Here is a 55961-nt window from a genome sequence, read left to right as displayed (position 1 = left end):
AGAGCGAGTCGTTGGACCATTCAAAGTTGAAGGCCATCCCGATCGCTTCGCGAACGCGTGGATCGGAGAATTTATCGCGGCGCAGGTTGAACCAGAACCCCTGCGTACCCGCGGGTCTGCCATCAGGCAGCGTTTCCACGACAACGTGGCCTGCATCGATGGCTGGAAAATCGTATCCGGTGCCCCAAACCTTCGAGCTGAACTCCTCTCGGTAAAGATAGGCACCGGCCTTGAAGGCCTCAAACGCGGTTGTGTAATCCGCGAAATATTCAAACTTGATGGTGTCGAAATTATTCGATCCCACGTTTGTCGGCAGGTCTTTTGCCCAATAATCGTCGCGGCGTTTGTAGGTGACGGATTTGCCCGGATCGACATCCGCCAAATCATAAGGCCCCGATCCCATTGGCGCGTCGAGGCTGCTTTCCGAAAAATCGCGCTCTGCATAATAGGCTTCGGAAAAGACCGGGATGCCACCAGCAGTCATCAACAGCTCGCGCAGCGGGCCGTCTGGATTAAAGGTGAACTTTACCGTGTGGTCGTCGAGCGCTTCGACACCGGTGATGTCCTTGTAAGCAGTCTTGAAACTTGGCAGGCCCTTTTCCACCAGCACGTTGAAGGAAAAAACAACGTCAGAGGCCAATACCGGCGATCCATCCCGGAACTTTGCCTCGGGGCGCATATGGAATGTCACCCACTCGCGGCCCTCGGGATATTCGATTGTATGTGCGAGAAGGCCATAGCTGGCATCGGGTTCTTCAAGGTTGCTGGTCAGAAGGCTGTCATAAAAGACGGACGATCCGGCCGCCGCATTGCCCTTGAGGATATATGGCGTGAGGCTGTCAAAGGTACCAAAGGCCCAAGAACTGTATTGACCGCCCTTCGGTGCTTGCGGATTCACATAGTCGAAATGTGTGAAATCGGCGTCGTACTTCAGCGGCCCGAATGTCGAAACGCCATGCGATTTTATCACGTTCCCATGATGGCTTTCGGCGAAGGCATATCCGGCGGCGAGGGTCAGGCCGATGGCGACAAAGCCTGCCTGTATCCATGGGCGCAGATCAGGTTTGCGCATGCCGACGGTTTTTGCCTTGGCAACGGGTTTGGGACGGTGGGCATGGTGGATCATGTGCTCTTCCCTGTATTCGCAACTGGTTCTTTGGCCATTAAAGGTAAGTTAGGGGCGGAGCTTGACCACATTCAAGTTGAGATTACGCGTTCGTGTGGTGTTTTGAGGTGTTTCGCTAAACAAATACAGGCATCTGACCGTCAGGCCCGCGAATTTCGCTGTCTGTGCAGGTCACAGCGCTTGGGCCGGGCCGACCATCGTGGGCGTGACTGAGCCCGGACATGAAAAAAGGCCGCCCCCAAGGGCGGCCTTTTCCAAATTGGGGTTGGCGCTGAGATCAGCCGCCGAATGTCGCAAGATAGGCGATCAGGTTGGCGCGATCTTCGACCTTGGGCAGGCCCTTGAACGACATGGTCGTGCCTGGTGCGTAGCCCTTGGGGTTTTCGAGGAAACCATTCAGGTTGTCTGGCGACCAAACGTCGGCTGCCGCAGTCAGCTTGCCCGAGTAGTTGAAGCCGTCAGCCGCACCGACTGCGCGATCAACAACGCCGTGCAGATATGGACCGGTGCCGTTGGCGCCTGCTTCCAGTTTGTGGCATGCGCGGCACTTGCCCCACACTTTTTCGCCTTTGGCTGCGTCGGCAGCGGCATAGACGTCTGCAAAGGCAACTTCGACCACTTCTTCGGTCGGACCGCCCTCGTCAACTTCGATGGCATAAGCCATTGCGTGATCATCGCCGTGACCATGGCCTTTGCCGCCATGATAGATTGTCTCGGCTCCCCATTTGCCCAGCAAGAAGATGAGCAGCGCGCCGCAGAAGCCGCCGAGGATTTTGGTAAATGTCATCGTGTCTAGCATGAAGGGACCTGTTCGTCTGAAACCCGTGTCGGGCGCGTATCTATTGCTTCCCTTGCTTCAAGGCAAGGTATAGAAGCCGCGACCAAACGACCACGCTGGGCAGTTTTTTCCCTGCGGCCACGAAAGGAGCCCCAAGAATGACCAATCGCATTGCCTTTCAGGGTGAGCCGGGCGCCTATTCCGATCAGGCGTGTCGCGAAGCCAGACCGGGTATGGAACCGCTGCCGTGCCGCAGTTTTGAAGCTGTAATCGCCGCTGTTCGCGAGGGACGGGCCGATCTGGCCATGCTGCCGGTTGAAAACACGACCTATGGCCGCGTTGCCGATATTCATCGATTGCTGCCCGAATCCGGTCTGCGGATCGTGGATGAAGCCTTTGTGCGGGTCCACATCAGCCTGATGGCGATGCCCGGCGTTGAAATCGAGTCGCTTGAGACCGTGCACGCGCATCCGGTGCTGATTCCTCAGGCGCGCAGCTTTTTGGAAAAATACGGCATTCGCGGTGTTGCAGCGGCTGACAGCGCAGGCGCTGCCGCCGATTTGGCGCAAGACGGCGATCTGACACGTGGCGTGCTGGCCTCTGACCTTGCCGCCGAGCTGAATGGTCTGAACATCCTTGCGCGTCACATCGAAGACCACGCACACAACACAACGCGTTTCTTGATCATGGGCGAACAGGCAGATCACTCTGTCCGGTCCGACCATGGCATGATGACAACCTTTGTCTTTCAGGTGCGCAACATTCCTGCCGCGCTCTACAAAGCGATGGGTGGCTTTGCGACCAATGGTGTGAACATGACCAAGCTGGAAAGCTACATGGTTGGCGGCTCTTTCACCGCCACCCAGTTCTACGCTGACATCGAGGGTCACCCAGATGATGCAGCAGTGCGCCGCGCCATGGAAGAGCTGGACTACTTCACAGATATGCTTGAAATTCTGGGTGTCTACCCGCGTGATCCGCGCCGGGATTGATCGGCACCGCTAGATCAACAGGCTCGCCGCGCCTTCGTGTTTGAGCAATGCAACCTTAGTTTCGATGCCGGTTCCGCCGGAAAATCCGCCCAGCCCGTTTGCGCCAAGAACGCGGTGGCATGGGATGATTAGCGGTATCGGATTGCGCCCGCACCCTTGCCCCACGGCCTGCGCAGGTATGCCCAGCAAGCCGGAAAGATCGCCGTAGGTTCGGGTTTCCCCAAAAGGAATCGATTGCATCGCCGCGCAGATGGCGCGCTGGCTGTCGCTGACGTTCAGCGACAGCGGTAGATCGAAAACGGTGCGTTGATCGTTGAAGTATTCTTCGATCTGGGTACAGGCGTCGATCAGGACGGGTGTTTCGTCAGACCGTCCTTCGCCCCAACGCAGCGCTGAAATGGCGCCGTTTTCTTCGGTCACTGTAATGGGCCCGGTTGGGGTTGGGATCATGCGCTCCATGAGCTGACGCTAAGACAGATTGTACCATGTCGCAAACAGACCGGACGGCAGGCTGGAAAACTCACAGGTTGGGCTCTGCAAACAGGAGGGCAGGATGAAAACAGGATTTATCGGATTGGGCGCTGTTGGCGGCAAGCTGGCGGGCAACCTCATGAACAATGGGGTCGAATTGACGGTGCATGATCTGGATGACGCGAAGGTTGCGGAATTCGTTTCGCGCGGGGCGCAGGATGGTGCGAGCGTTGAAAGCATCACGCGGCAGTGTGATGTCGTCATAACGTCCTTGCCGTCGCCAGCCGCGTCCGAAGCCGTGCTGGCGCAGATGCTGCCACACATGAAAGCCGGCAAAATCTGGATCGAGATGTCCACGACAGACCCCGAGGGGATCAAGGATCAGGCGCGCCGCGTCGCGGAAACCGGGGCAACCATGGTCGAAGCGCCGGTTTCCGGCGGATGCCACCGCGCAGCGACGGGAAATATCTCGGTGTTTGCGGGCGGCGACCGGGGCGATTTTGAAGCCGTTTTGCCGCTTCTGACGATTTTGGGACGCAAGGTTCTGCACACCGGGGACATCGGAACCGCTTCGACGCTCAAGGTCATGACCAATTATCTGGCGACAGCAAACCTGCTGACACTATGCGAAGCGCTGACGACGATGAAGGCCGCAGGCATGGATATGTCGACAACCTATGAGGCCATCCGTATCTCATCTGGCACCAGCTTCGTTCATGAAACCGAGAGCCAGCTGATCCTGTCCGGTTCGCGGGATGTCGATTTCTCGATGGATCTGGTGCTCAAGGACATTGGTCTGTTCCAGAGCCTTGCGGATCAGTTTGGTGTTCCACTGGAGCTTTCCCCGCAGATCATTTCGATGATGCAAGACGGACAGGCCCGGTACGGAAACAGAGCCCAATCCGATCGCATGATCGAACGTCTCGAAGAAGCTACAGGGCTGAGCATTCTGGCAGATGGCTTTCCACAGGAACTGGTGGATGATGAACCGCCAGCCCGCGGCGCAGAAGTGGTTGTGCGGCGATAACACAGCCCGTCGGGCGCGCCTTTTGCCAAGCTGCCGGGCGCGCTCTACTTTCCCCAGCCGTGGCTTTGCCCTATAGGGCAGCAACACAGCGGATGGGGGCAGGTCCATGGAAGAACGTGAATTGGCGGTGATATCGGCATCAGCGGGGCGTCGGTACTTTGGCGTTGGCGCGCTCTACATTCTGGGTGTTCTCGTTGTTTATCTGGCGCTCACGTCACCACCTTCGGGGCTGCATTGGCAAATTTTCCTGTTGGCATTGGGGATTGGCGCATTGGTCTTGGGCCAGATCATGTGGCGCGCAACGGCCTACAGCCTCATTCTGACGGAAACCGAATTGCGCGAAAGCTCCGGCCTCGTGCTGGCGCGGATCGAGGATATCCAAAAGGTCGATCGCGGCATGTTCGCGATGAAGCCGTCCAATGGCTTCAACATCATTCTGAAAGAGCCGGCAAAGCGCGTCTGGCGCCCGGGGCTGTGGTGGCGCTTTGGCCGCAGAATTGCCATTGGCGGTGTTACATCGGGCAGACAGACCAGACCGGTGGCAGATATTCTGACGCTGAAGTTGTCTGAGCTGTCGCAATAGAAAAAGGCCCGGCAGAACTGCCGGGCCTTTTCTTATTCCGTGAGTGTGTTCGCGTGTCAGCCGTTGGAAAAGACTACCTGCGGTGTGTAGCGCGGACGGGTAAAGCTGTAGGTGTGGATCTCGAAGGAATTGAGACCAACCTGAAGAACTGGATTGTGTTCGTCCCAAGTCTCAACAAGGATCAACTGATCGCCGCCGAAGCCTGCTGGCAGTCTGTCTGAATATTCTGACAACGTGCCATTGTTCAGGACGCTTTGGTTGCCGCGCCGCTTGGACCAGACCACCTCCCACTCGTCCGAGTTGCCGTTATACTCGACCACTGTGACGCGCAGATCGCTTTCTGTACCCGACGACTTGTTCAGTTCCCGCAACAGCTTGGCAGCGCTGCTGATATAGGGACCAGAGATTGGATCGGTTTCGCGCGAGATCATATCGCCGATCGTGTAGTTGGCTTTCTGGTTCACGCTTTGCTGTCGGAATGCGTCGAAGTAGACCCAACCCACTCCAAAGAGCCAGAGCAGCGCGGGCAGAACGATAACCGCTTCGACAGTGATGTAGCCGTTTGTGTCCTCGGCAAAGGCACGCAGGCGCTTTTTGAATAGTTCGCGTAGCATGTTTCTTGTCCTTAGCTTGGTTCGGTCACAAAGGCCGAAGAGGCAGTGATCGCAGTAAAGCCTTCGTCATCCTCGGGCAGATTTGCGCTGAGATTGCCGGCTGGCGTGATGGGGCGGTATTTGAAGCAAGCCCGCAGGAACATTACTTCGCTGCCACCGGCGTTCTGGAAGGCACGGTTTGGCGTGAAGACTTCGCTCGTATCGACGCAGTCTGCACGGTTTGGAATGTTGCTCCAGTTGCGCATATCCAGCCGGACCATTTCCAGCTGAAGGCGGTCAAGGCAGTCTGGCAGTACCGCCGCGCGGTTGCAGATTGACTGTTTGATCGCAGTTTGATCGCCTGCATTGCCCAAGCGCACTTCGCGAACTGTTTCGTCCAGGGCGCGCTCGAGTGCTGTGGAGCGAATTGTCACTGTGCCAACTTCGATCGTAGCAAGCACCAAGCCGATAAAGACAGGCATCCACATTGCGAAGGGAACAACCACAGAACCGTTTTCATTTTCGGCAAAGCGGCGGAGGGGGTTCAATACGCGAACACTCATTGGATCAACCTCAGGGTTTGGAAGGACCGGGCAATCGCACCGAATGTGTCATCCAGTTCGCTGCCGTCGATGTCATAGTAATGCGAGGGCGAAGACGCGCAGTCCTGCAGAGCAACTTTGCCGGCTTCGGGGGCTTGCACACCAACTGCGTAAACGACGATCCCTTTGTTTTTCGCGTCAGTACAGACCTGTGAAAGGCGGCTGTCAGCTTGTGGTGGGGTCACGATGACCTCATAGGGATACTGAATATCAGCGTAATCGGCGCTGCTGATGTAGCCGTCATTTCGTGGCTGCCAGTAGAGCAGGTTGACAAGCCCGTTGGTTCCGAAACGATCATAGATTTCGTTCCACGTGAGTTCACGCGCTGGGTTTGAAGGGTGGTCAATCATGTCTACAGTGGGCTGGTAGCGCTGAGAAGCATTGTACCAGTAGCGGGTCCAATAGTAGACCGGCGCACCGGTGTTTGGATCGGTCAACTGAACCGAGTATTTGTCATCCCAAACAGAGCCGGTACCCATGTCCGCCAACCAAATTCCGGAACCGGCCGCCTCTTTCTTTTCCGGTTTCAGGTCGTATTGCCAGGTGTTCTGACCATCGGTCATCACAACCAGATACTTCAGCGTCGCCTGATCATTGAAATTGGCGGGACGCGCTGCGTTGTCCTGAGACACAAGACCATCATAGGCCATGGCCGAGATTGCTGGTCGGGCTGCTGGATCAAGAAGGGCAGCACCCCATTTTACACCAACGTCAATCGCCGTGTTGCCCCAGGCCTCGAATGTGTCGATGCGCGCCTTTAGAGCGTCGGCATCAGAACTGACCGCCATGATCGCGCCATCGTTTCCACGATTGCACCAAGAGTACTCCGCTTCACCCGCTGTTTGGCTGGACGAAATCGGGTCGAACTGGCCAAGCTGTTCCAGTTCCTGCGTCGGGGTGATCGCAGTTGTAGAGAACTCGCTGTCGTCAAATACAGCGCAGTGTGAAAAGTCGTGGAGGTTCTGCAGATTGAAGTAGTTCGGCAGATCGTCACCCAAGCTTACGGTCGCGTGGTAAGGGACGAGCGAAACCGAAACAGGAGAGGTAACCCCGTCTCCCGCGAGAACTGTATCTACAAAGTTTTTGGATGCAGTTTTGAGCTGTTCAATCTTGGTGCCACCCATGGAACCAGAGGTGTCGAGGATCAGCGAGATTTCGACCTCGGTGATGCCCTGTTCCGCGACCGCGTCACCGGTGGCCTGAAGTGTATCCACACCAATCAACTGCATAAACTGCGACGGCATCGTAACAGCCGCATCGGCTGAAACGCGTTTGTTCCGCGCGCTTACATCCGCATCGACAGAACCCAGCGCGTCGGCCAAGTTCATCGCATTGAAATATTCCTGGACAGTCGTTTCCGCGTCCATTTCGTTTTCAACGGCAGCAGCCGCCAAAACCGCACGATCCAGAGTATTCTGGATTTTGGTACGCTTAAGCTCAGCGTGGATCATATCCACACCGATGCCGCCGAATACCATCATCACCATCGCGCCAGCGACAGCAACGTAGGACATTGTGCCGGATTGGTCGGACCAGAAGCGGCCAAGCCAGCCACCGGTCGCCGAACGGCGTGTTTCGCTCACCGCTTTCGTGACGCTCTGGGGCGTCTTCATTCGCTCTTTCATTTCGCAACTCTCTCCCGGAGCAGACCGGGTACAAGCCAACTAGGCAGATTATCGATGCCCAATTTATGCCGATGCATGATGGCCAAATTGGGGCGATTTGAGTGAGAATTTCGGCAAATTCTATTCAAAATGGGTGACAAAAAGCCCTGCAAATACTGGGTTGTTTCCCCACAGGTAACAAACTGGAGCTGCGCCCGAATCTTTTGGCGAATCTGGGCGGCATTTCGACCATAATTCGGTTGGGTCGCTGAATGGGTCGCGTTAACGTCGAATTTAGACGATCCGACTCAATTGGTAAGATGCGGGTCGTCCCGGACCGCAGTAGCCAATGGGAGGAACCAATTATGGCCGCAGCACCAGCCAATGAGCCGACATTCCGAGAAAGTGTTGATTTGATGTTCAACCGCGCCGTCGCGTTGATGGATCTCCCGCCTGGCCTCGAGGAAAAAATACGGGTTTGCAACGCCACCTATACTGTGCGCTTTGGCGTCCGGCTTCGTGGCGGCATCCGCACGTTCACGGGATATCGTTCGGTTCATTCCGAGCATATGGAACCGGTTAAGGGCGGCATTCGTTTCGCGCCTTCGGTGAACCAGGACGAAGTTGAGGCACTTGCCGCCTTGATGACGTACAAATGCGCTTTGGTCGAAGCACCGTTTGGTGGCTCGAAGGGGGGGCTCTGTCTGGACCCAAGGGAATTCGATGAACATGAGCTGGAGCAGATCACCCGGCGGTTTGCCTATGAATTGGCGAAACGTGATCTCATTCATCCCAGTCAGAACGTTCCGGCACCCGACATGGGCACGGGCGAGCGTGAGATGGCCTGGATCGCGGATCAATATGCGCGCATGAACACCACGGACATCAATGCACGTGCCTGCGTGACCGGCAAACCGTTGAATGCCGGCGGGATCGCCGGCCGTGTGGAGGCCACCGGCCGCGGCGTGCAGTATGCGCTGCGCGAGTTCTTCCGTGATGAGCGTGACATGCAGGCAGCCGGGATGACGGGTTCGCTTGATGGCAAGCGCGTCATTGTTCAGGGGTTGGGGAACGTGGGCTACCACGCGGCCAAGTTCCTGCGTGATGAGGATGGTTGCCAAATCATCGGTATCATTGAACGCGATGGCGCCCTGTTCAATGAGAAGGGCATCGATGTGGATGCGGTGCGTGACTGGATCGTCAAGCATGGCGGCGTCACGGGGTTCCCGGATGCGGGTCACACAGCCGAGGGCGCGGCAGTTCTGGAAGAAGAGTGCGACATTCTTATTCCTGCGGCCCTTGAAGGGGTCATCAATCTTGGAAACGCCGCGCGGATCAAGGCGCCGCTGATCATCGAAGCGGCCAACGGCCCAATTACGGCCGGCGCGGATGATGTGTTGCGCGAAAAGGGCACAGTGATCATTCCTGACATGTACGCGAATGCCGGGGGTGTGACGGTTTCCTACTTCGAATGGGTCAAAAACCTGTCGCATATCCGCTTTGGCCGGATGCAGCGAAGACAGGAGGAGGCGCGCCACCAACTGGTGATTGACGAACTGGAGCGGCTCGACCGCTATCTTGGGGATGCGTGGTCCATGACACCGGAGTTCAAAGAGAAATATCTGCGCGGTGCCGATGAGCTGGAGCTGGTTCGCTCGGGTCTCGATGACACTATGCGGATCGCCTACCAGAGCATGCGAAAGGTCTGGCACGAACGCGAAGATGTTACTGATCTCAGGACGGCCGCTTACCTTGTTGCCATTGATAAAGTGGCCTCAAGTTACCGTGCCAAGGGTTTGTAAACCAATTTGACGCTGATTGGCGTCGAACTTGGTATCGAAATTGGCAAGATTGCGGCGCCGTGGCACTTTCGCCGCAATCTTGCTTGAATTGCCTTGGATCGTGACTTGAAAAGACACATTCATGGCCAAAGGCTTGCCGCAATCTCCCCTTAAAGATGCCTCCATACCGAAAGAGTCCTTGGCGAAAAATGGGCTCTGGTGGGATGGAGAGTAAGACAATGAAATGGGAAGACCTATTAGGCTTCGCGAAAGATGAAGACGGCAACGTAACCGTTTTCTCAGTGTTTATGCTGGTGCTGATCTTGATGATCACAGGTGCGTCGGTTGACATTATGCGCTTTGAAGCCGTTCGTACCAAAATGCAAAGTACACTGGACCGCGCGGTTCTGGCGGCGGCGGATCTGGATCAACAACAAGATCCGCAAGATGTTGTTGCAGATTACATGGCGAAAGCCGGTCTGGCAGATGGTTTGACGTCGGACGCTGTTGTCGATGAAGGCATCAACTACCGTACCGTTACAGCGGAAGGCCAAGTTGAGCTGGACACTATCTTCCTTCATATGTCGGGCTTCAATCAATTGACCGCGCCGGGCATCAGTACTGCCGAAGAAAAAATCTCGAACGTTGAGATTTCGGTGGTGCTCGACGTTTCTGGTTCGATGGGTGGCGATCGCATCGTAAACATGCGCGCGGCTGCTAAAGAGTTTGTGGACACGGTTATCCAGCCGGCGGACAGCCCCGGTCTGACAACCGTCTCTTTGGTCCCTTACAACGCGGTTGTGAACATTGGGTCTACACTTGCCCCTTACTTTACATGGGATGAAGTCCACGACTATTCGCACTGCGCGATCTTCGACGACTCTGACTTCAACAGCGTCGGTATGGATACATCCTCAGCGCTTGAGCGTTTGGCGCACTTCGACCTGTACAGCTCGTCAGAGAGTACAACTCAGATTGCCAATCCTTGGTGCCCTACGGGCGATACTTCTGCCATGGTTGTGCATAGTGACAACGCCACTGCACTAAAGGCGCATGTTGATTCACTGCAAGCTGGTGGCAACACCGCAATCGACATGGGTATGAAATGGGCCACAGCGCTGCTGGATGACAGTTTGGCAGATGTCGTGGGTAACTTGGCTGCCGACGGGATCGCCGCGTCTGGCGCTTCCAGCCGCCCTGCCGCATACTCTGATCCAGAGGCCATTAAATTCGTAGTCGTCATGACCGACGGTGAGAACACCTCGCAGTATGACCTTGAACCCGAATACAAATACGGGTGGTCCGATGTCTGGATCGACGAGCGTGGGAACACCAATGCTAGCGACGATCGCTTCTCAGTTCGTGTACGTGACTTGTCTGGCACTTCGAACGATGTCTATTTCTGGACGCGCTACGAAAACTCAAGCTGGTCCTACCGCTACGACGATGATCCCGACGGTGGCAGCAGCGCGCGTCAAATGACCAACGCAGAAGTTTTCGCACGGTTCGGTACAAAAGGTGCAGCCAACAAGTTTCTCTACCAGCCATATCGCGACGGTTGGGTGAGCTACTCGGTCTATCGTGACATGTACTACGGCTATGAGAGCATCGTGAATGGCTCCAGCGCTGATGAAAGACTGTCGGACATTTGTGCCGCGGCACGAGACGAGGGCATTGTTATCTTCGCGATCGCTTTCGAAGCGCCAACAGGTGGCCAAGAAGCGCTCCAGGACTGCGCATCGTCCCCGTCTCACTACTTTGACGTAGAAGGTGTTGAAATCACTGAGACCTTCCACGCCATCGCTCGACAGATCAACAGCCTGAGGCTCGTACAATGATGTTCCGTATCAATCACTATCTGCGCCGCTTCCGCGCAGAAGAGACAGGCTCTGCTTCGGTTGAATTTGTTCTCTACTTCACCGTCATGTTCTTCGTTATCGCAGCTGCGGTCGAGATGTCATACATGAATTTGCGTCACGCGATGCTTGAACGCTCTGTTGACTATGCTGTTCGCGATATTCGACTGGCGACAGGAGACATCCCAAGCTACGCGGACGTGAAATCCAAGATTTGCACAGAAGCAGCGATCATTGACGAGTGCGAGTCAAACTTGCAGTTGGAAATGATCCAAGTCGACCCACGCGCCTTTTCAGGACTGAACGCGTTTGCCGATTGCCAAAACGCAGCGGAAGATCCACGGCCGGTTCGGAACTTTGAGCACGGGCAGGACAACCAGCTGATGCTGCTGCGCGCTTGCATGAAATTCCGTCCGATGTTCCCGACCACTGGTCTTGGGCAAGAACTCAACAAAGATGCAGACGGGTACGCTCAGTTGATCGTCACATCTGCCTTTGTGCAGGAACCGAGGTAAAGATCATGATTGCTATGATGAAGTCCAAAATCCGTAGTTTCCTTCGCGATCAAGAAGGCAACATGTCCCTGGAAGCAGTGATCTTTGTTCCCTTGATGATTGCCGTGCTTGCTGCGACCTTCTCGTTTCATGATGCTTTTCGCTACAAGGCACTGAACACCAAGGCCGCGTATACGATTTCGGATGCTCTGAGCCGTGAAACGGATCCAATCAACAATGCCTATATCGATGGCATGGTTTCGACGATGGAATACCTGACACGTTCCGAAGGCCCTTATTCGTTGCGCGTAACCATGGTGCGTTGGAACAAGAAAAAGCAAAAGTACCGCATCGACTGGTCCAAGACCCGCGGCGGGTTTGAGCCCCTCAAGAACGGTGAGTTGAACAACAACCTCAGCGACCAACTGCCAAACCTGCTTCACAACGAGCGTGTGATCGTGGTCGAGACACAGACGCAATACGAGCCGCCGTTCGAAGTGCCCGGATTGCAGACTGCTGAGCTTTTCTACAACTTTGCTTTCTCGCGTCCACGTTTCGCCCCCAAGCTTGTCTGGAGCGACAACTAACATCCCAAGTGTGCTGGATTACCGCGCATTGTCGTGAACCCGACGGGATTTGTCGAAAACGACTCTGAGCCAACCGGCAAAGCATTGATACTTCCAAACAGGGCTGGCACGCTGGCCCTGTTTTTCTGTGGAGTGGACACATGGGATTTTCGGGATTGCGCATCCTTAGGGAAGGGTTGACCGGCAACAAAGGCTGGAAGCCGCACTGGCGCGATCCGGAACCCAAGGCTGAATACGATGTGATCGTGATCGGCGGTGGGGGCCATGGGCTGGCTACTGCTTTCTACCTTGCCAAGGAACATGGCCTGACCAACGTTGCGGTTCTGGAAAAGGGCTATATCGGTGGCGGCAATGTTGGGCGGAACACCACAATTGTGCGGGCGAACTACAATCTACCGGGCAACTCAGAATTCTATTCGCATTCCCTCAAGCTCTGGGAAGGGATGGAGCAAGAGCTCAATTTCAACACGATGATGAGCCAGCGCGGTGTGCTGAACCTGTTTCACTCCGACAGCCAGCGCGACTATGCCGCCCGCCGCGGCAATTCGATGGTCAACCAAGGGGATGATGCCCAGTTGCTGGGCCCTGACGGGGTTCGCAAGCTGGCGCCGTTTCTGGACTTCGACAATGTGCGGTTCCCAATCTACGGCGGCTTGTACCATCCGCGCGGAGGAACGGCCCGGCATGATGCGGTGGCCTGGGGCTATGCACGCGGCGCAGACATGCGCGGGGTCGATATTATCCAAAATTGCGAAGTCACCGGGATCGACATTGAAAACGGGCAGGTCCGCGGTGTTCAAACGACGCGCGGGGCCATTCGGGCAAAGAAGGTCGGGATGGTCGTTGCTGGGCGCTCCAGTCAGGTTGCGGCGCTGGCGGGTATGCGGCTCCCGATCGAGAGTCATGTTCTGCAAGCCTTTGTAACCGAAGGACTAAAGCCCTTTATTCCTGGTGTCGTGACCTTTGGGATGGGGCATTTCTATATCAGCCAGTCGGACAAGGGCGGGTTGGTGTTCGGGGGCGATCTGGATTTTTACGCGTCCTACGCAGCGCGTGGGAACCTGCCTATGGCTGAACATGTCATGGAAGCCGCGATGACATTGATGCCGGCGATCGGAAAAGCGCGCGTGCTGCGCAGTTGGGGCGGCATTATGGACATGTCCTCGGATGGCTCTCCGATCATCGACAGAACACATATCGACGGGCTCTACGTCAATTGTGGCTGGTGCTACGGCGGCTTCAAAGCAGTTCCCGGCTCTGGTTTCAGCTTTGCCCATCTGTTGGCGACCGATCGGCCGCATGAACCTGCGGCGCGGTTCCGGTTGGATCGCTTTGCCACTGGATACAGCATCATGGACGAGGAGGGCACGGGCGCGCAGCACAATCTGCACTAGCCGTGATGAGACAGACATGAACATTGGAATTCCGAAAGATCCGAAGCCATGAGATTGCCATGCCCCCTTTGCGGCACGCGGGACCGCCGCGAATTCTACTATCAGGGCGCTGCCGTTGCGTTGGACCGACCTGCGCCTGACGCCGGGCAGGAGGCTTGGGAAAACTATATGCATCTTCGCGATAACCCGGCCGGGCGCACACGCGATTTGTGGATGCACGAGGCCGGATGTGGTTCCTGGATCGTTGTCGAACGCGATACGGTTACGCATGAAATATTCAGCGCGGAGTTGATCGATGCGGATTGATGGCAAAGCGCATGGAATAGACCGTTCGAAACCCGTCAGTTTCCGCTTTGACGGGGTCACACACAGCGGTTTTCAGGGCGACACCCTCGCCTCCGCCCTGATGGGGGCGGGCGTGCGCATGCTGGGGCGCAGTTTCAAATACCACCGGCCTCGGGGTGTTCTGACCTCGGGCAGTGAAGAGCCGAATGCGCTGGTTACGGTGCGCAGCGGCGCGCAGGCCGAGCCGAACATGCGCGCGACGATCCAAGAGATTTACGAAGGCCTCGAAGCAAAGAGTCAGAACCGCTGGCCCAGCCTTGGCTTTGATCTGATGGCTGTGAATGATCTGGCGGCCCCGTTCTTTGGCGCGGGTTTTTACTACAAGACATTCATGTGGCCCAAGGCCTTCTGGGAAAAGGTGTACGAGCCGCTGATCCGGCATGCCGCCGGCCTTGGTGCTTTGCCGGGGGGTGACAACCCGGATGCCTATGAAAAGGCCTACGCCTTTTGCGATGTGTTGGTGGTTGGGTCCGGTCCTGCAGGATTGATGGCGGCCCTGACAGCGGCGAAAACCGGGGCTGATGTCATTTTGTGCGAAGAAGACAGCATGCTGGGCGGCCGGCTGTTGTCCGAGCGCGAAACGATCGACGGGATGGATGCCGCGCTTTGGGCCGCTGAAATCGCAGGCACATTGCGTGCAATGGACAACGTACGGATCATGACCCGTACCGCTGTTACAGGGGCCTATGATCAGGGCGTTTACGGCGCCTTGGAACGTGTTTCGCATCACTGCGCGGCATCGCAGGCCACACCGCTGGAGTGTTTTTGGCGGATCACGGCGCAGCGCACAGTGCTGGCAAGTGGTGCCTTGGAACGGCACATCGCGTTTCGCGACAATGATCGGCCGGGTGTCATGATGGCGGGGGCCTTGCGCGCTTATGCCAACCGCTGGGGGGTGGCCCCGGGGCGAAGTGTTGCGATATTTGGCAACAATGACGATGCCCATCGGACCGCGCGTGATCTGGCCAAAGCCGGCCTGAATGTTGCGGCCTTGATAGACAGCCGCCCGGACGCAGAAAACTTGGCGGGCGACGTGCCTTTTTACCCCGGATACCATGTTGCACGGGCGCATGGCCGCACCGGTCTGGACGCAATCACACTTCGTGCGCCACACGGCGGTGAGGATCGGATCGCGGTCGAAGCGCTGGGGGTATCTGGTGGTTGGAACCCTTCGGTTCATCTGGCGTGTCACATGAACAAACGGCCTATCTGGAATGAAACAATCGCCGCGTTTGTGGCGCAGGACGACATGGTTCCGGGAATGATCTGTGCCGGTGCCGCGCGCGGCGTGTTCAGTACGGCCAATTGCCTGAAAAGCGGCTCTGAGGCCGGTTTGGAAGCCGCGCGCAGCGCAGGATATCGAGGCGCGTTGCCGCCTTTGCCGCAGGCGGATGATGCGGTCTATAACCTGCGCCGGCTCTGGGCTGTGGATGGACCCGGCCGCGCATGGCTGGATTTTCAGAATGATGTCACGGTGAAGGATATCAAACAGGCCGCCGCAGAGAACTATCGCAGCGTCGAGCATATGAAGCGCTACACCACGCAAGGCATGGCAACCGATCAGGGCAAGAGCTCGAACGTGGCAGCGCTGGCTATTCTTGCAGACGTTACGGGCCGGGACATTCCCGAAACTGGCACGACGACATTCCGGCCGCCTTATGTTCCAGTATCCATTGCCGCCATGGGGGCGGGCGCGCAGGCCGAAGGTTTTGCGCCGCAGCGGTTCACCACATCGCATTTGGCCAGCACCCAGATGGGCGCACCCATGATTGAAGCGGGGCTGTGGTACAGGCCATCCTATTTCCCGCGTGATGGGGAAAAGACGTGGCGCCAGTCCTGCGACCGAGAGGTCAACATGGTGCGCAACGCGGTTGGGATTTGCGACGTATCCACCTTGGGCAAGATCGACCTGCAGGGGCCTGACGTCGGTGCGTTTCTCGACTTTGTCTATTGTAACACCTTTAGCACGCTCAAGCCGGGGCGGGTCAGGTATGGCCTGATGCTGCGTGAAGATGGCTATGTGATGGATGATGGAACGACCGCGCGCCTGTCAGACGACCAATGGATCATGACAACCACGACGGCGGCGGCGGGTGAAGTCATGAAACATCTGGAATGGGTGCATCAGGCGCATTGTCCCCAGATGGACCTGCGGTTCATCTCGGTCACTGAGCAGTGGGCTCAGTTTGCGATCGCCGGGCCCGAGGGCCGTGCTTTGCTGAACGGGCTGCTGGACGACAAACTGGACGACGAAGGGTTCCCCTTCATGGCTTGCGGTGACGTGTCGGTCATGGGGATTCCTGCCCGCTTGTTTCGGATTTCCTTCAGTGGAGAGCATGCCTACGAACTGGCGATTCCGTCTCGCTATGGTGATGCGTTGTTCCGGATTCTCGTCGCGCGGGCCGAAGCCTTGGGCGGCGGCGCCTATGGGATGGAGGCACTCAATGTCCTGAGAATTGAAAAAGGCCACATTACCCATTCGGAAATTCACGGGCGGACAACTGCGTTTGACATCGGGTTCGGCCGGATGGTTTCCAAAAAGAAAGACTGCATCGGTCAGACGATGGCCGCGCGTCCGGGTTTGGTTGACGAGGACCGTGAACAATTGGTGGGGCTGCGCCCTGTCGGCGCGGTCAAGCAACTGGTGGCCGGCGGGCATCTGTTTGCGCCGGAGGACGCGCCAATCCGGGAAAACGATCAGGGTTATATCACCTCGGTCGGTTTTTCGCCGTCTCTGGGAGAGATGCGGGCGCTGGGTTTCCTCAAGCACGGCCGTTCGCGTCATGGACAGAAGGTAAAGATGGTGGATCACATGCGGGGCATCGAAACGCTGTGTGAAGTGACCGATCCGGTTGCTTTTGATCGCGAAGGGGGACGACTTCGTGGCTGAATTGATTGCGCAAAGCCCGTGCCGTGATCTTCTTCCGGTGACGCACGGAACGGTAACACTGTCCGAAGTCGATCCGGGGAACATCACGTCGTTGTCGCCGTTCAAAGGCAAAGCCGCAACGCTGTCTGATGCGCTGAACAGCGCATATGGGCTGCGTTTTCCCGCGCCGGGTCGCAGTACAGGAAAAGAAGGCGTGCGCTGTCTCTGGACTGGTCGGCAACAGGCCTTTCTGCTGGGGCCGGAACCGGTTGACAGTTTGAAGGCATCTGCCGCGCTTACGGATCAAAGTGATGCGTGGACGGTGGTCAGTCTGGAGGGGGCTGATGCGGAAGATGTCCTTGCGCGTCTGGTTCCGATTGATCTGCGTGCCGGTGTGTTCAAGCGGGGGCATACGGCCCGCACCCTGTGTCAGCATATGACAGCTTCGATCACACGAACCGGGGCAAATCGTTTTCAGATCATGGTGTTCCGGTCCATGGCGGCGACTCTTTGCCATGAATTGGGTGAGGCGATGCACATGGTTGCCGCGCGGGCCGGTCGGCCCTAGATAACGATCCAGACCATGAAGGAGTTGTTGATGCGTCTTGGTTTTGTTTTGAGTGTTGGAATGATCGCGCTGATGCCTGTTGCAGGGGCGGCCGAGGACACGCCAGCTATGGATTGTGCCGAACAGGCTGAACTGGTCATGCAGGCCGTGAATGCGCGGGCGGAGGGTGAGCCCAAACGCAAGACGCGGCGTATGCTGCGTGCCGCCCTGGACCGCGAAGCTGGCGATATGCTGGCTGATTTCATCTACACACTTCCCGAAGACCAGCTGACCGATGCCGTTGGTGACGCCTACAAAGCGCAGTGTGAAGCGCTCTGACACTGTTGAAAGGAACGCGCCTTTCGGCGCGTGCCGTGCTACGAAACCCCCGCCTTTGGCGGGGGTTTCGCGTTGGCGCATTTGTGGCGCAGAGGCGCAAGTTCTGCTGACCTTTGGATTGGTTTCGAACGGGCCTTGGAATCGGGGCGTGAAGCAACGATATTGAGTGCATGAGTCTGCCACCGGGATTTCTGGATGAACTGCGCAACAGATTGAGCCTTGGCCAGGTGGTCGGGCGCAAGGTGATGTGGGATTCGCGAAAGTCCAATCAGGGCAAGGGTGATCTTTGGGCGCCATGCCCCTTCCATCACGAAAAAACCGCCTCTTTTCATGTGGATGACCGCAAAGGGTACTACTATTGCTTTGGCTGTCACGCCAAGGGGGACGCGATTTCCTTTGTGCGGGAAACGGAGAATGTCGGCTTTATGGAGGCGATCGAAATTCTGGCCGGCGAGGCCGGAATGCCAATGCCGGAACGAGACCCGCAGGCGCGAGAAAAAGCCGACAGGCGCACCCAACTGTCTGACGTTATGGAGCAGGCGGTGCAGTTTTTCCGCCTTCAGCTCAAGACGACAGCTGGCGCAGAGGCCCGCGCCTATCTGGCAAAACGCGGGCTGAGCGAGGCCGCGCTCGAACGCTGGGAGATCGGCTTTGCCCCACCCGGTTGGGAAGGCCTGCGCGAGGCTTTGGAAGCGAAGGGCGTGCCAGTGGACATGCAACTGGCTGCGGGCCTTGTGAAAAAGTCGGATAAGGGGCGGGCGCCCTATGATGTGTTTCGCAATCGCATCATGTTTCCAATTCGTGATGGCCGCGGCAAAGCAATCGCCTTTGGCGGGCGGGCAATGGATCCCTCGGACAATGCCAAATATCTCAACAGCCCGGAAACCGAGCTGTTCGACAAGTCTCGGAACCTGTTCAACCTCAAGCCGGCCAGAGAGGCGGCCGGAAAAGGACAGCCGCTGATCGTTGCCGAAGGCTATATGGACGTGATCGCGCTCAGCGAGGCGGGGTTTGGCGCTGCTGTGGCCCCCTTGGGTACAGCCGTCACTGAGCCGCAGTTGCAGATGATGTGGCGTGTATCGCCGGAACCTGTGATTGCGCTCGATGGTGACACAGCTGGTCTGCGCGCGGCCTATCGGGTGATTGACCTTGCTCTGCCATTGCTTGAGGCCGGTAAGGGGTTGCGGTTCGCCTTGATGCCCGAAGGCAAAGACCCGGATGATCTGCTGCGTGCCGAAGGGGCCGGGGCGGTCCAATCGGTGCTGGATGCGGCAATGCCCATGGTTGGCCTGTTGTGGAAACAGGAAACCGAAGGCCGGGTCTTTGACAGTCCTGAACGCAAGGCCGCGCTGGACAAAGACCTGCGCGCGCGGATCGGTAAAATCCAGGATCCCAGTCTGCGCCATCATTACGGCGAGGAAATCAAACAGCTGCGCTGGGATCTGTTCCGGCCAAAGCGAGAGCCACGGTCCGGTCCGGGTATGGGCCGGCGTCGCGATTGGAAAGCGCAACCTGTTCCTACTGCGGGCACCAAGGCTTCGGCGCTGGCGTCGGCGGGCGAGGCCACGCAGGTTCAGATGCGCGAAACGGTCATTCTGGCGGCGGTGCTGAGCGCGCCAGAAGTCGCTGCAGAATTCGAAGGGCAACTTGAAGCCATGGTCTGCAGTGACCGCCAGTTGGGCTTGCTGCGTGATGCCATTTTGTCATCAATTGGCGCCGAAACCGAAATGCGGGCGCAAGCAGAAACCGCTGTCGGAGGCCCAGCCCTTGAAACTTTGCTCTCTGCGCGCCATTTGCAGGTGGTGCCGTGTCTGCGTCAGGCTGATGCAGAACTCGCGCGCATGACGGTCGCCGAGGAATTGGCGAAACTTCAGGCGCAGAGCGGCTGGCAAGACGAAATACGCGAAGCAGAAGAAGACCTGCAGGAATTGGCGGATGAGGCCGTGACATGGCGCCTTGCCCAAGCCGCACAGGCCCGCAATCAGGCTGGCCGGATGAAGGACGAAGACGACACTGATTTTGAAATTGGTCCCAATGGTGCCCTGATGGATCGAGACGAACGCAGCGCCCTTGATTCGCTGCTGTCGCAGATTCGCTTCAATAAAACGGGAAAATGACATCAGTGCGTGGGAATGTGTAAGGAAAACAGGGTAAACGGGTAGCCGAATCGCGTGAGCACGCTAATGATTCGTTCTAACCGAATCACCCGAATGATGCCCGACTCGGGCCCATCAGGAGAGCCACATGGCAGCCAAGGACACCGACGACTCGAAGTCGCAGGACCAGGACGAAGAAATCAGCCTCGATATGAGCCAGGCTGCGGTCAAGAAGATGATCGCCGAAGCGCGTGAACGTGGCTACATCACTTATGATCAGCTGAACGCGGTTCTGCCGCCGGATCAGGTCAGTTCGGACCAGATCGAAGACGTAATGTCGATGCTGTCTGAGATGGGCATCCAAGTCACCGAAGACGACGAAGAAGCCGAAGACGACGAAAACAAAGGTGCGACCGATCTGGTCGAGACCAAGAAACCGGGTGAGATCACACTTGGCTCGGGCACGCAGGAAAAACTGGACCGCACGGATGATCCAGTGCGCATGTACCTGCGCGAAATGGGCAGCGTCGAACTGCTGAGCCGCGAGGGCGAAATCGCGATCGCCAAGCGGATCGAAGCGGGCCGCAACACGATGATTGCGGGCCTGTGCGAAAGCCCGCTGACGTTCCAGGCGATCACCATCTGGCGTGAGGAATTGCTGTCGGAAGACATCCTGTTGCGTGATGTCATTGACCTCGAAACCACCTTCTCCGGCCAAATGGACGAGGACGGCGAAGTTGAGGAACCGGTCGTGCCTGCGGCGGCAGGCGAAGCGCCCAAGGCCAAGGAAGACAGCGGCCCCGAACTGGACGCCGATGGCAACCCGATTGCCACCGATGACGACGATGATGATGACGAACAGGCGAACATGTCGCTTGCCGCCATGGAAACCGCGCTCAAGCCTAAGGTGCTTGAAACGCTGGACATCATTGCACGCGACTACGAAGAGCTGGCTGAAATGCAGGACAGCCGGATCAGCGCGACTTTGAATGAGGACGGCTCGTTCAGTTCTGCCGACGAAGGGCGCTATCAGAAACTGCGCGGCGAGATCGTCGAGCTGGTCAACGAATTGCACCTGCACAACAACCGTATCGAAGCGTTGATCGACCAGCTTTACGGCATCAACCGCCGGATCATGTCTATCGACAGTTCCATGGTCAAACTTGCGGATCAGGCGCGCATCAACCGCCGCGAATTCATTGACGAATATCGCGGCAACGAGCTTGATCCAAATTGGATGGAGCGGATGAGCGAAAAGTCTGGCCGTGGCTGGCAGATGTTCATCGAACGCTCGACAGACAAGGTGGAAGAGCTGCGCGCAGACATGGCGCAGGTCGGCCAGTATGTCGGTCTCGATATCTCGGAATTCCGCCGCATCGTCGGTCAGGTCCAGAAGGGCGAAAAAGAAGCCCGGCAGGCCAAGAAGGAAATGGTCGAGGCGAACCTGCGTCTGGTTATCTCGATTGCCAAGAAATACACCAACCGTGGTCTGCAGTTCCTCGATCTCATCCAGGAAGGCAACATTGGTCTGATGAAGGCCGTGGACAAGTTCGAATACCGCCGCGGTTACAAGTTCTCGACCTATGCGACTTGGTGGATCCGTCAGGCTATCACCCGCTCGATCGCCGATCAGGCGCGCACCATCCGTATTCCGGTGCACATGATCGAAACGATCAACAAGCTGGTTCGCACCGGTCGTCAGATGCTGCACGAAATCGGTCGCGAACCGACGCCGGAAGAACTGGCCGAGAAGCTGCAGATGCCGCTGGAAAAGGTTCGTAAGGTGATGAAGATCGCCAAGGAGCCGATTTCTCTCGAAACGCCCATCGGCGATGAGGAAGACAGCCAGCTTGGCGATTTCATCGAGGATAAGAACGCGGTCCTTCCGTTGGATTCCGCCATTCAGGAGAACCTGAAGGAAACAACGACACGCGTTCTGTCGTCGCTGACCCCGCGCGAAGAGCGTGTATTGCGCATGCGTTTTGGCATCGGTATGAACACCGACCACACGCTTGAAGAGGTCGGCCAGCAGTTCAGCGTGACCCGCGAACGGATCCGCCAGATCGAAGCCAAGGCCCTGCGCAAGCTCAAGCATCCCTCGCGGAGCAGAAAACTGCGGTCGTTCCTGGATCAGTAAGAGGGCCACATGTCCTTATTTTCGAAATTGTTCGGCGGTGGCAAAGACGCGCCAGCGCCGGAGCCTATCGAATACGAAGGCTTTCGCATCATTCCCGAACCCGCCGCTGAGGACGGCCAGTTTCGGCTGGCCGCGCGGATCGAACGGGACATTGACGGGGAAACCAAGACCCATCATCTGATCCGGGCTGACCTGATCCGCGACCGCAAGGAATGCGAAGAGGCAGCGGTCTTCAAAGCCAAGCAGATGATTGACCAGATGGGTTCCCGGATTTTTGGCTAAGGCAGGACCAAACGCCGGGCGGCGGATTTTGCAGCGTATTCCTCTGGCCGTTTTGGTTTTGCTGTGCCTGACGCTGGGCCTCGCACCCTTCACACCCGAGCCGCATATCTGGGAAAAGCTCAGGATGCTGGCCGCAGGCGAACTGACGAAAATCGTTGATGTTTTTGACTTCCTTTTCCATGGCGTGCCTTGGGTCCTGCTGGCGCTCAAGCTGCTCTATGGCCGCAAGCCGACTGACGGATGAGGGCTGTGCAAACGCAATTCACCATCCAGACACAGGGACAGGGGCTTTATGAGTTCACCCGCGATGTTTCGCGCTGGGTGCAGGGCAGTAAACAGCACAGCGGATTGCTGACGCTCTTCGTGCGGCACACCTCAGCCAGCTTGTTGATCCAGGAAAATGCGGACCCCGAGGTGCAAACCGATCTTCTGGCCTACTTTTCCCGGCTCGTGCCTCCGACGACCGACCCATCCATGGATTATCTGACTCATACCTACGAGGGTCCTGACGATATGCCAGCGCATATCAAGGCAGCCATGATGCCCGTCAGCCTGTCCATTCCGGTCTCGAACCAAAACCTCGTTCTTGGCACATGGCAGGGCATTTACCTGTTTGAACATCGCAACGCGCCACACAGCAGATCGGTCGTGGCGCATCTGGCCTAGCCCATTTGGTCCCAAGCCTTCGTTGTCTTTCTTCTTTGCAAAAATACCTCCGGGGAGTTTGGGGGGCTGGTCCCCCAACGGATCGTCTCGCATTTTGCGAGACGAAGGGTTCTGATGCGCCTGACCCGTGCTTCTGCCTGACAGGTGCCGTGCGTGTTGCGCTGCGCCGTGAAAACCTCCTAGGTTTGTCAAAAATCAGGAGCCAGCCATGACCGCGCAAACCGCCATTCAAACCGCCGAGGCTGAAATAGAGGCTCGTGCTGCTGATCTATCTCAATGGTGTGCAACGATTTTCGACTACGCAGAACCAGCATGGCGCGAATATCGCTCGGTCGAATGGTATGTGCAGCGCCTCAGGGCCGAAGGGTTCACCGTTGAGCAGGGCAGTGGCGGTATGCCCACCGCCTTTTGTGCGGAATGGTCCAACGGGGATGGCCCTGTTGTCGGAATGTACGCCGAATACGATGCCGTGCCCAGCAATTGTCAGGCGGCCCGACCCGAGCGCGCCCCGCGCGACGGCCTGGGATACGCGGCAGCGGGTCACACGGATCCGCATTCAGCGCTCGGTATTGGCAGTCTGGGCGGGCTTTTGGCGACCAAGGCCGCGATGGAAGCGCATGGCATCACCGGCGGGCTGCGTTTCACCGGTGAGCCTGCAGAAAAGGTACGCGGTTCGAAGCCGATCCACGCAGCCAAAGGCTATTATGATGGGTTGGCGGCAATGCTGTCTTTCCATCCATTCTACATGCTTCCGCTTTGCAACACCGTGCGCTGGGATACGCATTGTGGCGCAGCCTACAGCTTTGTTTACCGCTTTGTTTGCGACGCGCCGCAGAACTGGGGCGCAACAGATGGCGCGCCTATTCCGCAGAGCCACTCAGACATTCGCGCCCCCGGCGCCAATGATGCCTTGATGTTGATGTACCAAAATGCGCGCGGTTTGCAGGGCAGCATGCTGCCGCATCGTGGTGGCTGGTCCGTGTCTGAGGCAATCCTCGCAACCGGGCAGGCAACGGCCGACAATTTGCCGGCTTTGCGCGCGGATCTGCAATATATGATCCGGGTGCCCGATCTACAGATGGCGGAACAGATCACCGCCCAACTGGACCGGCTTGCCGATCATGCGGCGCAAATGTCGGGTTGCCGTGTTGAAAAACACTGGGTTTGCAAATCGAGGCCCGGGCTGGCCAATCACGCCTTGGCCGAGATCGCGTATGAAGCGCTTAGCGCCGTGGGACCACCGGTTTGGTCTGAGGAGGCGCTGAAGCAGGCGTCGCAAGTGGCCCGTGCCTGTGGGCAGGACATGGATCAAGATCCTTTGATTGCTGAATGCAACCGCCTGATCGATCCGAAAGAGGCAGAGGCAATTTTGCGGCGCGATCTACCGCCGTCACAAATCAACAGCACGTCTGACGACTATACCGATATGTGCTGGCACACGCCGACCGCCCGAATTTACATTGCCCGCCCGGCGCTGCGTGGCGGGCCGTATCCGCCATGGGCCATGAATGCCTTGGGGGGGATTCCGGCACTGATTGATCCAACCGTCGTTTGCGCCGCGCGCACCTTGGCCCGCACCGCAATCCGCCTTTTGACCGATCCCGAGGCCCGCGCGGCGACTTGGGCAGAATTTGAGCAACGCAAAGCCGCCATGGGGGCAATCCCGCCCTTGGCCGATTATGAGCCACCGATCGATCTGCCTTGGCCGGAGTACGTGGAAACGCCGCGTGGGCGGGGCTGGCATATTCCAGGTTAGTTCGGCTGACGGGGAAAAGAGTTGCTGAATTCCCCCTATATCCTTTGGCTTATATAGGGGGTCTATTTCCCCTCTACCCAAATTGTGGCGGTTGGCCTATAGTGCCTGTGGATAAGCGGGGATAAACCCCGCCATCAGGCATAATAAGAGCAGACAATCACGAGGGGGACGGCCAATGCGCTGCCCGTTTTGCGGAAATATAGACACACAGGTTAAGGATTCTCGTCCGGCGGAAGATCACGTTTCGATCCGGCGGCGGCGCTTTTGCCCTGCATGCGGCGGGCGTTTCACAACCTATGAACGCGTTCAGTTGCGCGATTTGGTTGTGATCAAGACGAATGGTCGACGTGAAGATTTCGACCGGGACAAGCTCGAACGCTCCATCCGGATCGCCTTGCAAAAGCGGCCCATCGAACCTGATCGCGTGGATCAGATGATTTCGGGCATCGTCCGCAGGCTGGAATCGATGGGCGAGACCGATATCGGATCCAAGCAAATCGGTGAGATTGTCATGGAGACATTGGCGCGGATCGATACCGTGGCCTACGTCCGGTTTGCCAGTGTTTACAAGAACTTCCAGGCGGCGGATGACTTTGACAAATTTGTCAGTGAACTGCGCCCCGAAGTGCCCGAGACCCCGGCAGACAAGTGAGCGCAGACGACGCGCGCCACATGGCCCATGCGCTGAGCTTGGGCCGACGCGGTCTTGGGCGATGCTGGCCCAACCCCGCAGTGGGCTGCGTAATCGTCAATCAGGGGCGGGTTGTTGGCCGCGGCTGGACACAGCCCGGCGGGCGCCCCCATGCAGAGCCCGTAGCGCTGGCGGCCGCAGGCACGTTGGCGCGGGGCGCAACCGCTTATGTAACGCTTGAGCCATGCGCGCATCACGGCCAGACGCCGCCCTGTGCCGAGGCTTTGATCGCTGCTGGCGTGTCGCGCGTCGTGGCACCCTTGACGGACAGTGATCCTCGTGTGGCGGGCAAGGGATTTGCCATGCTGCGTGCTGCCGGCGTTGAGGTCACGACCGGTGTCTTGGCGGATCAGGCTGCGGACGATCATGCGGGGTTCTTTTTGCGGGTCGAGCAGGGACGTCCGTGGTTGACGCTCAAGCTTGCCATGAGCCTTGATGGACGCATCGCCACCGCAACCGGCGAAAGCCAATGGATCACCGGTCCGCGATCACGTCGCGCGGTGCATGGTCTGCGCGCCACACATGATGCTGTTCTTGTTGGCGGAGGCACGGCCCGTGCCGACGATCCGTCGCTGACGGTTCGGGATTTGGGCGTGGCCCAACAGCCTGTTCGAGTCGTGGTTTCGCGATTTCTGGACCTTCCGTTGATGGGCAATCTGGCCCGAACTGCCAAGGATATCCCGGTGTGGATTTGCCATGGGCCGGACGCTTCGGACCAATCCCAGCAAGCCTGGAAAGAGCTCGGCGCTCGTTTGATCCCGTGCCAGCTGGACGGAGGCCGTGTCGATCCCGCAGCCGTTTTACAGGCTCTGGGAGAAGCCGGCTTGACCCGGGTGTTCTGCGAAGGTGGCGGCCAATTGGCGGCCTCACTTTTGGCTGCGGATCTGGTTGATGAATTGCATGTCTTTACCGCAGGCATGGCCCTGGGTGCAGAAGGGCACCCCGGACTAGGCGCTTTGGGCGTCGAACACCTGAACGAAGCGCCGCGTTTTGAACCCGTGGATTTGATCCCGGTCGGCCCAGATGTGCGACATGTCTGGCGCAGAGTTTCACAAAACAGACTCGTGTGAATTGTGTAATTTTCTTCGATTGAGATTGAGATTTCATTTCAAAATCAAGCCTGTGGATAACTTGATTTATAAAATTTTTTGAAATGGTTGTCGATCTTTTTTCAATCTAAAGGTGAGATATCTTTAATGTCGCCAAAGGTATGATTTGCTCGCAAGCGCGCCCTGTAGTTTTGCGAGTGTCCTGTTGAATGGTCCGGGCTTGGGAACCTGATTGTTCGCAAGCCGATCCACGACAACCTCGGGGGGGCAGGCGGAGCCTGTGATTGGGTCGTAGTATCTTGGGTAGTCTATCAGGGTCGCGTAGGCCAATGACTCCAGTGAAGGTCTGGCACCCTCCAGCCGTCTCGCTGGGATTGGGGCGAAATCGTGGGTCAAACCCCAGCCCGCATAAAAAGGCACGCCCAGCGTTGTAACCTTGCAGCCGCGCAGCAATGCTTCGAACCCGGTCAGGGACGTCATCGTCCAAACCTCTGAAACCAAATCCAAAACGGCGGCAATGGGGGCATTTTCCAGCGTGACATCTGCCCAATTCTCAGGGTTTTCCACCTTGCCGTTTCGCAAGCCCGCTTCGACATCTGGGTGGGGTTTGAAAACGATGAAAGCGTTTGGATTGTCCGCCCGAGCCCGTTTCAACAGATCGGCGTTGGTGTTGGTTTCTGGGCAGCCCAACTTGATCGATGCATCGTCCTCGACTTGTCCGGGGACCAGCAGGAGCGGGCCATCCGGTAATGTGGGTAACTCTCCGGACAGGTTGTATTTGGTCAAGTTTGAGGCTCGAATGGATGCAAGAAGTCTAGAAATACGTTCGTATTGATCTGGTCGAAACTCTGATGCTCTGGCGGAAATAGCGCGTTCGAGATCGGAAGGCGTCGCCGGATCGTAGTAAATTCCGCTAGAATCAAGCACCAGTGACAGGGGCGGGATCAATTCTGCACCCAAACCGCGTGATCTGAGAAAGCCATCCTCGACCCGAGCCACGTCCGGACGATTTGTTTTGCCTGCCCAACTCAGATGATTACGGCCTGTGTTCGACGCTTGCTCGGCGGCTTTGTCCACATCATCTTCGAACCGCATGCCTTTGTCCGAGGCAAAGAATTTTTGGATTGGCCGCCTTTTCCACAGGCGCATGCCGGAGGCAATCCAGCCTGCGTTGTCCTGTCGCCAGGCCCGCGCTCTGGCTTCCAATGTGGCGAGGACGTCCTCGATTTCGCAAAGATCATCACGGTACGGGTCGTACCATTTGGGGAAAAGGATCATTGCGCCAGCAAACAACTGCGCGCGCGACAGGGTTCGTGTTCTGCGGTGTATCGGGTCTTCGTCTTCTGTCAGGCCCCAGCCCGCATAAAATGGCATTCCGAAAACACGCGGTTTGTGTCCGGCCAGAATGGCCTCGAACCCCATTTGAGAAGAGAGCGTGTAGACCGCGGTTGCACCTTCCAGCAATGTCCAAGCCGAGGCGTTGCCGTCATAGATCTGAATTTTGTCCTGGGCGTCGTCGGATTGATAATGCCCTTCACGGAAACCGGCGGTGGTTTCCGGGTGGGTTTTGATGACGAACCGCGCACCGGGGTGTTCCAGACGCGCGGCAGTGAGCATTTCGAGAAAGCGTGAGCGATCGCCGCCCGAGGCGGTTACGGAGGCGTCGCCGCGGGTTTGATCGACGATCAAGACGTATCCCGGTTCGGGCGCGGCTGCGGCCATCTCTGTTGCCGAGTATTTGCTCAGCTGCGCCTCTCGCATGCGAGCAATCCCGCCACGCGCACGCGCCATCAGTGCGCTGTCGTCCAGCGGGTGAGACAGAAGCAAGGTTTCCAAATCCGACGGAGATCGGCCGTCGAAGTGAACGCCGCTGTGGTCAATCACCAGCCCGAGTGGCGGCTCGCCCGTGCGACCCGGATGCAAAGAGCGCAGGAACGCGTCTTCAATTCGAACCAATGTCGCGCCGCTGTTCTTGGCGAGTTCCTCACCCCTGTGCGACGTGGGGGACGCGCCCCAGACGCCGACCAAGCCATCCGCTTCCGGCGCGCCGATCGACACCTCGTATCCTGCCAAGGCCAGAATACGGCGTATGCGGGATGCTCCGCGGGACCACAAAAATCCGCCGTTCCGAACGGAAAGACGCCGGGAGATTTGCCCCCCGGCGTCAGTCAGTCCCTCGGTCGTCTTTTTGTTCAAAGGGGTTAACCCCCGCTTGCGCCGGTCAACGAGTCGGCGGTTGTGGTGATTGTGCCCACGGCAGTCAGTGTGCCCGTGAGCGCAGAGATCGTCTTGTTCCACTGTGTGAACGGCGCTTCGGTGACATAGAGCGTATCGTCATCGCGGATCACGAAGTCGCGCGCCATGAACATGCCATTCGGCTCTGTCAAATCCAGCACGTAGACCATGCGCTGTGCGCCGACCAGATCGGTCCGGCCCAGAACCTGATTGGCGATTTCTGCGGGTTCGTTGCGGAAGATGAAAACACCGGTCGGGTCCGCACTGGCTGACAACAGCCCGCCGACCTGCGCGATGGCTTCAACGGCGCTGAGTGACTGGCTTTCAAACGGGACACGAGCCTGCGTACCCGTTGCACCGAGCGCGGTAAAGGCGCGGGTGTCTTCCTCGACGAGGATGCGGTCGCCGCCGCGCAGTGCGATGTCGAATTCCGGGTTCTTGTAGAGGTCCTGGAACCAGATCTTCCCTTGTTTCTCACCGCGCAAAACAGTGACTTGGGCGATTTCCGGTTCGATCGTGACACCGCCTGCGCGGGCCAGCATGGCAGAAAGGGTACGGGTTGGCCGTTCAATGGCATAGACGCCCTGACCACCAATCGCACCGATCAAACTAACGGTCGAGCCGTCGCCTGCCAGACGGCGAACCTCGACCTGGGGGTCTGGGGTCTGGTCTTCGAGTTTGCGGGTGATGACGCGGCGTACGGCTTCGGGCGTGTTCCCAGCAGCCTTGATGCGCCCGGCATAGGGTACAAAGATAAAGCCGGAACCGTCGACCTGCACTTCTTCCAACGTGGTGGCGTTGGCTGTTTCGCCAGCCAGCAATCCGTCATCGACGTTTTCCCAGATCGTCAAACCCAGCGTGTCGCCCGGTCGGATCGTGTCAGAACCGACGACGCCTGCGCGGATAAAGCTTTCGGAGAAACCCAAGGCCGGGACCACCGCAGTGGTCCGGGTCACACGGTCGTTGACCGAGATGATAAAGGCATCGCCCTCTCGCTGGACGGAGCCTGCAAAGATTTCGCGTTTGTTGGGGCCCACACGGGGCAAGCCGCACGATGCCAATACGGACACCGCGGCCAGTAGGGCGATAGAACGCGCCCACCGGGAAGGGGAGTGTTTCACTGCTCGGTCTCCTCGACCTGTATGTTCTGCCTCAAGTTTTTTTTGTAACGTACCGGAGTCTGTAGAAAAAAGCCAGTACTAGGGGTTGTGCGGCTTAGTGCACGACACGCAACTGTTGCCTCGGGGCCGCGGTTCCGTGTGACAGAGCATCATAGGGATCATCGCTTGACAGCATCATGTCGACGACCTGTCTGAGCAGTTGGCGCCGCCCGCGGGCCGAGTAGAATCCGCCGGGCAGTTGCGAGGTTTCCAGCAAATAGCGGCGATAATCTTTGTAGGCTTTGTTGTCCGGACGCGTCGGTTGCGCAAAGAATGTCGCCAGCGGCTGGGTCGAGACGAATTCCGGCTTTGCGTATACAGCGTCGCCAAAGACCTTGAGCGGGATGCCGCGCCACAACACCTGCTGTGCGGCCGTTGAATTGACCGTCACGGCGCTGCGTGCGTCGTTCAGCAACTGGGCCAGTTTGCCGCCTCTTACATAGTGAACGCGATCAGCAACACCGTATTGTTTGGCAAAAGCACGGATGGCACGGCGCACGTTTACACGCCCGTCTTCCAGCGGGTGCGCTTTAAAGACGAGATGATGGTGCCCCGGAGCGCCAGCGGCGAAGCCCTTTATCACGCGTTCCAGAAACTCTGGCATTGTCGAAAAGGGGGAGTGCTTTTGAAACGAGCTGTCATGTTCGAGTTGCATCAACGCAAGGTGGTAGGGAAAGCCCCCTAACCGGATGCGCTGTGTGGCGACGACACGGTCGATCCATGAAAACGGCATCAGCAGCAGCCGTTTCAGGTAGAGCTGGAATTCCTTGAACACCGAAATCGATCTGTGCGGGCGGAAGTTACGGTAGTCGCCGTTCCGAACCATGACGAACCAATGGTAGAGCGCGCCGTAAAAGATATGCTGGCGCATGTCTCCCCAATGGGCTGGGGGCAGGGGGGCCTCCATGTCCGACAATTCGAGCGCTTTTTGCATGTCAGTTACGGACATGTTCATCAATCGGGAATGGCCGTTTGACCCGCCGCGTTCGTAGGTCACCCAATAGGGGCGCATGTAGCCCTCTTCGAACACATGTACGCAAATGCCGCGACGCTTCGCTTCTTCCACGGCATTGGCGTGGATTGGGCGCACATCACCATATAGCACAATATCGGTAACCTGCTTGTCCTGAGCGATCTGAATGAAGGTTTCAGGCCATTCAGCAGATGTTCCGCGGAAAGGGATGTAGCTGGACGGATGGAACCAGAATGCTCGGTCGCCTGCATTGAAGCCAACGCGCCACACTTCGGCTCCCGTCTTGCGCAACATTGCACCAAGACGGTGAAAGAATGGTCCATGGGGACCCTGAAGGAACAGGAACACCCGTTTCTGTCCGGTTGCGTTGGTCATTGTGGCACTCTATGTCCTTAGCTTGACCATAGGCATATGCGGTCACTTCGGCAAAAATAAGGCCCAAACAGGGGGAATTGTTCATGTTTACAGGCATTGTAACCGATATGGGCGAAGTGCGTAGCCTTGAGCAACGCGGTGATCTGAAGGCGCGTATCGCGACGGGCTATGATACCGCCGGAATCGACATTGGGGCTTCTATCGCCTGTGATGGTGTATGCCTGACCGTTATCGCACTGGGCGATGATTGGTTCGACGTCGAAATCAGCGCCGAAACCGTTTCGAAAACCAATCTTGACCTCTGGGCCGAGGGGCGCCGCGTGAATTTGGAACGCGCCTTGAAGGTTGGGGACGAGTTGGGCGGCCATATCGTATCCGGCCATGTTGATGGTGTGGCTGAAGTTGTGGCCATGTCTGATGAAGGCGACAGCACGCGGGTCACATTGCGCGCGCCCGAAGCCTTGGCCTGCTACATTGCCCCCAAGGGGTCGGTGGCTTTGAATGGGACTTCCCTGACAGTGAACGAAGTGGACGGCTGTGACTTCGGGATCAACTTTATCCCACACACCAAATCCGTCACGACCTGGGGTCAGGTGGTTTTAGGTGAACGGGTGAACCTCGAAATTGATACGCTGGCGCGGTATGTCGCCCGTCTCAGAGAGTTTGACTGAACGACGTTCACGTATTGATTTCCTGACTGTTGAGCTTTGGGTGGATGCCGTAGGGTCATCTTACCAACACGATCCAAAGCCATTTCATTCAGGAGTTCTCAGATGCGTATTGTCACAGCCCTAGCCGCCAGCCTTTTCATCCTAGGTGCCGCCGTTCCTGCCTCAGCCAGAAATGTCGAAGTCGGCCCGATTTGGAACCAAGCGGACGCCCAGAAAAAATGCCCAGCCGCTGCAGCCGCTTGGAAAGGCAAATGGAGCGGTCACTGGTGGACTACGGTGGCAGGCCAAATGTCCGTTTGTCAAATCGTCAAGATCAAACCCAAGGCCGTAGAGGCCGGACCGATCTGGAACCAGGCAGACGCCAAAACAAAATGCACGGTACTTGCCGCGTCTCACAAGGCCAAGTGGACCGGCCACTGGTGGACCACGGTTGCAGGCAAGATGTCGGTTTGCCAGTTGGACTACAACTGAGAGCGAGCCGACGACCCCGGCCAAACGGTTCTCAGCCTGCCGATTACTCGGCGGGCTGAAATCCTTCGATCAATTGCCGCAGGCCAATGGCTGCACCGGCAAAGATCGCGAGAAAGGTCAAAGGCGCGGAAAGGGCCAGAACTGAAAAGGCCGTCAGGCCTTGGCCAATCGAACATCCGATTGCAATGACAGCGCCTGCGCCCATGAGGCCCGCGCCAAAAATCTGGCGGCGCAGTTCTCTTGGATCCTCGCAGGCTTCCCAACGGAAGTGGCCCTTGATCAGTGATCCGATAAAAGCACCACACCACACGCCAGCGACAGACCCCACTGCGAAAGACAACGGACGCACAGAGCCTGTCATCCACCACAAAATGGATTCGCCCAGAGGCGCAGAAAAGCTGTGTGAAACCACGGGCAGGGCTTCAAAACCATTATAGGCGACATAAGACGTACCGGCCCAGCCAATCAGAACACCGACGCCGACGGCTGCGGCCCAAAACACGCTGCTGGGTTTTTCCCAAAGTTGGCGATGCGCGGCGGAAAAGGCCAGGATGCCCAGCCCCAGCGCGATCCCGATCGCATTGACAGAAAGACCGCTGATCGCGCCAATCTGATGGGCAATGCCCGGTGGTGTGGTGTCAATCACGTCCGTTTGCGGAAACAGCAGATTGCGCAAAGGTGCCAGAGGGCCGGACATCACGACGTAGGCGCTTACTCCCATGACAAGCACAATCACGAAACTGCGCAGATCACCGCCGCCCAGACGGGCGATTGCGCCGTATCCGCAATTTCCGGCCAGAGCCATGCCATATCCAAACATCAAACCGCCCACGACCGCGGCGACAGGCATGAAAGTCAGCGACAGGTAAAAGGTGTCCGCGCCGTTCAGATAGCCTGCTTCCATCAGCGTGAATGATCCGACGACAGCGATGCCAATCGCCACGCCCCACATGCGCATGCGCGTGGTTGAGCCGCCGTAGAGGGCGTCCTCAATCGCACCCAAGGTGCAGAACCGGCCAAGGCGCGCGGCCAGTCCCAAAAGCACACCGCCCAGCAGCCCGCAAAGAGCCACCATGTGGTGTTCAGACAACAGATCGGTCATTGCGGCCTTCCTCCCCTGCACGCAAATGCCCTCGCCTAGTCAGTATGCGCGCGCATTCCAATTCTCGCAAGTGAGTCGATTTCGACCGGGCGCTGGGCGTTTAGGGCTTACTCAATCGTCTTTGCAAAACAGCTCGTAGACGCACTCGAGCATTTTGCGGGGGCGATCATCCGCGAGCCGATAGTAGATCGCTTTGCCCTCGCGTCGCGGAATCACAAGGCCTTCGAGGCGCAAGCGAGAAAGCTGCTGACTGACAGCAGCCTGACGGGCTGCAAGCAGTTCTTCAAGCTCAGTCACTGACTTTTCGCCGGTGACGAGATGGCACAAAATCATCAAGCGGCCTTCATGGCTGATCGCTTTCAGAAAAGACGACGCCGTGGTCGCCTTGTCGACGATTCGATCGAGTTCGTCATCTGTCAGATCGTCATGAAGTACGGGCAGGCCCATTTTGATTTATCCCTTGAAATCAGTTCACTGCCGGCCGGAAGTCAGTGTTGTCTTCCAGCAGTTTCGAATAGAGCGGCCAGAAAAAATCCTCGCCGACGTAGCCTTCCATGCGTGCAATCTCTTGACCGTCCCGGATTAGGATGAAGGTCGGAGTAAAGTTCACCCGGCGTGCGTATTCCACACCATTTGGCGGGCCATCCCTCAGGTCAGCGCGCAACAGCGGAGCATAGCGGCCTTCGGCCGTATTGGGGTAGGCCGGCGCGATTTCATCCTCCCACGCCATGCAATAGGCGCAGCCGGGCTGATCCACCATAATCAGGTTGACCGCCTCTGTTGCTGCTGCCGCGGATGCGAGTCCGGCAGAAGCCAAAATTGCGAAGAGATGAGATTTGACCACGCGGGCTATTCCAATTGACGGTTTGCTAACAGTCAACGTAATCTGAATATGTGAATTATTCAAGAAAAGGCGTTGTTCCATGCTCGATATTTCCTTTGCTGGCGCCGCGCTTGCTGGATTGCTGAGCTTTTTTACGCCCTGCATTCTGCCAATGGTCCCGTTCTATCTGTGCTACATGGCCGGGATTTCGATGTCCGAGTTGCGAGATGATGCCGGTATCGCGCCTGGTGCCCAGCGGCGACTGGTTGTGTCCGCCCTGTTTTTTGCTGCAGGCGTCAGCACCATTTTTGTTCTTCTTGGAATGGGCGCCACGGCGATCGGGCAGGCTTTTGCGGACTACTTTGATCAGCTCAAGTGGATCGCGGCTGCCATTCTAACGGTGTTCGGTCTGCACTTTCTGGGGATCATCCGGATCGGCTTGCTCTACCGCGAAGCCAAACTGGAAAGCAAAGCAGAGCCGACCACGGTCTTGGGCGCTTACCTCATGGGGCTGGCTTTCGGGTTCGGCTGGACACCTTGTGTCGGGCCGGCATTGGCATCGATTCTTATGATAGCCAGCGGCATGGGTGAAATTTGGCGCGGCGGGGTGCTGTTGCTGGTGTACGGCATCGGGATGACGGCGCCGTTTGTCATCGCGGCCCTGTTCTCGGGTCCGTTCTTGCGATGGACCGCGCGCAACCGGGACAAATTGAAGTATGTTGAAAAGATCATGGGTGCGATGCTGATCCTGTTCGCCCTGCTCATCGTGACCGACAGCGTGAACCGGATTGCGCAGTGGATGATCGATACGTTCCCCGGCTGGACTGCATTGGGCTAGGGCGTTGGCGGGGTATCCCCGATAGGAAAGGAGACTGCTATGAAACATTGGATTGGTGCGGCGTTGGCCGCTGTGATGGCTCTGCCACTTGCGGCCGAAGTCGGAGACGATGGTCTGCACAAGCAAGTCTGGATGCGCGATACGTTCAAGGATCTGCGCGAAGACCTCGAAGAGGCGAACGCGGAAGGCAAGAGACTGGTTCTGTTCTTTGAGCAAAGAGGCTGCATTTACTGCCGCAAAATGCATGAAGAGGTCTTTGTTGACCCGACCATCAGCGACTACATCGAAGACAACTATTTCGTCGTCCAGCTTAACCTGCACGGTGACATCGAAGTGGTCGATTTTGACGGGGAATCGCTGTCCGAAAAAGACATGGCACGCAAGTGGCGGGTGATGTTCACACCCAACATTGTTTTTCTACCGCAAGAGGTGCCGGAGGGCCAAACAGCGATTGAGGCGGCGGTTGCTGTGATGCCCGGCGCTTTTGGCAAGGGCACCACTTTGGACATGTTCACATGGGTCGCCGAAGAACGATATGCGCTTGATAGTGATGAAGATTTTCAGCGTTACCATGCCCGGCGAATACAAGAGCGCAGCAACGGCAGTTTTGATTAATCGCGGCTTTTTGGCACAAAAATTCACATTCGCGAATTTGTTGTTGCGTGACCGGCGTTCAGTAGCCTACGGTATACAGCAGCCGAGACGACTTAGGGCACCCTCGGGTGTCTTCAAGCCTAGGGAGGGAAAATGAGGCTAACAGCAATCACAGCAGCGCTTGCGCTGATGGCGGGTGCGGCCAACGCGGATTCCACCGTTGCGCCGACCAGTGTATCATTCGATGAATATGGTGCCGTCGAAGCATCCTTGACCGGGGCTCCCGGTGATGCAGCAAACGGCAAAAAGATCATGACGATCCGCGGCAAGGGCAACTGCATTGCCTGCCACGAAGTATCTGCGCTCAAGGACTCTCCGTTCCACGGCGAAGTCGGTCCGATGCTTGATGGCATCGGCGAAGTGCGTACCGCTGCAGAACTGCGCGGCATCGTCGTGAACGCCAAGATGACCTTTCCTGAATCGGTCATGCCGGGCTTTTACAAAACCACCGGATTTATTCGTCCGGGCAATGGTTACACCGGCAAAGCCGCGAAAGAAGAAGACCTGACGCCAATCCTCACGGCGCAGGAAGTAGAAGATGTGGTCGCGTATCTGTTGACCCTGACAGACAGCTGACCGCGAGTTTAAGGAGAAAAAGCATGGACTTCACACGTCGTGAAACCCTCGCCCTTGGGGCAGGTGCCGCGCTGATGACCGTTCTGCCGTTCCGCGCCAACGCGGCTGTAGACGACATGATTGCGGAATTCACCGGTGGTGCAGCAGTCGCTGATGGCGGCGTTGACCTGACAGCGCCAGAGATTGCCGAGAACGGCAACACTGTTCCGATTTCGGTCGCTGCCGAAGGCGCAACAGCAATCATGGTGCTGGCCGCGGGCAACCCGACTCCGGGCGTCGCAACCTTCAAGTTTGGACCGATGGCCGCGGCTCAGAGCGCATCCACCCGGATCCGCCTTGCAGGCACGCAGGACGTGATCGCCGTAGCGCAGCTGGCAGATGGCAGCTTTGCGCGCACCTCATCGACCGTAAAGGTCACCATCGGCGGCTGCGGCGGCTGAGTTCAGAATAGGAGATTTGAGACATGGCATCTGGTGTAAAGCCCCGCGTCAAAGTCCCGAAGAAAGCAGCGGCAGGTGACTCGATCACCATCAAGACCCTGATTTCGCACAAGATGGAATCCGGTCAGCGCAAGGATAAGGAAGGCAATCCTATCCCGCGCTCGATCATCAATCGCTTCACAGCCGAGTTCAACGGCGAGATGGTGATCGATGTGGCCATGGAGCCGGCGATTTCGACGAACCCATACTTTGAGTTCGACGCAATGGTTCCTGAAGCAGGTGACTTCAAGTTCACTTGGTACGACGACGACGGCTCTGTCTACGAAGAGACCAAGTCGGTCGCCATCGGCTAAAGCCACTTCCCTGTCCCACCGACTTGATGGGGCAGGGCAGCCTAACGGGAGGGAAATTCATGAAATTCAAGGCAATGACGGCAATCGCCGCACTGCTGGTCGCACCGATCGCCTTTGCTGGCGGTGCGGATGACGACAAGCTCGTTCTCAACGGCGAGATTGAAATGGTCACCAAGGCTGCTGCGCCTGCGCACATGGAAAACGTCGACGAGATTATCTCTGGCTGGCATTTCCGCGCTGACGAAACGCAGGCTTTGCAGATGGACGATTTCGAAAACCAAGGCATGATCTTTGTCGATCAAGGCATCGAAACCTGGAATGCAGTTGACGGTTCCGAAGGCAAGAGCTGTGCCTCTTGTCACGAGGATGCTGCAGACAGCATGAAGGGTGTGGCGGCCAGCTATCCGAAGTGGAACGAAGAAGCTGGTGAGCTGCGCACGATGCAGATGCAGATGAACGACTGCCGGACGAACCGTATGGGCGCAGATGCCTGGAAGTACGATGCCGGCGTCGCGATCAACGTCGAAGCAATGATCACATCGCACTCGCGTGGGATGCCGGTCAATGTTGCGATCGATGGTCCGGTTCAGGCGGCTTGGGAACAGGGCAAAGAGCTCTACTACACCCGCACAGGCCAGCTGGAACTGTCCTGCGCATCGTGCCACGAAGAAAACTACGGCAACTACATCCGCGCAGACCACCTTTCGCAGGGTCAGATCAACGGTTTCCCAACCTACCGTCTGAAAAACGCGAAATTGAACGGTGTACATTCTCGCTTTAAGGGCTGTGTCCGCGATACGCGTGCGGAAACATACAGCCCCGGTTCGGGCGAATTCATCGCACTCGAGCTTTACGTGAAGTCGCGCGCCAACGGCCTGTCGGTCGAAGGTCCGTCCGTCCGTAACTAAATCTAAAGCTACCCCGCATCAGTCTGGCTGATGCGGGGTTTCTTCCTCCCAACTTATTCACACATGCGCATGTGTGTCGCGAAATGAAAGAAAGATCCCTCCCATGATCTCAAGACGCGATTTTTTGCAGGTGTCCATGGCCGCTTCGGCGCTGTACGGCACGTCGGGCTTTGGCAATTGGGCGCGGCTTGCGGCGCAGCAAAGCCTGTCTCAGGACCAGCTTTTGCAGTTCGACACGTTTGGTAATGTCTCCCTGATCCACGTGACGGACATCCACGCCCAGCTAAAGCCGATTTTTTTCCGCGAACCGGAAGTGAACATCGGTGTGGGCGACAACCGTGGCGCAGTTCCTCATGTGACTGGCGCTGACTTCCGTAAACTCTATGGCATCGACGATGGCAGTCCCTCCCACTATGCACTGTCGTATGATGATTTTGCTTCCCTCGCAAAGGGTTACGGGCGCGTCGGCGGGCTGGATCGTGTCGCCACGGTGATCAATTCAATCCGTGCAGATCGCCCTGATGCAATTCTTCTGGACGGCGGCGACACGTGGCATGGGTCATACACCTGCTACAAGACCGAAGGCCAGGACATGGTCAACGTCATGAATGCGCTCAAGCCAGACGCGATGACCTTCCACTGGGAATTCACTCTGGGTTCTGATCGCGTTGCAGAGATTGTCGAAGGTCTGCCGTTCGCAGCTCTTGGCCAGAATATTTTTGATGCCGAATGGGACGAGCCTGCAGAACTGTTCCCGCCTTACAAGTTCTTTGAACGCGGCGGCGTCAAGATCGCTGTCATCGGTCAGGCCTTCCCTTATATGCCAATTGCAAACCCTGGCTGGATGTTCCCGGAATACTCATTCGGTATTCGTGACGAGAACATGCAGGGAATGGTGGACGAAGTGCGTGCGCAAGGCGCGGAACTTGTTGTTTGCCTGAGCCACAACGGTTTTGACGTCGACAAGAAAATGGCTGGCATCGTCAAAGGTATCGATGTGATCCTGTCTGGTCACACGCATGACGCGCTGCCTGAGCCGGTTCTGGTCGGCGAGACGATCATTGTCGCATCTGGGTCGAACGGTAAGTTCGTCTCCCGTGTGGATCTGGACGTCCGCGAAGGCCGCATGATGGGTTTCCGTCACAAGCTGATCCCGATTTTCTCGGATGTGATCACGCCCGATGCAGATGTTGCTGCGCTGATTGATGAACAGCGCGCGCCGTACAAGGCCGATCTGGAAGAAGTCATCGGCCAGACCAACAGCCTGCTTTACCGCCGCGGCAACTTCAATGGTAGCTGGGATGATCTGATCTGTGATGCGCTGCTCTCTGAGCGAGAGGCCGACATTGCCATGTCGCCCGGCGTTCGTTGGGGGCCATCCATTTTGCCGGGTCAGGACATCACGCGCGAAGACATCTTCAACGTGACTTCAATGACCTACGGCAAAGCCTATCGCACTGAAATGACGGGCGAATTCATCAAGGTGATCCTTGAGGATGTGGCTGACAACATCTTTAACCCCGACCCCTATTACCAGCAGGGTGGCGACATGGTTCGCATCGGGGGCATGGGCTACCGCATCGACGTAAACAAAAAGCAAGGCGAACGGGTGACCGACATGACCTTGCTTAAGAACGGCGAAGCGATTGATCCGGCCAAAAACTACGTGGTCGCCGGCTGGGCCTCGGTCAACGAAGGCACAGAAGGTCCGCAGATCTGGGACGTGGTGGAGAACCACATCCGCAAGCAGGGCACAGTCACGGTTGCCCCCAACAATTCGGTTCAGGTGGTGGGGGCCTGAGGGCCTTCCATCCTTTGAAAAGGAGCAAGAACATGAGCAAAGAAACCAACGGCCCTTCGCGCCGCCAGTTTCTGACCAGCGCCGCCGCGCTTGGGGCAGGGACTGTGGCTGCAACAGCAGCACGCGCGGCTGGACCCGATCCGCTGATCACCGAAGTTCAGGGCTGGGCCTCTGGTCTGGGTGACGGTGTTGACGCAACACCCTATGGCCTGCCCATCGAATACGAAGCGGACGTGGTTCGCCGTAATGTCGAATGGCTGACCGCTGATACGATCAGCTCGATCAACTTTACGCCAATCCATGCACTGGACGGCACGATCACGCCGCAGGGCTGTGCTTTTGAACGCCACCATTCGGGTGCGATCGAGCTGCGCAAAGAAGATTATCGTCTTATGATCAATGGTTTGGTGGATACCCCGCTGGTATTCTCTTATGCTGATCTCGAACGGTTCCCACGCGAACAGCACGTCTATTTCTGTGAATGCGCGGCGAACACCGGCATGGAATGGGCTGGCTCGCAGCTGAACGGCGCGCAGTTCACACACGGTATGATCCACAACATGGAGTATACCGGGGTTTCGCTGCGGACGCTGTTGACCGAGGCGGGTCTGGATGCGGCCGGAGATCTGAAAGACAAATGGGTCTACGTCGAAGGCGCTGACGCATCGTCCAACGGTCGTTCGATCCCGATGGAAAAAGCGCTGGACGATTGTCTTGTTGCCTTCAAGGCAAACGGCGAAGCGCTGCGGATGGAGCATGGCTACCCTGTTCGTCTGGTTGTCCCCGGTTGGGAAGGCAACATGTGGGTCAAATGGCTGCGCCGTATCGAAGTGATGGACGGTCCCGTGGAAAGCCGCGAAGAAACGTCGAAGTACACCGACACACTGGAAGACGGCACATCGCGCAAGTGGACATGGGTCATGGATGCCAAGTCCGTGGTTACAAGCCCGAGCCCGCAGTCGCCGATCAAGCACGGTCATGGCCCTGTGGTCATCACCGGTTTGGCATGGTCCGGCCATGGCAAGATCACCCGCGTTGATGTTTCGAAAGATGGCGGCATGACCTGGGAAACCGCACGTCTGGCCAAGGACGGCGAGAACAAGGCCCTGACACGCTTCTATCTGGATACGGAATGGAACGGCGAAGACTGGCTGCTTCAATCCCGTGCGATGGATGAAACCGGCTATGTCCAGCCGACCAAAGAACAGCTGCGCGAGGTGCGCGGTTTGAATTCGATCTACCACAACAACTGCATCCAGACATGGCATGTGAAACCCAACGGGGAGGCAGAAAATGTCGAAGTCTCTTAATCTGTTCGGCGGTGTATCGGCTGGCGTCATCGCTATGTTGTTGGCGGGCTATAATTTTGCCGACCGTAACATCGCTAAGGTCCCCGCTGATCTGCAAAAACTGGGTGCATTGTCGCCCAACGCGCTTGCCGCGTTGGAGGCCGAAAAAGCACCGGCAAAGGCAGAGGTCGCCGATGCAACGACAGGCGACGCCGCGCGCGGCGGTCTTGTCGCAGCAGCCTATGCTGACGAAGGTGGTGCAGGCAAAAACTTTGGCCTTGGACGTGTTGCCATGCCCGAAGAAATTGCTGCATGGGATGTGGATGTGCGCCCGGATGGCACGGGTTTGCCAGATGGTTCCGGCAATGCGTTCGACGGCGAAGAAATCTTCGAAGAGAACTGTGCCTCTTGCCACGGCTCTTTCGCGGAAGGCGTGGACAACTGGCCCAAGCTGGCGGGCGGAGACGGTTCGCTGGCGGATGAAGATCCGCTCAAGACCGTGGGCAGCTACTGGCCCTATCTGTCTACCGTTTTCGACTATGTGAACCGGTCCATGCCCTTCGGCAACGCGCAGTCTCTGAGCGCAGACGAAGTTTATGCCATTACGGCTTATATCCTCTATTCGAACGACATCATTGATGATGAGTTTGAACTGTCGAAAGAGACGTTCCTTGACGTTGAAATGCCCAATGCGGGTGGGTTCATCGTCGATGATCGTGCCGAAACCGAATATACGATCTGGCGCACTGAGCCCTGCATGGAAAATTGCAAGGACGCGCAGCCTGAGATCACCATGCGTGCAACTGTTCTGGATGTGACGCCAGAAGAGGAAGGCATGGAAGAAGATCACGCAGCAGCCGAGGCCGCGCCTGCACAAGAAGCAGCCGCCGTCGAAGTCGCTGCTGCCGCCGAAGAAGCGCCTGCCGAAGAAGCGCCTGCAGAGGTCGCTGTCGCGGCACTGGATCCTGCGATGGTCAAGGCCGGTGAAAAGGTCTTCAAGAAATGCAAGGCCTGCCATCAGGTTGGCGAGGGCGCGAAGAACCGCTCTGGTCCGCATCTGAACGGTGTCGTTGGACGCGCGATCGGCAGTATCGATGGCTTCAAATATTCGGGTACAATGGCCGACATGGGCGGTGAATGGACCGAAGAAAAGTTGGCAGAGTTCCTCGCGGATCCGCGTGGATCGGTCAAAGGCACCCGTATGGCCTTTGCAGGTCTCAAGAAGTCTGACGATATTGCCGCTGTTACGGCCTATCTGAAATCGTTCGATCCATGATGAAGATGCGGAGTTTCTTTGCAGCTTTGGCTTTGGCGCTTGCTCTTCCGGCAGGCGCCTTTGCCGACAGCGACGGTGAGCTGCTTGGCGATGCCGAGCGCGGTGCCGATGTGTTTCGCAAGTGCACTGGATGTCACAAGGTTGGACCGGACGCGCCCAATCGGGCCGGCCCGCACCTGAACGAGATTTTCGGCCGCAAGGCGGGGAGCATCGAGGGGTTCAAATATTCCAAATCCATGCAACGCGCCTTTGGCGATGGGCTGGTTTGGGATGCAGAAACTCTTGATGCCTATATCGAAAATCCGCGAGCCTTGATCTCGGGAACACGGATGTCGTTCCGTGGCTTGAAAGATCCTCAAGATCGGCATGACGTGCTGGCGTATCTGCGCCAATTCACGGCCAGCCCGCAGAATATCCCTGAAGCTGCGCCAACCGCCAACGCGCATGAGGTTGTGCTGTCGCCGGAAATTCTGGCGATCGTAGGGGATGCCGAATACGGCGAATACCTCGCTGCGGAATGTCTGACTTGCCACAAGCGCAGCGGATCGGATGACGGAATTCCATCTATCGTGAACTGGTATGAGGAAGACTTTGTCGTCGCGATGCATGCCTACAAACGCAAGGTCCGCCCCCATCCCGTCATGCAGATGATGGCGTCGCGCTTGTCGGATGAGGAAATCGCAGCGCTGGCTGCATATTTTGCGAAAATCGAACAGGATGGTTGAGCGCGCTTGCATATCCCTTGGACAGATCGGTGAACGCCGATCTGCAGGGCTTTGCAACATTTTGACTGAAACGAACGATTTGGCATCATGCGCCGTCCACAGGTTGGGCGGACGTATGCAAGCGGGCAGCAGATCCGCCACGCAACGCGCCTTCGGATTAATCCGGCGGGCGCGTTTCAACCGGAACATAGGGAAAGAGGCTTCGGTCTCGTTCAATTTGTTTCACACGAATATCCAATCAGGAGGAGACCGGATATGACATTGAACAGAAGGGCCTTTTTGGGCACCGCAACGGCCGCAAGCGCTACGCTTGCCGCGCCAATGGTGCGTGCACAGGCCAAGCCAAGAGCTGTTGTGATCGGCGGTGGCGCCGGTGGTGCAACCGCAGCGCGCTACATTGCAAAAGACAGCAAGGGTGAAATCGACGTCACGTTGATCGAACCTACCCGAACTTATTACACCTGCTTTTTCTCGAACCTGTACCTTGGCGGCTTCCGCACCATGGACAGCCTCGGACACAGCTACGCCACTCTGGCCGCGACTCATGGCATCAACGTTGTGCACGATTGGGCGATCGGTGTAGACCGTGACGCCAAGACGGTTTCTCTGGCGGGCGGCGGATCCGTTCCCTACGACCGTCTGGTGATTTCGCCGGGCATCGACTTTGTGGATGGCGCTGTTCCGGGTTGGGATCTTTCTACACAGACAGCAATGCCACACGCATACAAGGCCGGCACACAGACCGAGCTGCTCAAGCGTCAGATTGAGTCCATGCCAGAAGGCGGCACTTATGTAATGGTCGCTCCGCCGAACCCTTACCGCTGCCCTCCTGGCCCCTATGAGCGTGTGTCGATGGTGGCGCACTATCTGAAGGCCAACAATCCGACGGCCAAGATCATCATCGCTGATCCCAAGCCAAAGTTCTCGAAGCAGGGCCTGTTCGAAGAAGGCTGGCAAAAGCACTATGGCGGCATGATCGAACGCATTGGCCCCGACTTCGGCGGCGAAAACGTTTCGGTGAATGCGGCCGATATGACTGTCGATATCGACGGCGAAGTGGTCAATGCAGACGTGGTCAACGTTATCCCGGCCATGAAGGCAGGCGCGATTTGCGACGCAGCAGCCCTGACCGAAGGCAACTGGGCGCCGGTTTCCGGCCATACCATGCAGTCGCGTCTGGACGAGAACGTCCATATCCTCGGGGATGCCTGTGCACAGGGTGACATGCCCAAGTCCGGCTTCTCTGCCAACAGCCAGGCCAAGGTCGCGGCAATGGCCGTGCGCGGTGCGCTGACAGGCAGCCGTGTGTTCCCGGCCAAGTTCTCGAACACCTGCTGGTCGCTTATTGACACGGATGATGGCGTCAAGGTTGGTGCCAGCTATGAGGCAACCGACGAAAAGATTGCCAAGGTTGATGGTTTTGTCAGCCAGACTGGTGAAGATGCGGCACTGCGCAAAGCAACCTACGAAGAAAGCGTGGGTTGGTATGCCGGTATCACAGCCGATATGTTCAGCTAATCTGATACTATAACATCGGAAAAGGCGGGCGTTCATGCCCGCCTTTTTTGTTGCGGGAACTCAGGCGACCTTGAGCCCGTTCATGGAGCCCAACAGCTCTGGGATTTTTGCTTTGAACTTGAAGAAGCCTGCGGTGGCATGAGGCCACGCGCTTGCATCGTAGTCGCGCAACACTTGTCGGACAGGGATACCTTTTATCTGCTGCAAAGCCTCGGCAACCGGCCCGACAGGGGCATAAGGTGTCACGAATTGGTGCGCGCCCCGATCGCGGGCCCATGCGCCGATGTCCTGAGCGGGCAGAGAGACTTCAAATTGTCCAAAGCGTTCCTGCCAACGGACGGCCATGTCCGCGACAGCGCCGTTTCGGAATGTCAGGACACTCTCCGCCAGATAAAGCGGTGATTGGCCGGTCTGGACCGGCAAAACCGCGGCGCCTACGACGTTCATGCCGAGTTTGGCGAGGAAACCGGGGTTTAGGTCATCCTCGTGCAGCAAAACTGCGGTCGGCAGGGATGGATCCAGTGTTGCGCTCTGCGGGGGGGCAAGACGGGGCGGGTGCTCGCTGCCCGGTAGCGGGTCAGCGGATGTATTCAAAACACCCGGTGCCGGGCAGAACTGGCCTTCGGTGTACTTCGAGATATTGGACGCACGGGCGATGTAGTGTTTGCCGCGTGTTTGCAGCCCCGCCACCCACCGCCACGACAATGTATTGGACGCCGCGTCACCATCCAGCAGGTGCCGCATGAAAAAGTCAGCACCCAATTCCCATGGCAGCCGAAGCGTGAAAACCCAGATCGAGGCAAACCACATACGGGCATGGTTGTGTAGATACCCGGTCTGGAAAAGCTCATGCGCCCATGAATCGAAACAGTCTATTCCGGTCTCGCCCTTGCAGGCGGCCTCCCATGTATTGCGCTGACCGGATTGGGTCTGAATTTGGTTCCATGCACGCCAGAGCCCGGATTGATATTGCGTCCAGACACTGGGCCTCATTTCCAGCCACCCTTTCCAATAGGTCCGCCAGAACACCTCTTGAATGAATTTTTCAGCGGCCTTGCTGGAATGACGGGCCAAAACGGCAGTCAGCACATCTTCTTCGGTAATCAGGCGATGCCGAACATAGGGTGACAAAACCGACACGGCCTCAGCGTGCCGCGCGGGCCCCAAAGCGTAGTTTCTCTTGGCGGCATAGTCTCGTCCGGCCTTTGGAACAAAGGCAGACAAACGGCGCAGTGCTTCGGTGTGCGTTGGCGAAAAGGCGTTCATGCTTGCTCCGGCTCGGGCTTGTGGGAAAGGCTAGGGGCCGGGGGCTGGCTTTCAAGGCGTGACAGCAAATTGAGGTCCGGCCCCTTGCAGCCCCCCTAGGCCAACACTAAGCTTCTGGTAACGCAACTCCGTTACCAATTCTCACGTGACAGCACAGGCAGGCAGGCGATCATGAAAGACCCTATTGAAACCTATATGAATCTCGTTCCCATGGTGGTTGAGCAAACCAGCCGCGGCGAACGGGCCTACGACATCTTTTCGCGATTGCTCAAAGAGCGGATCATTTTCCTGAACGGCCCTGTGCACGACGGCATGTCTTCGCTGATCGTGGCACAGTTGCTGCACCTTGAGGCAGAAAACCCCTCAAAGGAAATCTCGATGTACATCAACAGCCCCGGCGGCGTGGTGACATCCGGTTTGTCGATCTACGACACGATGCAGTACATCAAACCCAAGGTCAGCACGCTGGTGATCGGGCAGGCGGCTTCTATGGGCTCGCTTCTGCTGACCGCAGGTGCGCCCGGCATGCGCCTGTCGCTGCCCAACAGTCGTGTGATGGTGCACCAGCCGTCTGGTGGCTATCAGGGTCAGGCCACAGACATCATGATCCACGCCGAAGAAACGCTGAAGCTCAAGCGACGCTTGAATGAAATTTATGTCCACCACACGGGCCAGAGCCTTGAGAACGTTGAAAAGGCACTTGAGCGGGACAATTTCATGTCGCCAGAAGATGCGAAAGAATGGGGCTTGATCGATGAAATCGTCACCAGCCGCGACACCGGCGATGACGGCGAAGGCGACAAGAAGTCCTGATCGATTTTGAAAACACAGTGTCGTGGGCGGGCAAATTTTTCGCATTGCTCGCCCCGGCTGGCTCCCCTAAGCTGGAGCGAACAGGACGGCCAGCGGCTGCAAGCGTTTGTGAACAGCGCTTCGCGAGCCCGAATTAGGGCCAAGAAAGGTGCAAGATGGCAACGAATTCTGGCGGTGACAGCAAAAACACGCTCTATTGCAGCTTTTGCGGCAAGAGCCAGCATGAAGTACGCAAACTGATTGCGGGACCAACGGTTTTCATCTGTGATGAATGCGTTGAATTGTGCATGGACATCATCCGTGAAGAGACAAAAGGCGCTGGCCTGAAGTCCTCGGAAGGTGTGCCAACCCCGAGCGAAATCTGCGAAGTTCTGGATGACTACGTAATCGGTCAGGCCATGGCCAAGCGCGTTTTGTCGGTGGCGGTACACAACCACTACAAGCGTCTGAACCACGCTCAAAAATCGTCTGACATCGAACTGGCCAAATCCAACATCCTGCTGATCGGTCCTACCGGCTGTGGTAAGACATTGCTTGCCCAAACGTTGGCGCGGATTCTTGATGTGCCCTTCACAATGGCGGATGCCACGACCCTGACCGAAGCGGGTTATGTCGGCGAAGATGTTGAAAACATCATCCTCAAGCTGTTGCAGGCGTCGGAATACAACGTCGAACGTGCACAGCGCGGCATCGTTTACATCGACGAGGTCGACAAGATCACACGTAAGTCCGAAAATCCGTCGATCACGCGCGACGTGTCGGGTGAGGGCGTGCAGCAAGCCTTGCTGAAGCTGATGGAAGGCACCGTTGCCTCCGTGCCGCCGCAGGGCGGGCGCAAGCATCCGCAGCAGGAATTCCTTCAGGTGGACACGACCAACATTCTGTTCATCTGCGGCGGTGCGTTCGCGGGCCTGGACCGGATCATCAAGCAGCGCGGCAAAGGCAGTGCAATGGGCTTTGGCGCTGATGTGCGCGACGATTCCGAAGCAGGCGTGGGCGAGACCTTCAAGGATCTTGAACCTGAAGATCTTCTCAAGTTCGGTCTGATCCCTGAATTTGTAGGTCGTTTGCCTGTGATCGCAACATTGGAAGACTTGGACGAAGACGCTCTGGTTACCATCTTGACCGCGCCCAAGAATGCGTTGGTCAAGCAGTATCAGCGCCTGTTCGAGATGGAAGAAACCGAACTGTCCTTTACAGATGATGCACTCAGCGCAATCGCCAAGAAGGCGATCGAGCGCAAAACCGGTGCGCGGGGCCTGCGTTCGATCCTCGAAGGTATCCTGCTGGATACGATGTTTGAACTTCCGGGAATGGACGAAGTGACCGAAGTCGTCGTGAACGAGGAGTCCGTGAATTCTGAAGCCAAGCCGCTGATGATCTACGGCGACAAGAAAAAAGAGGAAGCGTCGGCTGGCTAAATCAGCCGTTACGCGCTTCGCATCCGAATTGATAAATTGACACGGCGGGCTATCCCTTTGGGATGGCCCGTTCGTTTTCGTTGCCGTTGATGTCCTTGCTGCCTGGGCGGCGCCAGTCCTCGTAAAGTGCAGCAAGGTTCTCATAAGTTCTTGGATTGCGCTTGCGCATTTCGCAGATCAGATTTCGGCAATCATCCACCAGATTGCACATGATCCCGCGCAGCGTGCGTTTGAGCAGGGTCTCATCCAGATCCCCCTCTGCGATGCCCACGGCAAGAAACTCGTAGTAGTTCAGCAAGGTTACAACCGCATCCGCAGCTTCATTGCGACGCTGCGCTTCGCGTTTCGCCTTCAGGCTAGTGTTCTCTGGTTGGGCGAGCCGTGCCTCGTTCCAATCCTCAAAGGTTACATCATGATATTCCGGAAATTTGGCACGTCTTTGAACGTTCAACATCTTGAAACGATCCGAGAGCCGCGTTTCCAGCAGGATAGAGATGGTATGTTGTTTGCGCTGCGCTACTCGGTTGGCACGGCTGCTCAGAATGAATGTGATTAAACCGACAGCGACACTGACAATTGCAACGAGCGTTGCCGCGACACCCGCAAAGGTTTTGTATCGTTCACTGGGGCTGTCCGGAAAGCGCCGATAGATCTGCGACAGAGACTCAGCGCCGATATCTGCAATCAATACGGCAACAGAGATGAGCCCAATGGCGATGCCAATGGACATAAGAAAGATGGCTAAAAACTTGGTAACGAACTGAATAAACACCCTTTTCTAAGAGTGCCGTCAGATCAGTACGGCTTTTCCGCCGTTTCCAAAACCTTCGCGAAACATTTGCTCGTGCCTCCTGCTACGCAACTTTCTACCACAAAACCCCTTGAAATTCCAGTTTTTTCTGAAAAATACGGTGGTTGGTTATGCTCCAAAGATATGGGGGCGCCGAACCAACAGTCAACCGGGAGAGACAGATGACCATCAGACGCATTTCGTCGGGCGGAGAGTTCGAAGCAAAGGTCGGGTATTGCCGCGCCGTCGTCGCAGGCGGGTTTGTTCACGTCGCTGGAACAGTCGGGCAGGGCGAAACCGTAGCGGAACAGTGCCGTGATGCTTTGGCGACAATTCAGCGTGCACTGGAAGAGGCTGGCAGCAGTTTCGAAAAGGCCGTCCGCGTGAATTACTATCTGCCCGAAGCGGCTGAATTTGAACCCTGCTGGCCAATCCTTGCCGAGGCCTTTGGTGCAAATCCTCCGGCCGCGACGATGGTTGAATGCAATCTGATCGATCCCAAATTCCGGATCGAGATTGAACTGACGGCTTTGGCCTAGTTTCCGATTTGCGCGATTGCTTGCACATGCGGCGCCGGGGCCACTGGACCTTGGCCCCGCTTTTCGCCATATAGGGCCAAGACATACAGGAGTCGTCCATGGGCATTCTCAACACTCTTTTGCGCGCCGTGACTTGGTGGAACGGTCAGACGCTGAACACCCAGCTTTGGACTTGGCGCAATGGCACCAAGGTGGGTGAGGATGAGCAGGGCAACACTTTTTACGAGACCCGCGACGGCAAGCGCCGCTGGGTGATCTTCAACGGCGAAGCCGAACCATCGCGCGTCAGCCCGGACTGGCATGGCTGGCTGCACCACACGTTCAAAGAACCGCCCACAGATCGACCATTGCCGCATAAGGCATGGGAAAAGCCACATCAGGAAAACCTGACAGGCACGGCGCTGGCCTATGCGCCTGTCGGTTCAATCCGGCGTGGTGATCCGTCCACCCGCAGCGACTATGAGGCCTGGAGCCCGGAATGACCCACTCCACCACCGAGGTGTTGGTTGGCGGCGGCGTACTTGCTGCTGCCTTGGCGTTTGGGTTGTACGCGGTTCAAAGCACCGGCTTTCAGCTGCGTAGCGACGGATACGAATTGTCAGCATCGTTTCGGTCCCTGGAGGGCATCAGTGTTGGCACAGACGTGCGTCTGGCTGGCGTAAAGGTGGGAACCGTCACGGGAATTGATCTTAACGCGGAAACTTACCGCGCAGACACGGTTGTCACGATCCGCGACGACATCCAGATCCCGGACGACAGCGCGATTGTGATCGCCTCCGAAGGGCTTTTGGGCGGGAACTACGTAGAGATCAGCCCCGGCGGATCGCCTTTCTATTTCGCCGAAGGTGACGAGATACTCGACACCCAAGGGGCGGTCAGCCTTGTTTCTTTGTTGCTTAAGTTTGTGTCCGGAGAAGGCGAATGATCACTCGCTTTGCGTTTTTTGCTGCTTTGCTCGTGGGCGGGCAGGCGGCAGCACAGGTGGCTGTCAATTCAGGTGACGGGGCAGTTTTGCGCGGTCTTGATAAGCTGAATGCCAAGACCACGGACATGACCCTTTCCAATGGCCAGACCTCCGAATTGGGTGCGCTTAGCGTGACACTGGGCGAATGCAGATACCCGCGTGGCAACCGGTCGGGCGATGCATTTGCGTTTCTGACCATCCGCGAAGCCGGAGTGGCCGAACCGGTTTACCGAGGCTGGATGATTGCGTCTTCTCCTGCGCTCAACCCGTTGGACCACCCACGCTATGATATCTGGGTGTTGCGCTGCACAACGTCCTGACCGTGCTGAGCCAGCGGCTCTGAAAGCAGGTCGGCATCTTCCATCAATGCTTCATCCAGCATCCTGCGATAGGCCGCTCGGGTGATTTCGACCCCGCCGAGCGATGCCAGATGCGGCGTCAGAAACTGTGTGTCGAACAGAACGAACCCGGTTCGGCACAGCTGGTCCACCAGCCATGCCAGAGCGATCTTTGATCCGTCCGTGGCGTTGGAAAACATCGACTCGCCGCAAAAGGCGCGCCCGACTACCACACCATAGACTCCGCCAATCAATTGGTCGTCGCGCCAGACTTCTAGCGAATGGGCATGACCTGCTTCGTTTAGGTCGACATAGAGGCTGCGTATGGCCGGGTTGATCCAGGTTTCAGAGCGGTCCGCGCAGGCGTCGATCACGCCGCCAAAGGCTTGGTTCAAGGTCACTTCATAGTCGTCACGCCTGAGCCGCTTGGCCAGACTGCGCGAGATGTGAAAGCCATCCAACGGGATGATGCCGCGGCGGCGCGGATCGACCCAAAATATATCCGGGTCGTCCCTATGCTCGGACATCGGGAAGATGCCAGTGCGATAGGCATGCAACAACAGATCCGTGTCGACGGACGTCATGAAACGCGCTCTGGTCTTGGGATCACCTGTATTCTGCTGCTGATCATGCCCCTCAGGCTAGTCTTCCAGCCCGCCGGCCTCCAACCACTTTTCCAACCAGTGGATGTTGTAATCACCGGTATGCACGTCTTTCTCCCGCAGCAATGCGTGGAAAAGCGGCACAGTGGTGTCCACACCATCGACGATCAGTTCCCCCAGGGCACGGTTCAGACGTGCCAACGCTTCGGTGCGATCGCGCCCGTGCACAATCAGTTTGCCGATTAGGCTGTCGTAGTAGGGCGGAATTTTGTAGCCGTCATAAAGCGCTGAATCCATCCGCACGCCCAGACCACCCGGTGCGTGGTACTGCGTGATTTTGCCCGGGCTGGGCGAAAAGTTGGGCAGACGCTCGGCATTGATGCGGACTTCGATCGCGTGGCCGTTGATCTCGAGTTCATCCTGAGAAAACGAGAGCTTGTTGCCTGAGGCCACGAGAATCTGTTCGCGAACCAGATCTTGTCCAAAGATCGCTTCGGTGACCGGATGCTCGACCTGCAGACGGGTGTTCATTTCGATGAAATAGAATTCGCCGTCTTCATACAGAAACTCAATCGTGCCTGCGCCCGAATAGCCCATTTTGGCAATGGCATCCGCACAGATCTTGCCGATGCGTGCGCGTTCCTCGGGGGAAATCGAAGGGCCGGGGGCCTCTTCGAAGACCTTTTGGTGCCGTCTTTGCAGTGAACAATCGCGTTCACCCAGATGTACGCCACCACCCTGTCCGTCGCCAAAGACCTGAATCTCGATGTGACGCGGCTTTTGAAGGTATTTCTCGATGTAGACTTCATCATTGCCAAAAGCAGCCTTGCCTTCGGCGCGCGCCGTCAGAAAGGCGCTTTCCATTTCAGCTTCGGATGCGGCCACCTTCATCCCGCGACCACCGCCGCCGGCTGTCGCTTTGATGATAACCGGATATCCGAAATCGGCGCCGATCTTCTTGGCCTCTTCGACGGAGCCAACGCCACCAGTGGAACCTGGTACAACAGGAATCCCGAGGTTTGCCGCAGTTTCCTTGGCCGTGATCTTGTCGCCCATGGTGCGGATGTGTTCAGCCGAAGGTCCAATGAAGGTCAGGCCATGATCTTCGAGGGCCTGAACGAAACGCGCGTTTTCGGACAAGAAACCATAGCCGGGATGAATTGCCTGAGCGCCGGTCACTTCGCATGCTGCGATAATGGCCGGGATCGACAGGTAGCTGTCGGTGCCGGGCGCGGGCCCGATGCAGATGGTTTCGTCGGCCATGCGCACGTGCATGGCATCTGCGTCCGCAGTGGAGTGCACCGCAACAGAACGAATGCCCATCTCGCGGCAGGCGCGGATCACCCGCAGGGCGATTTCGCCCCGGTTGGCAATCAGGATCTTGTCAAACATTTGGCCGACCTTATTCCAGAATGACCAGTGGTGCGCCGTATTCTACCGGTGCGCCATCTTCGACGAGGATACGTTTGACCGTACCAGAGCGCGGGGCAGGGATGTGGTTCATCGTCTTCATCGCTTCTACGATCAAGAGTGTATCGCCTTCGGATACTGTCGATCCGACACTGATGAACGCAGGTGCACCGGGTTCGGCCTGCATATAGATCGTGCCGACCATGGGCGATGTCACCGCACCGGGATGCGAGGCGGGATCTTCTGGCATGCTGGCATCTGCGGCGTCCGCAACCGGCGCCGGAGCGGCTGCAGCAGCAGGCGCTGCCGCCGGAACAGACATCGCAACAGGTGCGGCGGCGACCTGTGGCTGCATCCGGCTGACCCGGACATTCAGGCTGTCATCTTCGCCGTATTCACGTTTGACCTGCAGTTCGGTCAGGTCGTTTTCATTCAGCAATTCCGCCAGCGCCTTGATAAAGGCAACATCGGTCTCGTGGGTATTCTTGCTCATGCGGTCCTCGCCCGTTCCCATATCTTGGCTGCCTGGCCCGTTGTTCGTCGCAGCCTTGGCTGCACGCTTATAGGCCGAAGTTGACGCAGTGAAAAGCGGGGGGATTGCGGATTTTGGCTTGCCCTTGGCATTGAGGCTTGCATTCCTATGGTCAAAAGGGAGCGAAGCTATGAATATCGGGACATGGCTTGAGCGTGCCGCGCAGGTTCATCCGGATCGTCCGGCCCTGTTTCTGGGCACCGAGTTGGTCTCGGATTACGGGGCTTTCGATGCGGCCGCGCGACGGCTGGCAGGGGGGCTGGCTGCCAAGGGTGTGAGCGCCGGAGACCGGGTCGCGCTGTTCATGAAGAACGTGCCGGACTATCTGATCGCGGAATATGCGGTCTGGTATCTCGGGGCCGTGGTCGTCCCAATCAACGCAAAGCTGCACCCCAAAGAGGCGGCGTGGATCGTCGAAAATGCGGGTGCGGAACTGTGCTTTGCGACGGCAGAACTGGCAGAGGGCCTGTCTGCGGTTTGCGCATGCGTTGTCATCCAGACCGGAGGCCCGGATTGGATGACGCTGACCCAAGGCGACCCGGTCGGGCATGTGGCGCATCGGCACCCGGATGATTTGGCTTGGCTGTTTTACACATCCGGCACCACCGGCCGACCAAAGGGTGTGATGATTACACACCGGATGTTGACGACCATGTCGCTCAGCTATCAGGTCGACTGCGACCAGATCAGGCCGGACGATGCAGCGCTATATGCCGCGCCTCTCAGTCATGGTGCCGGTATCTATAATATGATGCACGTTCTGGCGGGGGCTCGGCATGTATTTCCGCGCTCTGGCGGGTTCGATGAAATCGAGGTTCTGGACCTCGCAGAGGCGTTTGATGGCACGCATATGTTCATGGCGCCGACGATGGTTCAACGCTTGGCCCGCGCGGCCAAGATGCAGGGGCGAAATGGGAAAGGCCTGCGGACGATCGTTTACGCAGGCGGACCTATGTATAACGCCGATATCATCGAAGCGGTCGAGATTCTTGGCCCGGTATTCGTGCAGATTTACGGTCAGGGCGAATGTCCCATGGGCATCACGGCCCTGTCCCGGCATGACGTGACTGATCGCAGCCATCCGCGTTGGCGCGAACGGCTTGGATCGGTTGGACGAGCGCAATCAGCGGTCGAGGTGGCCATTGGGGCCGAAGACGGATCTTTGCTGCCTGCCGGAGAAACCGGTGAAATTCTGGTGCGCGGCGATGTTGTCATGCCGGGCTATTGGAACAATCCTGACGCGACGCAAAAGACTTTGCAGGGCGGTTGGCTGTGGACCGGGGACATGGGCCGCATGGATGCCGATGGCTACGTGACCCTCATGGATCGCTCGAAGGATATGATTATCTCGGGCGGCACCAACATTTACCCGCGTGAGGTCGAAGAGGCCCTGTTGGAACACCCGGACATTCAGGAAGTCGCCGTTGTCGGTCGGCCGAACCCCGAATGGGGCGAAGACGTGGTGGCTTTCGTCGTGTCAGACGTGCCATTGGACATCGCCGGTCTGGATGCCCATTGTCTCGACCGGATCGCCCGTTTCAAACGCCCCAAGGCCTATTTCCCCTTGGATGGTTTGCCCAAGAACAACTACGGCAAGGTCCTCAAGACTGACTTGCGGGATCGGTTGGCTCGGGAATGATCGCGGACGCGTGGTCTTGTGTTTGCCCGGGTTGTTCTTCGGCCTGAGCATCAAGCAGTTGAGAGATTTTGATTTGCATGATCGAAGGCGGTGCCGTCTTGGGTTGGCCTTCGGTATCCCGGTCGCCCTGTTGGGCATTGTGCTGGGATGGGTGATCTCGCCACGGATCAGATGCGCTGCCATCAGAGGGTTGCACTGATGGCACCTGAGATGACTGAGCTTTCTGTTGTGCTGCTTCCGGCAGGCCAAGGGGATGACCCGTCGTCAGCGGCGCCGCGATCTGCGGCAGGCTGGGAATCTGCATGAGCGCTACTCCATTCAGCGCCCCCACGGGAAACAGGTTACCATATGCCTGCGATTACCGTATCGAAGCCGCTAAAGTTCTAAGCAGAATCGTCCAGCAAAGCGCGGAATTGAAAAGGGGCAGACCAACGGCCTGCCCCTCTTTGATGGTAAACGCGATATCTGTCTTACCGGTTCATTCTGTTATTGATGAGTTCTTCGACGACTTGAGGTTCGGCGAGCGTTGATGTGTCTCCGAGGGCTCCGTAGTCGTTTTCTGCGATTTTCCGCAGGATGCGTCGCATGATTTTTCCGGATCGTGTTTTTGGCAGTCCGGGGGCCCATTGGATGAGGTCGGGCGATGCGATGGGGCCGATTTCGGTGCGGACCCATGTGCGCAGTTCCTTGCGCAGCTCTTCGGTCGGCTCGACGCCGGTCATCAGCGTGACATAGCAATAGATGCCCTGTCCCTTGATCTCATGGGGGTAGCCGACCACGGCGGCTTCGGCCAC

At 57.5% G+C, this 55961-nt stretch carries 59 protein-coding genes (1 of these 59 running past the window's edge); 40 read left to right on the top strand and 19 right to left on the bottom strand.

What is annotated here, in order from left to right; all coding sequences use genetic code 11:
* A protein-coding gene (locus PFY00_RS15300) for an extracellular solute-binding protein (RefSeq protein WP_408648471.1) crosses the window boundary here: on the bottom strand, positions 1–1072 show its 5' portion. Its footprint begins 803 nt before the window's first position; the window shows 1072 of its 1875 coding nt (coding positions 1–1072); the start codon lies at positions 1070–1072; the stop codon falls past the left edge of the window.
* Positions 1073–1403: 331 nt separating this feature from the next.
* Entirely contained in the window at positions 1404–1925 is a 522-nt protein-coding gene (locus PFY00_RS15295) for a c-type cytochrome (protein WP_271433455.1), read from the bottom strand.
* A 137-nt stretch (positions 1926–2062) separates the two neighbouring features.
* Here PFY00_RS15295 and PFY00_RS15290 point away from each other — a divergent pair, with 137 nt between their 5' ends.
* Positions 2063–2896, top strand: coding sequence for a prephenate dehydratase (locus tag PFY00_RS15290; RefSeq protein ID WP_271433454.1), 834 nt, complete (start codon positions 2063–2065; stop codon positions 2894–2896).
* 9 nt (positions 2897–2905) lie between these two features.
* Here the strand turns inward: PFY00_RS15290 and PFY00_RS15285 are convergent, their stop codons facing one another.
* Positions 2906–3355, bottom strand: coding sequence for a methylated-DNA--[protein]-cysteine S-methyltransferase (locus tag PFY00_RS15285; protein ID WP_271433453.1), 450 nt, complete (start codon positions 3353–3355; stop codon positions 2906–2908).
* A gap of 94 nt (positions 3356–3449) precedes the next feature.
* Between PFY00_RS15285 and PFY00_RS15280 the strand changes: the two genes are divergently transcribed.
* Both PFY00_RS15280 and PFY00_RS15275 read left to right on the top strand, forming a co-directional pair.
* The gene (locus PFY00_RS15280) at positions 3450–4394 is read left to right on the top strand and encodes an NAD(P)-dependent oxidoreductase (protein WP_271433452.1); all 945 of its coding nucleotides are present in this window, start codon (positions 3450–3452) and stop codon (positions 4392–4394) included.
* Between the two features lie 106 nt (positions 4395–4500).
* Positions 4501–4977 carry a hypothetical protein gene (locus PFY00_RS15275; RefSeq protein ID WP_271433451.1) on the top strand — a complete coding sequence of 159 codons (477 nt, stop codon included), beginning with the start codon at positions 4501–4503 and terminating at the stop codon, positions 4975–4977.
* Positions 4978–5033: 56 nt separating this feature from the next.
* Here the strand turns inward: PFY00_RS15275 and PFY00_RS15270 are convergent, their stop codons facing one another.
* The 3 genes from PFY00_RS15270 to PFY00_RS15260 are packed head-to-tail and all read right to left on the bottom strand — an operon-like array spanning position 5034 to position 7785.
* Positions 5034–5591 (bottom strand): TadE/TadG family type IV pilus assembly protein, encoded by a 558-nt coding sequence (locus PFY00_RS15270; protein WP_271433450.1) that lies wholly within the window; start codon positions 5589–5591, stop codon positions 5034–5036.
* 11 nt (positions 5592–5602) lie between these two features.
* Positions 5603–6133: a TadE/TadG family type IV pilus assembly protein gene (locus tag PFY00_RS15265; protein ID WP_271433449.1), complete on the bottom strand. Its 531-nt coding sequence runs from the start codon at positions 6131–6133 to the stop codon at positions 5603–5605.
* On the bottom strand, positions 6130–7785 hold the full coding sequence (locus PFY00_RS15260; RefSeq protein WP_271433448.1) for a TadE/TadG family type IV pilus assembly protein: 1656 nt from the start codon (positions 7783–7785) through the stop codon (positions 6130–6132). The genes PFY00_RS15265 and PFY00_RS15260 overlap by 4 nt, the downstream gene beginning before the upstream one ends.
* Before the next feature lie 356 nt (positions 7786–8141).
* Between PFY00_RS15260 and PFY00_RS15255 the strand changes: the two genes are divergently transcribed.
* From PFY00_RS15255 to ribD, 17 genes are all read left to right on the top strand, one after another.
* Complete coding sequence (locus PFY00_RS15255) at positions 8142–9578, top strand: Glu/Leu/Phe/Val family dehydrogenase (protein ID WP_271433447.1); 1437 nt, start codon at positions 8142–8144, stop codon at positions 9576–9578.
* A 218-nt stretch (positions 9579–9796) separates the two neighbouring features.
* Positions 9797–11395 carry a VWA domain-containing protein gene (locus PFY00_RS15250; RefSeq protein WP_271433446.1) on the top strand — a complete coding sequence of 533 codons (1599 nt, stop codon included), beginning with the start codon at positions 9797–9799 and terminating at the stop codon, positions 11393–11395.
* Complete coding sequence (locus tag PFY00_RS15245; protein WP_271433445.1) at positions 11392–11928, top strand: TadE/TadG family type IV pilus assembly protein; 537 nt, start codon at positions 11392–11394, stop codon at positions 11926–11928. Before PFY00_RS15250 ends, PFY00_RS15245 begins: the two co-directional genes overlap by 4 nt.
* Positions 11929–11990: 62 nt before the next feature.
* Positions 11991–12494: a TadE/TadG family type IV pilus assembly protein gene (locus tag PFY00_RS15240; RefSeq protein ID WP_271433444.1), complete on the top strand. Its 504-nt coding sequence runs from the start codon at positions 11991–11993 to the stop codon at positions 12492–12494.
* 140 nt (positions 12495–12634) lie between these two features.
* Positions 12635–13888 (top strand): sarcosine oxidase subunit beta family protein, encoded by a 1254-nt coding sequence (locus PFY00_RS15235; protein ID WP_271433443.1) that lies wholly within the window; start codon positions 12635–12637, stop codon positions 13886–13888.
* 48 nt (positions 13889–13936) lie between these two features.
* The gene (locus PFY00_RS15230) at positions 13937–14194 is read left to right on the top strand and encodes a sarcosine oxidase subunit delta (RefSeq protein ID WP_271433442.1); all 258 of its coding nucleotides are present in this window, start codon (positions 13937–13939) and stop codon (positions 14192–14194) included.
* Positions 14184–17123 carry a sarcosine oxidase subunit alpha family protein gene (locus PFY00_RS15225; RefSeq protein ID WP_271433441.1) on the top strand — a complete coding sequence of 980 codons (2940 nt, stop codon included), beginning with the start codon at positions 14184–14186 and terminating at the stop codon, positions 17121–17123. Before PFY00_RS15230 ends, PFY00_RS15225 begins: the two co-directional genes overlap by 11 nt.
* The gene (locus tag PFY00_RS15220; protein ID WP_271433440.1) at positions 17116–17670 is read left to right on the top strand and encodes a sarcosine oxidase subunit gamma; all 555 of its coding nucleotides are present in this window, start codon (positions 17116–17118) and stop codon (positions 17668–17670) included. Before PFY00_RS15225 ends, PFY00_RS15220 begins: the two co-directional genes overlap by 8 nt.
* A 30-nt stretch (positions 17671–17700) precedes the next feature.
* Entirely contained in the window at positions 17701–17988 is a 288-nt protein-coding gene (locus PFY00_RS15215; protein ID WP_271433439.1) for a hypothetical protein, read from the top strand.
* Positions 17989–18158: 170 nt separating this feature from the next.
* A complete protein-coding gene (dnaG, locus tag PFY00_RS15210) occupies positions 18159–20105 on the top strand; it encodes a DNA primase (protein ID WP_271433438.1) in 1947 nt (648 codons plus the stop codon).
* A gap of 127 nt (positions 20106–20232) precedes the next feature.
* Positions 20233–22221, top strand: coding sequence for an RNA polymerase sigma factor RpoD (gene rpoD, locus PFY00_RS15205; protein WP_271433437.1), 1989 nt, complete (start codon positions 20233–20235; stop codon positions 22219–22221).
* Positions 22222–22230: 9 nt separating this feature from the next.
* A complete protein-coding gene (locus PFY00_RS15200; protein WP_271433436.1) occupies positions 22231–22503 on the top strand; it encodes an HlyU family transcriptional regulator in 273 nt (90 codons plus the stop codon).
* 28 nt (positions 22504–22531) lie between these two features.
* Positions 22532–22747, top strand: coding sequence for an RND transporter (locus PFY00_RS15195; RefSeq protein ID WP_271433435.1), 216 nt, complete (start codon positions 22532–22534; stop codon positions 22745–22747).
* Between the two features lie 5 nt (positions 22748–22752).
* A complete protein-coding gene (locus PFY00_RS15190; protein ID WP_271433434.1) occupies positions 22753–23169 on the top strand; it encodes a secondary thiamine-phosphate synthase enzyme YjbQ in 417 nt (138 codons plus the stop codon).
* A 208-nt stretch (positions 23170–23377) separates the two neighbouring features.
* Positions 23378–24925: a zinc-binding metallopeptidase family protein gene (locus PFY00_RS15185; RefSeq protein WP_271433433.1), complete on the top strand. Its 1548-nt coding sequence runs from the start codon at positions 23378–23380 to the stop codon at positions 24923–24925.
* A 175-nt stretch (positions 24926–25100) separates the two neighbouring features.
* Complete coding sequence (gene nrdR / locus PFY00_RS15180; protein WP_271433432.1) at positions 25101–25577, top strand: transcriptional regulator NrdR; 477 nt, start codon at positions 25101–25103, stop codon at positions 25575–25577.
* Positions 25574–26686 carry a bifunctional diaminohydroxyphosphoribosylaminopyrimidine deaminase/5-amino-6-(5-phosphoribosylamino)uracil reductase RibD gene (ribD, locus tag PFY00_RS15175; protein ID WP_333908217.1) on the top strand — a complete coding sequence of 371 codons (1113 nt, stop codon included), beginning with the start codon at positions 25574–25576 and terminating at the stop codon, positions 26684–26686. The genes nrdR and ribD overlap by 4 nt, the downstream gene beginning before the upstream one ends.
* 123 nt (positions 26687–26809) lie before the next feature.
* On the opposite strand, the gene PFY00_RS15170 is transcribed toward ribD, so the two are convergent.
* The 3 genes from PFY00_RS15170 to PFY00_RS15160 all read right to left on the bottom strand — a co-directional run bounded on the left by PFY00_RS15170 (position 26810) and on the right by PFY00_RS15160 (position 31408).
* Entirely contained in the window at positions 26810–28861 is a 2052-nt protein-coding gene (locus PFY00_RS15170; protein WP_408648469.1) for a capsular polysaccharide biosynthesis protein, read from the bottom strand.
* Between the two features lie 5 nt (positions 28862–28866).
* Positions 28867–30021 carry a polysaccharide biosynthesis/export family protein gene (locus tag PFY00_RS15165; protein WP_271433431.1) on the bottom strand — a complete coding sequence of 385 codons (1155 nt, stop codon included), beginning with the start codon at positions 30019–30021 and terminating at the stop codon, positions 28867–28869.
* Positions 30022–30115: 94 nt separating this feature from the next.
* A complete protein-coding gene (locus PFY00_RS15160) occupies positions 30116–31408 on the bottom strand; it encodes a capsule biosynthesis protein (RefSeq protein WP_271433430.1) in 1293 nt (430 codons plus the stop codon).
* Between the two features lie 83 nt (positions 31409–31491).
* On the opposite strand from PFY00_RS15160, the gene PFY00_RS15155 reads away from it, so the two are divergent.
* Positions 31492–32079, top strand: a complete 588-nt coding sequence (locus PFY00_RS15155; RefSeq protein ID WP_271433429.1) for a riboflavin synthase — start codon at positions 31492–31494, stop codon at positions 32077–32079.
* Between the two features lie 102 nt (positions 32080–32181).
* Entirely contained in the window at positions 32182–32550 is a 369-nt protein-coding gene (locus PFY00_RS15150; RefSeq protein ID WP_271433428.1) for a mannan-binding lectin, read from the top strand.
* A 43-nt stretch (positions 32551–32593) separates the two neighbouring features.
* Here PFY00_RS15150 and PFY00_RS15145 read toward each other — a convergent pair whose 3' ends face one another.
* The 3 genes from PFY00_RS15145 to PFY00_RS15135 all read right to left on the bottom strand — a co-directional run bounded on the left by PFY00_RS15145 (position 32594) and on the right by PFY00_RS15135 (position 34577).
* A complete protein-coding gene (locus tag PFY00_RS15145) occupies positions 32594–33652 on the bottom strand; it encodes a YeeE/YedE family protein (RefSeq protein ID WP_271433427.1) in 1059 nt (352 codons plus the stop codon).
* A 111-nt stretch (positions 33653–33763) separates the two neighbouring features.
* The gene (locus tag PFY00_RS15140) at positions 33764–34099 is read right to left on the bottom strand and encodes an ArsR/SmtB family transcription factor (RefSeq protein ID WP_271433426.1); all 336 of its coding nucleotides are present in this window, start codon (positions 34097–34099) and stop codon (positions 33764–33766) included.
* Positions 34100–34118: 19 nt separating this feature from the next.
* Complete coding sequence (locus PFY00_RS15135; RefSeq protein ID WP_271433425.1) at positions 34119–34577, bottom strand: thioredoxin domain-containing protein; 459 nt, start codon at positions 34575–34577, stop codon at positions 34119–34121.
* On the opposite strand from PFY00_RS15135, the gene PFY00_RS15130 reads away from it, so the two are divergent.
* The 11 genes from PFY00_RS15130 (at position 34576) to PFY00_RS15080 (ending at position 44853) form a co-directional block, all read left to right on the top strand.
* Positions 34576–35313 carry a cytochrome c biogenesis CcdA family protein gene (locus PFY00_RS15130; RefSeq protein WP_271433424.1) on the top strand — a complete coding sequence of 246 codons (738 nt, stop codon included), beginning with the start codon at positions 34576–34578 and terminating at the stop codon, positions 35311–35313. The genes PFY00_RS15135 and PFY00_RS15130 overlap by 2 nt on opposite strands.
* Before the next feature lie 39 nt (positions 35314–35352).
* Complete coding sequence (locus tag PFY00_RS15125) at positions 35353–35928, top strand: thioredoxin family protein (RefSeq protein ID WP_271433423.1); 576 nt, start codon at positions 35353–35355, stop codon at positions 35926–35928.
* Between the two features lie 132 nt (positions 35929–36060).
* Entirely contained in the window at positions 36061–36543 is a 483-nt protein-coding gene (gene soxX / locus PFY00_RS15120; RefSeq protein ID WP_271433422.1) for a sulfur oxidation c-type cytochrome SoxX, read from the top strand.
* 23 nt (positions 36544–36566) lie between these two features.
* A complete protein-coding gene (gene soxY, locus PFY00_RS15115; protein ID WP_271433421.1) occupies positions 36567–36983 on the top strand; it encodes a thiosulfate oxidation carrier protein SoxY in 417 nt (138 codons plus the stop codon).
* A 23-nt stretch (positions 36984–37006) separates the two neighbouring features.
* Positions 37007–37336 carry a thiosulfate oxidation carrier complex protein SoxZ gene (gene soxZ / locus PFY00_RS15110; RefSeq protein ID WP_271433420.1) on the top strand — a complete coding sequence of 110 codons (330 nt, stop codon included), beginning with the start codon at positions 37007–37009 and terminating at the stop codon, positions 37334–37336.
* A gap of 59 nt (positions 37337–37395) precedes the next feature.
* Positions 37396–38244, top strand: a complete 849-nt coding sequence (gene soxA / locus PFY00_RS15105) for a sulfur oxidation c-type cytochrome SoxA (protein ID WP_271433419.1) — start codon at positions 37396–37398, stop codon at positions 38242–38244.
* A 103-nt stretch (positions 38245–38347) separates the two neighbouring features.
* Complete coding sequence (gene soxB / locus PFY00_RS15100) at positions 38348–40045, top strand: thiosulfohydrolase SoxB (RefSeq protein ID WP_271433418.1); 1698 nt, start codon at positions 38348–38350, stop codon at positions 40043–40045.
* Between the two features lie 32 nt (positions 40046–40077).
* The gene (gene soxC, locus PFY00_RS15095) at positions 40078–41355 is read left to right on the top strand and encodes a sulfite dehydrogenase (RefSeq protein WP_271433417.1); all 1278 of its coding nucleotides are present in this window, start codon (positions 40078–40080) and stop codon (positions 41353–41355) included.
* A complete protein-coding gene (locus PFY00_RS15090) occupies positions 41339–42610 on the top strand; it encodes a c-type cytochrome (RefSeq protein ID WP_271433416.1) in 1272 nt (423 codons plus the stop codon). Before soxC ends, PFY00_RS15090 begins: the two co-directional genes overlap by 17 nt.
* 5 nt (positions 42611–42615) lie before the next feature.
* On the top strand, positions 42616–43335 hold the full coding sequence (locus tag PFY00_RS15085) for a c-type cytochrome (RefSeq protein WP_271433562.1): 720 nt from the start codon (positions 42616–42618) through the stop codon (positions 43333–43335).
* Between the two features lie 255 nt (positions 43336–43590).
* Positions 43591–44853, top strand: a complete 1263-nt coding sequence (locus PFY00_RS15080) for an NAD(P)/FAD-dependent oxidoreductase (protein WP_271433415.1) — start codon at positions 43591–43593, stop codon at positions 44851–44853.
* Between the two features lie 60 nt (positions 44854–44913).
* Here PFY00_RS15080 and PFY00_RS15075 read toward each other — a convergent pair whose 3' ends face one another.
* Positions 44914–46119, bottom strand: coding sequence for an FAD-binding domain-containing protein (locus PFY00_RS15075; protein WP_271433414.1), 1206 nt, complete (start codon positions 46117–46119; stop codon positions 44914–44916).
* A gap of 171 nt (positions 46120–46290) precedes the next feature.
* Between PFY00_RS15075 and PFY00_RS15070 the strand changes: the two genes are divergently transcribed.
* Both PFY00_RS15070 and clpX read left to right on the top strand, forming a co-directional pair.
* Positions 46291–46932, top strand: coding sequence for an ATP-dependent Clp protease proteolytic subunit (locus PFY00_RS15070; RefSeq protein ID WP_271433413.1), 642 nt, complete (start codon positions 46291–46293; stop codon positions 46930–46932).
* A gap of 155 nt (positions 46933–47087) precedes the next feature.
* Entirely contained in the window at positions 47088–48353 is a 1266-nt protein-coding gene (clpX, locus tag PFY00_RS15065) for an ATP-dependent Clp protease ATP-binding subunit ClpX (protein WP_271433412.1), read from the top strand.
* A gap of 49 nt (positions 48354–48402) precedes the next feature.
* Here clpX and PFY00_RS15060 read toward each other — a convergent pair whose 3' ends face one another.
* A complete protein-coding gene (locus tag PFY00_RS15060; protein WP_271433411.1) occupies positions 48403–49083 on the bottom strand; it encodes a DUF4760 domain-containing protein in 681 nt (226 codons plus the stop codon).
* A gap of 242 nt (positions 49084–49325) precedes the next feature.
* On the opposite strand from PFY00_RS15060, the gene PFY00_RS15055 reads away from it, so the two are divergent.
* From PFY00_RS15055 to PFY00_RS15040, 4 genes are all read left to right on the top strand, one after another.
* Positions 49326–49682 carry a RidA family protein gene (locus tag PFY00_RS15055; RefSeq protein ID WP_271433410.1) on the top strand — a complete coding sequence of 119 codons (357 nt, stop codon included), beginning with the start codon at positions 49326–49328 and terminating at the stop codon, positions 49680–49682.
* Positions 49683–49780: 98 nt separating this feature from the next.
* Positions 49781–50164 (top strand): NADH:ubiquinone oxidoreductase subunit NDUFA12, encoded by a 384-nt coding sequence (locus PFY00_RS15050; protein WP_271433409.1) that lies wholly within the window; start codon positions 49781–49783, stop codon positions 50162–50164.
* A complete protein-coding gene (mlaD, locus tag PFY00_RS15045; protein WP_271433408.1) occupies positions 50161–50607 on the top strand; it encodes an outer membrane lipid asymmetry maintenance protein MlaD in 447 nt (148 codons plus the stop codon). Before PFY00_RS15050 ends, mlaD begins: the two co-directional genes overlap by 4 nt.
* Positions 50604–50966, top strand: a complete 363-nt coding sequence (locus PFY00_RS15040) for a DUF2155 domain-containing protein (protein WP_271433407.1) — start codon at positions 50604–50606, stop codon at positions 50964–50966. Before mlaD ends, PFY00_RS15040 begins: the two co-directional genes overlap by 4 nt.
* Here the strand turns inward: PFY00_RS15040 and aat are convergent.
* From aat to accB, 3 genes are read right to left on the bottom strand one after another with little or no spacing between them, the layout of a single operon-like run.
* A complete protein-coding gene (aat, locus tag PFY00_RS15035) occupies positions 50930–51568 on the bottom strand; it encodes a leucyl/phenylalanyl-tRNA--protein transferase (protein WP_271433406.1) in 639 nt (212 codons plus the stop codon). The genes PFY00_RS15040 and aat overlap by 37 nt on opposite strands.
* Positions 51569–51625: 57 nt before the next feature.
* On the bottom strand, positions 51626–52978 hold the full coding sequence (gene accC / locus PFY00_RS15030; protein WP_271433405.1) for an acetyl-CoA carboxylase biotin carboxylase subunit: 1353 nt from the start codon (positions 52976–52978) through the stop codon (positions 51626–51628).
* 10 nt (positions 52979–52988) lie between these two features.
* Positions 52989–53489, bottom strand: coding sequence for an acetyl-CoA carboxylase biotin carboxyl carrier protein (accB, locus tag PFY00_RS15025; RefSeq protein WP_271433404.1), 501 nt, complete (start codon positions 53487–53489; stop codon positions 52989–52991).
* 169 nt (positions 53490–53658) lie between these two features.
* Between accB and PFY00_RS15020 the strand changes: the two genes are divergently transcribed.
* On the top strand, positions 53659–55167 hold the full coding sequence (locus PFY00_RS15020; RefSeq protein WP_271433403.1) for an AMP-binding protein: 1509 nt from the start codon (positions 53659–53661) through the stop codon (positions 55165–55167).
* Here the strand turns inward: PFY00_RS15020 and PFY00_RS15015 are convergent.
* Both PFY00_RS15015 and PFY00_RS15010 read right to left on the bottom strand, forming a co-directional pair.
* Positions 55130–55471, bottom strand: a complete 342-nt coding sequence (locus PFY00_RS15015) for a hypothetical protein (RefSeq protein ID WP_271433402.1) — start codon at positions 55469–55471, stop codon at positions 55130–55132. The two genes, PFY00_RS15020 and PFY00_RS15015, sit on opposite strands and share 38 nt — an antisense overlap.
* 166 nt (positions 55472–55637) lie before the next feature.
* Positions 55638–55961 (bottom strand): AMP-binding enzyme (locus PFY00_RS15010; protein ID WP_408648468.1); only part of this gene is annotated, 324 nt, incomplete at its 5' end.

The organism is Thalassococcus lentus, assembly GCF_028023555.1.
GTDB lineage: Bacteria > Pseudomonadota > Alphaproteobacteria > Rhodobacterales > Rhodobacteraceae > Thalassococcus_A > Thalassococcus_A lentus.
This window is presented reverse-complemented; position numbering and strand designations above follow the sequence as displayed.

Bases quoted from the DNA above. Each gene is read 5' to 3' on its own strand.
- PFY00_RS15290 (WP_271433454.1), top strand. From the start codon at position 2,063: ATGACCAATCGCATTGCCTTTCAGGGTGAGCCGGGCGCCTATTCCGAT.
- PFY00_RS15015 (WP_271433402.1), bottom strand. From the start codon at position 55,471: ATGCAGATTCCCAGCCTGCCGCAGATCGCGGCGCCGCTGACGACGGGT.
- soxC (WP_271433417.1), top strand. From the start codon at position 40,078: ATGAGCAAAGAAACCAACGGCCCTTCGCGCCGCCAGTTTCTGACCAGC.
- PFY00_RS15150 (WP_271433428.1), top strand. From the start codon at position 32,182: ATGCGTATTGTCACAGCCCTAGCCGCCAGCCTTTTCATCCTAGGTGCC.
- soxX (WP_271433422.1), top strand. From the start codon at position 36,061: ATGAGGCTAACAGCAATCACAGCAGCGCTTGCGCTGATGGCGGGTGCG.
- PFY00_RS15155 (WP_271433429.1), top strand. From the start codon at position 31,492: ATGTTTACAGGCATTGTAACCGATATGGGCGAAGTGCGTAGCCTTGAG.
- PFY00_RS15260 (WP_271433448.1), bottom strand. From the start codon at position 7,785: ATGAAGACGCCCCAGAGCGTCACGAAAGCGGTGAGCGAAACACGCCGT.
- PFY00_RS15240 (WP_271433444.1), top strand. From the start codon at position 11,991: ATGTCCCTGGAAGCAGTGATCTTTGTTCCCTTGATGATTGCCGTGCTT.
- PFY00_RS15235 (WP_271433443.1), top strand. From the start codon at position 12,635: ATGGGATTTTCGGGATTGCGCATCCTTAGGGAAGGGTTGACCGGCAAC.
- clpX (WP_271433412.1), top strand. From the start codon at position 47,088: ATGGCAACGAATTCTGGCGGTGACAGCAAAAACACGCTCTATTGCAGC.
- PFY00_RS15040 (WP_271433407.1), top strand. From the start codon at position 50,604: ATGATCACTCGCTTTGCGTTTTTTGCTGCTTTGCTCGTGGGCGGGCAG.
- accB (WP_271433404.1), bottom strand. From the start codon at position 53,489: ATGAGCAAGAATACCCACGAGACCGATGTTGCCTTTATCAAGGCGCTG.
- PFY00_RS15060 (WP_271433411.1), bottom strand. From the start codon at position 49,083: ATGTCCATTGGCATCGCCATTGGGCTCATCTCTGTTGCCGTATTGATT.
- soxA (WP_271433419.1), top strand. From the start codon at position 37,396: ATGAAATTCAAGGCAATGACGGCAATCGCCGCACTGCTGGTCGCACCG.
- mlaD (WP_271433408.1), top strand. From the start codon at position 50,161: ATGACCCACTCCACCACCGAGGTGTTGGTTGGCGGCGGCGTACTTGCT.
- soxY (WP_271433421.1), top strand. From the start codon at position 36,567: ATGGACTTCACACGTCGTGAAACCCTCGCCCTTGGGGCAGGTGCCGCG.
- PFY00_RS15090 (WP_271433416.1), top strand. From the start codon at position 41,339: ATGTCGAAGTCTCTTAATCTGTTCGGCGGTGTATCGGCTGGCGTCATC.
- PFY00_RS15020 (WP_271433403.1), top strand. From the start codon at position 53,659: ATGAATATCGGGACATGGCTTGAGCGTGCCGCGCAGGTTCATCCGGAT.
- PFY00_RS15160 (WP_271433430.1), bottom strand. From the start codon at position 31,408: ATGACCAACGCAACCGGACAGAAACGGGTGTTCCTGTTCCTTCAGGGT.
- PFY00_RS15085 (WP_271433562.1), top strand. From the start codon at position 42,616: ATGCGGAGTTTCTTTGCAGCTTTGGCTTTGGCGCTTGCTCTTCCGGCA.
- dnaG (WP_271433438.1), top strand. From the start codon at position 18,159: ATGAGTCTGCCACCGGGATTTCTGGATGAACTGCGCAACAGATTGAGC.
- PFY00_RS15200 (WP_271433436.1), top strand. From the start codon at position 22,231: ATGTCCTTATTTTCGAAATTGTTCGGCGGTGGCAAAGACGCGCCAGCG.
- PFY00_RS15215 (WP_271433439.1), top strand. From the start codon at position 17,701: ATGCGTCTTGGTTTTGTTTTGAGTGTTGGAATGATCGCGCTGATGCCT.
- PFY00_RS15075 (WP_271433414.1), bottom strand. From the start codon at position 46,119: ATGAACGCCTTTTCGCCAACGCACACCGAAGCACTGCGCCGTTTGTCT.
- soxZ (WP_271433420.1), top strand. From the start codon at position 37,007: ATGGCATCTGGTGTAAAGCCCCGCGTCAAAGTCCCGAAGAAAGCAGCG.
- PFY00_RS15140 (WP_271433426.1), bottom strand. From the start codon at position 34,099: ATGGGCCTGCCCGTACTTCATGACGATCTGACAGATGACGAACTCGAT.
- PFY00_RS15255 (WP_271433447.1), top strand. From the start codon at position 8,142: ATGGCCGCAGCACCAGCCAATGAGCCGACATTCCGAGAAAGTGTTGAT.
- PFY00_RS15295 (WP_271433455.1), bottom strand. From the start codon at position 1,925: ATGCTAGACACGATGACATTTACCAAAATCCTCGGCGGCTTCTGCGGC.
- PFY00_RS15070 (WP_271433413.1), top strand. From the start codon at position 46,291: ATGAAAGACCCTATTGAAACCTATATGAATCTCGTTCCCATGGTGGTT.
- rpoD (WP_271433437.1), top strand. From the start codon at position 20,233: ATGGCAGCCAAGGACACCGACGACTCGAAGTCGCAGGACCAGGACGAA.
- PFY00_RS15050 (WP_271433409.1), top strand. From the start codon at position 49,781: ATGGGCATTCTCAACACTCTTTTGCGCGCCGTGACTTGGTGGAACGGT.
- PFY00_RS15285 (WP_271433453.1), bottom strand. From the start codon at position 3,355: ATGGAGCGCATGATCCCAACCCCAACCGGGCCCATTACAGTGACCGAA.
- PFY00_RS15270 (WP_271433450.1), bottom strand. From the start codon at position 5,591: ATGCTACGCGAACTATTCAAAAAGCGCCTGCGTGCCTTTGCCGAGGAC.
- PFY00_RS15135 (WP_271433425.1), bottom strand. From the start codon at position 34,577: ATGGAACAACGCCTTTTCTTGAATAATTCACATATTCAGATTACGTTG.
- accC (WP_271433405.1), bottom strand. From the start codon at position 52,978: ATGTTTGACAAGATCCTGATTGCCAACCGGGGCGAAATCGCCCTGCGG.
- PFY00_RS15185 (WP_271433433.1), top strand. From the start codon at position 23,378: ATGACCGCGCAAACCGCCATTCAAACCGCCGAGGCTGAAATAGAGGCT.
- PFY00_RS15130 (WP_271433424.1), top strand. From the start codon at position 34,576: ATGCTCGATATTTCCTTTGCTGGCGCCGCGCTTGCTGGATTGCTGAGC.
- soxB (WP_271433418.1), top strand. From the start codon at position 38,348: ATGATCTCAAGACGCGATTTTTTGCAGGTGTCCATGGCCGCTTCGGCG.
- PFY00_RS15080 (WP_271433415.1), top strand. From the start codon at position 43,591: ATGACATTGAACAGAAGGGCCTTTTTGGGCACCGCAACGGCCGCAAGC.
- PFY00_RS15265 (WP_271433449.1), bottom strand. From the start codon at position 6,133: ATGAGTGTTCGCGTATTGAACCCCCTCCGCCGCTTTGCCGAAAATGAA.
- PFY00_RS15225 (WP_271433441.1), top strand. From the start codon at position 14,184: ATGCGGATTGATGGCAAAGCGCATGGAATAGACCGTTCGAAACCCGTC.
- PFY00_RS15125 (WP_271433423.1), top strand. From the start codon at position 35,353: ATGAAACATTGGATTGGTGCGGCGTTGGCCGCTGTGATGGCTCTGCCA.
- PFY00_RS15145 (WP_271433427.1), bottom strand. From the start codon at position 33,652: ATGACCGATCTGTTGTCTGAACACCACATGGTGGCTCTTTGCGGGCTG.
- PFY00_RS15245 (WP_271433445.1), top strand. From the start codon at position 11,392: ATGATGTTCCGTATCAATCACTATCTGCGCCGCTTCCGCGCAGAAGAG.
- aat (WP_271433406.1), bottom strand. From the start codon at position 51,568: ATGACGTCCGTCGACACGGATCTGTTGTTGCATGCCTATCGCACTGGC.
- PFY00_RS15230 (WP_271433442.1), top strand. From the start codon at position 13,937: ATGAGATTGCCATGCCCCCTTTGCGGCACGCGGGACCGCCGCGAATTC.
- PFY00_RS15250 (WP_271433446.1), top strand. From the start codon at position 9,797: ATGAAATGGGAAGACCTATTAGGCTTCGCGAAAGATGAAGACGGCAAC.
- PFY00_RS15280 (WP_271433452.1), top strand. From the start codon at position 3,450: ATGAAAACAGGATTTATCGGATTGGGCGCTGTTGGCGGCAAGCTGGCG.
- PFY00_RS15055 (WP_271433410.1), top strand. From the start codon at position 49,326: ATGACCATCAGACGCATTTCGTCGGGCGGAGAGTTCGAAGCAAAGGTC.
- nrdR (WP_271433432.1), top strand. From the start codon at position 25,101: ATGCGCTGCCCGTTTTGCGGAAATATAGACACACAGGTTAAGGATTCT.
- PFY00_RS15275 (WP_271433451.1), top strand. From the start codon at position 4,501: ATGGAAGAACGTGAATTGGCGGTGATATCGGCATCAGCGGGGCGTCGG.